42 protein-coding genes and 1 tRNA gene (2 of these 43 running past the window's edge) are annotated in these 57,671 nt (G+C 65.1%); 36 read left to right on the top strand and 7 right to left on the bottom strand.

What is annotated here, in order from left to right:
• The 4 genes from E3T41_RS03935 to leuA form a co-directional block, all read left to right on the top strand.
• Positions 1–3,545: the 3' portion of an SCO7613 C-terminal domain-containing membrane protein gene (locus E3T41_RS03935; RefSeq protein ID WP_134477426.1), read on the top strand. The gene continues 232 nt to the left of window position 1, outside the view; 3,545 of the gene's 3,777 nt are visible here — the last part of the coding sequence; its start codon lies off the left edge, out of view; the stop codon is at positions 3,543–3,545.
• Between the two features lie 164 nt (positions 3,546–3,709).
• Positions 3,710–5,059 (top strand): esterase family protein, encoded by a 1,350-nt coding sequence (locus tag E3T41_RS03940; RefSeq protein WP_134477428.1) that lies wholly within the window; start codon positions 3,710–3,712, stop codon positions 5,057–5,059.
• The gene (locus tag E3T41_RS03945) at positions 5,056–7,614 is read left to right on the top strand and encodes a DUF2156 domain-containing protein (protein WP_241991019.1); all 2,559 of its coding nucleotides are present in this window, start codon (positions 5,056–5,058) and stop codon (positions 7,612–7,614) included. The genes E3T41_RS03940 and E3T41_RS03945 overlap by 4 nt, the downstream gene beginning before the upstream one ends.
• A 178-nt stretch (positions 7,615–7,792) precedes the next feature.
• Positions 7,793–9,559 (top strand): 2-isopropylmalate synthase, encoded by a 1,767-nt coding sequence (leuA, locus tag E3T41_RS03950; protein ID WP_104132831.1) that lies wholly within the window; start codon positions 7,793–7,795, stop codon positions 9,557–9,559.
• Positions 9,560–9,665: 106 nt separating this feature from the next.
• On the opposite strand, the gene E3T41_RS03955 is transcribed toward leuA, so the two are convergent.
• Entirely contained in the window at positions 9,666–10,355 is a 690-nt protein-coding gene (locus E3T41_RS03955) for a hypothetical protein (protein ID WP_198416385.1), read from the bottom strand.
• Between the two features lie 168 nt (positions 10,356–10,523).
• Between E3T41_RS03955 and recO the strand changes: the two genes are divergently transcribed.
• From recO to pyk, 21 genes are all read left to right on the top strand, one after another.
• Complete coding sequence (gene recO, locus E3T41_RS03960; protein ID WP_092448515.1) at positions 10,524–11,261, top strand: DNA repair protein RecO; 738 nt, start codon at positions 10,524–10,526, stop codon at positions 11,259–11,261.
• The gene (locus E3T41_RS03965; protein WP_241991020.1) at positions 11,258–12,076 is read left to right on the top strand and encodes an isoprenyl transferase; all 819 of its coding nucleotides are present in this window, start codon (positions 11,258–11,260) and stop codon (positions 12,074–12,076) included. Before recO ends, E3T41_RS03965 begins: the two co-directional genes overlap by 4 nt.
• A gap of 48 nt (positions 12,077–12,124) precedes the next feature.
• Positions 12,125–12,844: a DsbA family protein gene (locus E3T41_RS03970; protein ID WP_241991021.1), complete on the top strand. Its 720-nt coding sequence runs from the start codon at positions 12,125–12,127 to the stop codon at positions 12,842–12,844.
• A 96-nt stretch (positions 12,845–12,940) separates the two neighbouring features.
• The gene (locus E3T41_RS18730) at positions 12,941–13,072 is read left to right on the top strand and encodes a hypothetical protein (protein ID WP_255411856.1); all 132 of its coding nucleotides are present in this window, start codon (positions 12,941–12,943) and stop codon (positions 13,070–13,072) included.
• Between the two features lie 136 nt (positions 13,073–13,208).
• Entirely contained in the window at positions 13,209–14,396 is a 1,188-nt protein-coding gene (gene dusB, locus E3T41_RS03975) for a tRNA dihydrouridine synthase DusB (RefSeq protein WP_092448517.1), read from the top strand.
• Positions 14,389–15,639, top strand: a complete 1,251-nt coding sequence (locus E3T41_RS03980) for a deoxyguanosinetriphosphate triphosphohydrolase (RefSeq protein ID WP_104132827.1) — start codon at positions 14,389–14,391, stop codon at positions 15,637–15,639. The genes dusB and E3T41_RS03980 overlap by 8 nt, the downstream gene beginning before the upstream one ends.
• A gap of 64 nt (positions 15,640–15,703) precedes the next feature.
• Complete coding sequence (gene rpe, locus E3T41_RS03985) at positions 15,704–16,378, top strand: ribulose-phosphate 3-epimerase (protein ID WP_134477430.1); 675 nt, start codon at positions 15,704–15,706, stop codon at positions 16,376–16,378.
• Positions 16,379–16,382: 4 nt separating this feature from the next.
• Positions 16,383–16,646, top strand: a complete 264-nt coding sequence (locus tag E3T41_RS03990) for a phosphoribosyl-ATP diphosphatase (RefSeq protein WP_092107778.1) — start codon at positions 16,383–16,385, stop codon at positions 16,644–16,646.
• A 72-nt stretch (positions 16,647–16,718) separates the two neighbouring features.
• A complete protein-coding gene (gene hisG, locus E3T41_RS03995) occupies positions 16,719–17,558 on the top strand; it encodes an ATP phosphoribosyltransferase (RefSeq protein ID WP_092448520.1) in 840 nt (279 codons plus the stop codon).
• A gap of 24 nt (positions 17,559–17,582) precedes the next feature.
• Positions 17,583–18,344 (top strand): imidazole glycerol phosphate synthase subunit HisF, encoded by a 762-nt coding sequence (hisF, locus tag E3T41_RS04000; RefSeq protein ID WP_092448521.1) that lies wholly within the window; start codon positions 17,583–17,585, stop codon positions 18,342–18,344.
• A complete protein-coding gene (gene hisI, locus E3T41_RS04005; RefSeq protein ID WP_092448522.1) occupies positions 18,344–18,721 on the top strand; it encodes a phosphoribosyl-AMP cyclohydrolase in 378 nt (125 codons plus the stop codon). Before hisF ends, hisI begins: the two co-directional genes overlap by 1 nt.
• A complete protein-coding gene (locus E3T41_RS04010) occupies positions 18,718–20,265 on the top strand; it encodes an anthranilate synthase component I (protein ID WP_092448523.1) in 1,548 nt (515 codons plus the stop codon). The genes hisI and E3T41_RS04010 overlap by 4 nt, the downstream gene beginning before the upstream one ends.
• Positions 20,265–20,939, top strand: coding sequence for a Trp biosynthesis-associated membrane protein (locus tag E3T41_RS04015; protein WP_134477432.1), 675 nt, complete (start codon positions 20,265–20,267; stop codon positions 20,937–20,939). Before E3T41_RS04010 ends, E3T41_RS04015 begins: the two co-directional genes overlap by 1 nt.
• Positions 20,940–21,013: 74 nt before the next feature.
• A complete protein-coding gene (locus tag E3T41_RS04020) occupies positions 21,014–21,244 on the top strand; it encodes a DUF6704 family protein (RefSeq protein ID WP_092448525.1) in 231 nt (76 codons plus the stop codon).
• Between the two features lie 19 nt (positions 21,245–21,263).
• Positions 21,264–22,034, top strand: a complete 771-nt coding sequence (gene trpC / locus E3T41_RS04025) for an indole-3-glycerol phosphate synthase TrpC (RefSeq protein WP_104132822.1) — start codon at positions 21,264–21,266, stop codon at positions 22,032–22,034.
• Positions 22,035–23,261, top strand: a complete 1,227-nt coding sequence (gene trpB / locus E3T41_RS04030) for a tryptophan synthase subunit beta (protein ID WP_092448527.1) — start codon at positions 22,035–22,037, stop codon at positions 23,259–23,261.
• Positions 23,258–24,091, top strand: coding sequence for a tryptophan synthase subunit alpha (trpA, locus tag E3T41_RS04035; protein WP_092448528.1), 834 nt, complete (start codon positions 23,258–23,260; stop codon positions 24,089–24,091). The genes trpB and trpA overlap by 4 nt, the downstream gene beginning before the upstream one ends.
• Before the next feature lie 94 nt (positions 24,092–24,185).
• Positions 24,186–25,175 (top strand): prolipoprotein diacylglyceryl transferase, encoded by a 990-nt coding sequence (gene lgt, locus E3T41_RS04040; RefSeq protein ID WP_134477596.1) that lies wholly within the window; start codon positions 24,186–24,188, stop codon positions 25,173–25,175.
• A gap of 165 nt (positions 25,176–25,340) precedes the next feature.
• The gene (gene gltB / locus E3T41_RS04045) at positions 25,341–29,918 is read left to right on the top strand and encodes a glutamate synthase large subunit (protein WP_134477434.1); all 4,578 of its coding nucleotides are present in this window, start codon (positions 25,341–25,343) and stop codon (positions 29,916–29,918) included.
• Positions 29,911–31,368 (top strand): glutamate synthase subunit beta, encoded by a 1,458-nt coding sequence (locus E3T41_RS04050; protein ID WP_092448530.1) that lies wholly within the window; start codon positions 29,911–29,913, stop codon positions 31,366–31,368. Before gltB ends, E3T41_RS04050 begins: the two co-directional genes overlap by 8 nt.
• A 66-nt stretch (positions 31,369–31,434) precedes the next feature.
• A complete protein-coding gene (pyk, locus tag E3T41_RS04055) occupies positions 31,435–32,880 on the top strand; it encodes a pyruvate kinase (protein ID WP_092448531.1) in 1,446 nt (481 codons plus the stop codon).
• A gap of 66 nt (positions 32,881–32,946) precedes the next feature.
• Here pyk and E3T41_RS17775 read toward each other — a convergent pair whose 3' ends face one another.
• Positions 32,947–33,117 (bottom strand): hypothetical protein, encoded by a 171-nt coding sequence (locus E3T41_RS17775; RefSeq protein ID WP_158251657.1) that lies wholly within the window; start codon positions 33,115–33,117, stop codon positions 32,947–32,949.
• Between the two features lie 51 nt (positions 33,118–33,168).
• Positions 33,169–33,254 (bottom strand) — tRNA-Leu (locus tag E3T41_RS04060).
• A gap of 37 nt (positions 33,255–33,291) precedes the next feature.
• Here E3T41_RS04060 and E3T41_RS04065 point away from each other — a divergent pair.
• Positions 33,292–33,897 (top strand): ANTAR domain-containing response regulator, encoded by a 606-nt coding sequence (locus tag E3T41_RS04065; RefSeq protein ID WP_035879545.1) that lies wholly within the window; start codon positions 33,292–33,294, stop codon positions 33,895–33,897.
• A gap of 136 nt (positions 33,898–34,033) precedes the next feature.
• The gene (locus E3T41_RS04070; protein ID WP_134477436.1) at positions 34,034–37,681 is read left to right on the top strand and encodes a bifunctional RecB family nuclease/DEAD/DEAH box helicase; all 3,648 of its coding nucleotides are present in this window, start codon (positions 34,034–34,036) and stop codon (positions 37,679–37,681) included.
• Here E3T41_RS04070 and E3T41_RS04075 read toward each other — a convergent pair.
• A complete protein-coding gene (locus E3T41_RS04075; protein WP_092448532.1) occupies positions 37,678–38,103 on the bottom strand; it encodes a hotdog fold thioesterase in 426 nt (141 codons plus the stop codon). The two genes, E3T41_RS04070 and E3T41_RS04075, sit on opposite strands and share 4 nt — an antisense overlap.
• 53 nt (positions 38,104–38,156) lie before the next feature.
• Here E3T41_RS04075 and polA point away from each other — a divergent pair, with 53 nt between their 5' ends.
• The 7 genes from polA (at position 38,157) to uvrB (ending at position 48,759) form a co-directional block, all read left to right on the top strand.
• Positions 38,157–40,829 (top strand): DNA polymerase I, encoded by a 2,673-nt coding sequence (polA, locus tag E3T41_RS04080; protein ID WP_134477438.1) that lies wholly within the window; start codon positions 38,157–38,159, stop codon positions 40,827–40,829.
• 144 nt (positions 40,830–40,973) lie between these two features.
• Entirely contained in the window at positions 40,974–42,650 is a 1,677-nt protein-coding gene (locus E3T41_RS04085; RefSeq protein ID WP_134477440.1) for a DUF885 domain-containing protein, read from the top strand.
• 206 nt (positions 42,651–42,856) lie between these two features.
• Entirely contained in the window at positions 42,857–44,311 is a 1,455-nt protein-coding gene (gene rpsA / locus E3T41_RS04090; RefSeq protein WP_092448535.1) for a 30S ribosomal protein S1, read from the top strand.
• A gap of 299 nt (positions 44,312–44,610) precedes the next feature.
• The gene (locus tag E3T41_RS04095) at positions 44,611–45,624 is read left to right on the top strand and encodes a PleD family two-component system response regulator (protein ID WP_134477442.1); all 1,014 of its coding nucleotides are present in this window, start codon (positions 44,611–44,613) and stop codon (positions 45,622–45,624) included.
• A gap of 18 nt (positions 45,625–45,642) precedes the next feature.
• Positions 45,643–46,089, top strand: a complete 447-nt coding sequence (locus tag E3T41_RS18900) for a nuclear transport factor 2 family protein (protein WP_092448537.1) — start codon at positions 45,643–45,645, stop codon at positions 46,087–46,089.
• Positions 46,001–46,666, top strand: a complete 666-nt coding sequence (gene coaE, locus E3T41_RS04105; protein ID WP_092448538.1) for a dephospho-CoA kinase — start codon at positions 46,001–46,003, stop codon at positions 46,664–46,666. Before E3T41_RS18900 ends, coaE begins: the two co-directional genes overlap by 89 nt.
• 29 nt (positions 46,667–46,695) lie before the next feature.
• On the top strand, positions 46,696–48,759 hold the full coding sequence (gene uvrB / locus E3T41_RS04110) for an excinuclease ABC subunit UvrB (RefSeq protein ID WP_092448539.1): 2,064 nt from the start codon (positions 46,696–46,698) through the stop codon (positions 48,757–48,759).
• Positions 48,760–48,881: 122 nt separating this feature from the next.
• Here the strand turns inward: uvrB and E3T41_RS04115 are convergent, their stop codons facing one another.
• From E3T41_RS04115 to E3T41_RS04125, 3 genes are all read right to left on the bottom strand, one after another.
• Complete coding sequence (locus tag E3T41_RS04115) at positions 48,882–51,650, bottom strand: FtsX-like permease family protein (protein WP_166791492.1); 2,769 nt, start codon at positions 51,648–51,650, stop codon at positions 48,882–48,884.
• Between the two features lie 71 nt (positions 51,651–51,721).
• A complete protein-coding gene (locus E3T41_RS04120) occupies positions 51,722–52,450 on the bottom strand; it encodes an ABC transporter ATP-binding protein (protein ID WP_134477448.1) in 729 nt (242 codons plus the stop codon).
• The gene (locus E3T41_RS04125) at positions 52,447–53,055 is read right to left on the bottom strand and encodes a PadR family transcriptional regulator (protein WP_092448542.1); all 609 of its coding nucleotides are present in this window, start codon (positions 53,053–53,055) and stop codon (positions 52,447–52,449) included. The genes E3T41_RS04120 and E3T41_RS04125 overlap by 4 nt, the downstream gene beginning before the upstream one ends.
• Before the next feature lie 136 nt (positions 53,056–53,191).
• Between E3T41_RS04125 and uvrA the strand changes: the two genes are divergently transcribed.
• Both uvrA and uvrC read left to right on the top strand, forming a co-directional pair.
• Positions 53,192–56,059, top strand: a complete 2,868-nt coding sequence (gene uvrA, locus E3T41_RS04130; protein ID WP_104132814.1) for an excinuclease ABC subunit UvrA — start codon at positions 53,192–53,194, stop codon at positions 56,057–56,059.
• A 14-nt stretch (positions 56,060–56,073) separates the two neighbouring features.
• Positions 56,074–57,671 carry the 5' portion of an excinuclease ABC subunit UvrC gene (gene uvrC, locus E3T41_RS04135; protein ID WP_134477450.1) on the top strand. The gene runs 307 nt beyond the window's last position, so 1,598 of the gene's 1,905 nt are visible here — the first part of the coding sequence; its start codon is at positions 56,074–56,076; the stop codon falls past the right edge of the window.

Raw genomic sequence — 57,671 nt, forward strand, 5'->3', positions numbered from 1 at the left:
CGACCAAAACCGAAGACAGCGCCGTACCGACATCGGCACCGATTCCACAACGGATGCCCGCGCAATTTGGCAAGGGCGCTGCGACCCCGAATATTTCGCGGTCGAGCGCGACGGTGCAGTCAGTGCTCGCAGTCGCGGGCGCTGGATTGTTCGCGATTTCGGCGATCGTCTTCACCTTCTTCAACCCTGACCTCAGGGATCACGCCCTGCGCAGTGTGATCGTCGGCCTGGTCACGCTCCTCTTTCTCGGAGCCAGCTGGTTGCTGGCCCGTCGCCAGCTGCAATTCTCGGCGGAGGCCGTCGGTGGCCTTGGGATGGTCTTCGTCGCCCTCGACGTCTACGCGTTCTCGGAACTGGCGCCGACCGGAGTCAGCCCGTGGGTGTTCGCCGCCACCGGAACACTGGTCAGCGGAGGCGTCATGGTCGTCATGGCGACGCTCGCGCGAATTCGGGGCTGGCTCTGGATCTCGCTCGCCGCGCTCACGCTCGTTCCGGCGATGCTGGGCTACGCGGGCGCAACCACACTGTCGGCAACCCTGGGGCACCTCGGAGTAGCTTTTGTCGCGCTGGCCTTGATCGCGACCATACCCGGGCTTGCGCGGCGGATTGATGCACGCCTGGTATCTGAGCGAGTGACACTGGCGACCATTCAGATCCTCGCGACCGGCATCGTGCTGGCCCAGATAGGCTTCATCGAATTCACCAGCACGACCCAGTACTGGTTGACGATTACCGCCGTGCTGACCGCCGTCGCGGTTCTCGCCCTGCTCACGACCCGGCAGCTCGCCAAAATCTTCTGGAGCGCCGTCACCGGTGCCGCCGCGATGGCGGCCGCGGTCAGTTTGCCCTTCGCGCTCGACCTCGGCGCGCACGGCGCGGACGAGTGGTACCAGGCCGTCGCCCCCGGAGCAGGGGCCGCCGCACTGCTCGTGCTCCAGGCGCTGGCTCCGAGAGCCCACGCCCTCGACCGTCGAGCATTCCTGGGCGGCGTGCTCGCGGTTGCGGGTGTGAGTGTCCTCGTGCCCGTTCTCTCCGCGGTGTTGATCGGGGCCGTCACGGTGCTCACGTCACTGACCGGCTCAGACGGCGGCGCGACCGGATTCATGCCCCCGCACGGCTTTCTCGCCGTTGTGCTCGGCCTGTGCGCCATGGCGGCCGGACTCGGAGCGTTCTCGATTATAAGCAGGCACCGTGATGGCGCCAGAATGGATGCTTCCCCCAAGCTGGCCGCGTGGACCGGCTCGATTGCGATCTGGCTCGCCGCCCTCGCCGGGCTGGCGTTTGCCTGTCAGCCCGTTATGCCCCTGTGGTCGCGCATCGCGATCGCCCTGGGCCTGGCCGTGGCGGCGAGCGTCGCGCTCGTCGCTGTTCCGCGCATCGGTAACGCCGCCCTGAAGATGCGGCTACCCCTCGTGCTGGGCACCCATTTCGCGGTGTTGCTGGCCACGGTCTGCTCCCTGGTCGATGACGTTGTCACGGTCTGGGCGGGCATCGCGATCGTCGCGACCCTCGCCGCCATCGCGCGAACCGTGCCGACCCGGGCACGATTTCTGCACGTCGGTGCAGGTTATGCCTACGCACTGTTCGTCTTCGGCGTGGCGCTCGACCTGCTGGGCATCGGCACGATCGCGTTGCTCTGCCTCACCACATCGCTCGGCTCGATCGGCGCCATCGCCGCGACGTTCCTCCGCCGGGTGGCGGCACCAGCGTGGTACGTGATTCTGGTCGTGACGTCGGTGCCGTTCCTGATCGGGGTTGCGCAGGTGCTTTTCGAGCGCAGCGGCTGGACAGCTTTCTCGACCGCCCTCATCTTTCTTCTGGCACTCACCCTCTTCAACACGCGGCGTGCCGGCCTGGGCCTCGTGCTCCGTGCGATCGCCGCCGGACTCCTCGTTCCGTCACTTGCTGTTGTGGTGATCTGCCTCGGCGCGCAGGTGCTGCTTGGCAGCGCGTCACCGGTGACCTTGCCGATTGTCGCCGTAATTGTCGCCGTCGTGCTTCCGAGCACCGGCCTGATCCGGTCGATGCTGGGCAAGCAGGGAATTGGTACGCGGGATGCGGCAGCTGCCCGGATCGCGATTGAAGCCTCCACACTGCTCACCGCGGCGATCGCGGTCGCTCTGGCGCTCGTGCGCGTCGCTGCCGGGCTGCCGACCACCTTCATCGTGCTGCTCGTTCTCGGGCTCGGTGCCGCGGCCACATCGTTGTGGGCACAGCGCCGCTACGGGTGGTGGGTCGCCGCTGCCTCATTCACGGGTGCGCTCTGGTGTCTGTGGGCCATCGCCGGAATCGGCGTGCTCGAACCCTACCTGCTGCCACCGAGCCTGGCCGCCGCGACTGTCGGCCTGATCCTCACGGCACGCGGTTCCCGCGCCGTGTCGCTGTACGCGGCGGGTCTGGTCGTGGCCGTCGCACCCATCCTGGTGATTGTGACAGTATCCGGCTCGGGAACGGCCGCGCTGGCGCCGTGGCGTGGTTACGGCCTGATCGCGGGGTCCTGGCTTCTGCTCGGCCTCGGCATGCTGCTCGGCCTCGGCCTCGGCATGCTGCTCGGCCGGGGCGCTTCCGCGCGCGCCGAATACCTTCGAGTCCTGCAACGGCCGACTTTGGGGGTCGCGATCGCTGCCGGGGCGGCCGGTGCCATTCAGGGGGCGAGATTCGGTCTCGGTGCCGACCCGATCCTGGCCGGTGGAGTGCCGCTCGTTCTGCTCAGCCTCGCAATCGGCCTCGCCGGTGCACTGCCTGCAGCCCTCGGCGCTCGAGCCATCCTCAGGATCGCCCCGCAGGGGTCGCGGTTATCCCGCACCCGCTGGTTGTACGCGCCCACGGCGGTCTACGTCGCAGTCGCCACCTGGCCCTCGATCGAGCGCGATTGGTTCACGATCTGGATGATGTGGTCCCTCATGCTCGCCTACCTCCTAGCCGTCGTCGTCATCGCTTGGCGGCTGCGTAACCGGCCGAGCAGCCTTCCACCCGTGTGGTTCGTCTTCGCGATCGCGTTCCTCACCGCGATCGTGGCGTGGAGTCCGCGCGAGCTGCGGGTCGAGTGGTTCTCCCTGCCGCTGGGGTTCTTCTTGATTGCGGCCGGCGCCGTAGTCCTGACTGGTGCGCGAGCGGATGCTGCCCGCCAGCAGCCAGACAGCGGCAGCAGGCAAGACGGCACGGTGACCGGCTGGCCAGCCGGCTGGTACGGCTCGTGGCCGCTGCTCGCCCCCGGCGTCGTGACCCTGCTCGTGGCATCGGTAGCGGCCACTTTCACCGACCCACAGACTTGGCGGGCGATCCTCGTGATCGTCATTGCGCTCGTCGCCATCCTGAGCGGCTCGAGTCTCAAGCTCGCAGCGCCGTTCCTGATCGGAATCGTCGTGCTTCCGCTCGAGAACGTTCTGGTCTTTCTCGTGCAGATCGGTCGGGGGATCGAGTCGATGCCGTGGTGGATCACCCTGGCCGTTGTCGGCGCCGTGCTCCTCATCATCGCCGTCACCTATGAGCGCAGGTCGGGGGAAGAGAACAGCATCACTGACCGCCTGCGCGACCTGCGCTAGGAGCCTGCTGGGGAGCGTCAGTAGAGAGACGGCGGGGAAGCATCCGCCCGCGGGCTGGGTGTGAGCCGAGCGCCAGCCGTGGTTTCGCCGAACACGGGCTGATAACTCAGCACGACCCGCGCAGGAATGTGCCGGTGGTGCCAAAGTGAGAGCGGAGGATCTGAATGAACTCGCTGCTCTCGGGCGTCAACCCGCTCGATCTGGACCTCGTCGGCCTTCCCCTCCTCACCATCCTCTACGCGGCAACCGGCCTTGCGCTGCTGCTCGTGCTGCTCGGCCCGACCGGCGTTCGCCGGGCCATCGTCACCGTCATCGGTGCCGTCGTGGGCGCGGCTGTCGGCTGGGCGCTGGCCTGGTTCATCAGCGATGTCTGGGACCCGTGGGGAGTGTCTCTTTCTACCGGAACCCGGCTGTGGACCGCCGCCCTGGGGGCCAGTCTTGCCGTGGTAGTGCTGAACCTGCGCGGCCAGGTGCGTTGGCGCCGCGTCGTAGCGGTGTGCGCTATCGGACTCTGTCTGCTCAGCGCCGCAGCGGGAATCAACGCTGACGTCGGCCAGTTTCCGACGCTGCGTGTCGCCCTCGGGCTCGCGAGCTACCCGCCGCTCGACGAGGCCCTCGCAGCTGCACAGGCCCCGGACGCACAGACCAGAGCGGCACATCCCGACTCAGCGAATGCCACCGGCCTCGCAGCCGAGGGTACCGGTGTCGTGGGCACGGTCAGCATTCCAGCCACGGAATCCGGTTTCGCCGCCCGGGACGCGCTGGTCTATCTGCCGCCAGCGGCGCAGCTCCCGTACCCACCGGCCCTGCCCGTGGTCGAGATGCTCTCCGGTCAGCCCGGAAGCCCCAGCGACGTGTTCACGGCCGGTCATCTGGCGAGCATTCTCGACACCTACTCTCGGGCGCATTCCGGTCTCGCCCCGATCCTTGTTGTTCCCGATCAACTCGGCGCGCCGGGCAACAACCCGATGTGCGTCGACTCCGCGCTCGGCAACTCGGCCAGTTACCTCACCATCGACGTTCCAGCCTGGATCAAGTCTCACCTGCACGTTGCCGCCCAGCCGGCCGGATGGACCATCGCCGGGTTTTCCCAGGGAGGCACCTGCTCCATACAACTCGGCGCGGCACACCCCCAAGTATTCAGTACGATTTTGGACATCTCGGGAGAGCTCGTTCCCAGCAACGGAAGCGAGGCGCACACCGTGCAATCCGGTTTCGGCGGCAGCGTTTCCCGCTATGCGACCGCTGCGCCGACCGCCATCCTCGCCACCCACGCGCCCTACGCCGGGTTCGGTGCGATCTTCGTGGTCGGTGACGACGATATTCGCTTTCTCCCCGGCATACGCGCGGTAGCGGATGCCGCCCAGCGCGCCGGCGTCGACACTCACCTCTTCGAGTCACCCGGTACCGCCCACGACTGGCATACCGTCGACTACGCCTGGACCACCGCGCTGCCGATCATCGCCGCGCGCACCGCACTGCTCGCGCCCGCCATGATTGCGATGACCCAGTGACCACCGGCAGTCTCAAATCCGACGCCACCACGAGCGACCCAGGCAGGCCCGGCTCGGGTTCCGCACTGCGCTCGTCGATCCGATGGGCGCGGCAGCGACCGTTCGCCGTCGGCTACGCCGCCGCACTCCTCGCGGTGGGCCTCGCGACCGGAGTGATCTCGGGACCGGCGCGCAGCATCCGCTTATTGCTCGGTACCGGCTACGAATCGGTCATCGACCACGGCCACTGGTGGTCACCGCTGACCTCGGTGTTCTTCGTCGACGACGGCGCCGAACTACTGCTCGCGCTGGCCGGAACGCTGATCGTGCTCGGCTTCGCCGAACGGCTGATGGGAACGTGCCGCACCGCGATCGCCTTTCTCGTCACCGCCATTCTCGGCGCGACGATCGGCATCGGTGCGCAATTCCTCGGCGTTGCCGGCGGGGAGATGTGGTCGCGCGGAGTCAGCGAACTCTGGGCGATGGACCCGTTCACTCCGATCTTCGGAAGCGCGCTGGCGGCCAGTTTCTTCGCCGGGCCGCTCTGGCGTCGTCGTATTCGTGTGCTCGGGGTGTCGACCGTGCTGGTGCTGGTGTTGTACTCCGGCCAACCGTCCGACCTGTACCGTCTGCTCGCCGTGCTGGTCGGGCTCGGCGTTGGCTGGTTCGGGGTTGGCTGGCGGAGTCGACCGATTCGGCCGTTGAGCGCCTGGCGGCGCAGCTCCGATCACGAATCCCGCACCCTGCTCGCGGCGATCGTGGGCATGGTCGCCGTCGGGCCGGTCATCACCATCTTCTCCGGCGCCCGGTACGGCCCGCTCGCACCGCTCGGCCTGCTGCTCACCCAAGACGTACCGACGGCTGGCGACGTCGTCGACCGCTGCCTGCTGGGCGACATCACCCGGCAGTGTGTGCAGGAGCTCAGCCTCGAACGCATCGGCGGGGCCGGCCCGGTGCTGGTGAGCCTACTTCCCCTGCTCACCCTCGTCGTTGCCGCCTTCGGGCTGGCTCGCGGCCGCCGGTTCGCCGCCTGGCTCGCCATCACCCTCAACGCCGGGCTCGCGCTGCTTGCCGCCTGGTATTACGGGCTGCTGCCGATCTCCGGGCAACCCTACGTCTGGCAGTGGCAGTCCGGTCGCTATTGGGAGGTCACCCTTATTCTCGGAGTGTCGGTGCTCGTTCCGCTCCTGGTCGCAGTGGTCATCCTGGCCAATCTGCGTCACTTTCCGGTCGCTACCCGCACCGGCCAGTGGCACCGGTTTCTGCTCGTTACCGTCGGAAGTTTCACCGGCCTCGCCGCAGCCTACGTGGGCCTGGGCTGGTTGCTCCGGACCCATTTTCGGCCCGGCGTCACATTGTTCGATTTAATAGCGGATGTCCCTGAGCGGTTCATCCCGGTCGGCTTTCTCCGGCTCGAACGGGTGTCCTTTCTGCCCAATGACGCCCTGGCCACCACGCTCTATGACAGCGTCGGTGCCGTGTTCTGGATCATCGTCTTCGTCGGCGCGATCGTGGCCCTGCGCAGCGTAGCGGTCGGTCCCAGCGTCGACGCTTCGGCACGCTTGCGCACGCTGCTCAGCACCTTCGGCGGCGGGTCGCTCGGGTTTATGGCCACCTGGAGAGGGAACTCGCTCTGGTTCAGCGCGAGCGGACGAACGGCCATCGCCTACCGCGTGGTCAATGGCATCGCCATCACAACGTCCGAACCGATCGGGCCGCGCTCGGAAGCCGCCGAAGCGGTCGCGTTTTTCGCCCGGATGTGCGACGACCACGGCTGGGTTTCGGTGTTCTACAGCCTGCACGACAGCTGGAAAAGTGTTTTCGTCGCTATGGGCTGGCCCACCATGCAGGTGGGGGAGGAGACGCTCCTGCGGCCGAGCACCTGGAGCACGACCGGAAGGAAGTGGCAGGACATTCGCTCGTCAATCAATCGCGCCGATCGAGCCGGGGTGCGAGCAGAGTGGACCACCTACCGGTCGCTGTCCCTCACCGCGGCGGCCCAAATCGCAGAAATCTCCGAGCAGTGGGTGCAGGAAAAGGAACTCCCCGAACTCGGGTTCACCCTCGGCGGGCTCGATGAACTGCACGACCCGGAGGTGCGCCTCATGCTCGCCGTCGACAGTGCGGAGCGGGTGCACGCCGTGACCAGTTGGTTGCCCACCCGCCGAGACGGCGAGATCATCGGTTGGACCCTTGATTTCATGCGGCGGCGACCGGACAGCATCAACGGAGTGATGGAATTTCTGATCGCGCAAACCGCGGAGCGCATGCAGGAGCGCCCCGAGGTCGAGTTTCTGAGCCTGTCGGTGGCGCCGCTCGCGCCGGTATCCGGCCCGCGGCAGGGCGGTATTGCCGCCGGCCTGCTCGACTATCTCGGTCGCACGCTCGAGCCGGTGTACGGGTTTCGGTCATTGCTCTTGTTCAAGAACAAGTTCCAGCCGGAGTTCGCGCCGGTCTTCATGTCGTTCCCGGATCCGGTCGCGCTGCCCGAGATCGGCCTCGCGCTCGCTCGTGCCTACCTTCCCAGCCTGTCGGTGCGGGAAGTGGTGACGTTGGCGCGGGGACTGAGCCAGTAGCATCCGCTGGCAGTGGCCCTCTGACACGACGTGGTCGAAACCAGGCCAAACGGTGCTAGCCTGAAAATGTGTTGAACGGTGCGCTCCTCCTTAGCTGCCGCGACGGGTCCTAATCTAAAGGCCTCCCTCGTCGCGGCGTTCGTCGTTGGCTGTGCGACACCCACGAGGAAACAGGATCATGAAGAACAATCAGACCGCGTCCACCCTGCCGATTCACCGCTACCGCCCGTACCACGAGCAGTTCGCCGTCGAGCTGCCCGACCGTACCTGGCCGAGTAAACGCATCACGGTTGCACCGCGTTGGTGCGCGGTCGACCTGCGGGACGGCAACCAGTCGCTCATCGACCCGATGAGCCCCGAGCGCAAGCGCATCATGTTCGACCTGCTCGTGCGCATGGGCTACAAGGAGATCGAGGTGGGCTTTCCCTCGGCGAGCCAGACCGACTTCGACTTCGTGCGCAGCCTCATCGACGAGAACGCCATCCCCGACGACGTTACGATCCAGGTTCTGACCCAGGCTCGCGAACATTTGATCAAGCGCACCTACGAGTCGATCACCGGCGCCAAACAGGCCATCGTGCACTTCTATAACTCCACCAGTATTTTGCAGCGCGAGGTGGTGTTTCGCGAGCAGAAGCAGGGCATCGTCGATCTGGCCCTGTTCGGGGCCCGCCTGTGCAAGCAGATGGAAGCGACCATTCCCGGCACGACCATCTACTACGAGTACTCGCCCGAGAGCTTCACCGGCACCGAACTCGACTTCGCCGTTGACATCTCCAACCAGGTCATCGAGATTTTGCAGCCGACCCCGGAGCGCAAAGTCATTCTCAACTTGCCGGCGACCGTCGAAATGGCCACGCCCAATGTGTACGCCGATTCCATTGAGTGGATGAGCCGTCACCTGACCCAGCGCGAGAACGTGTTGATCTCACTGCACCCACACAATGACCGCGGCACCGCGATTGCCGCCGCCGAACTGGGCTACCTGGCCGGTGCCGACCGCATCGAAGGCTGCCTGTTCGGCAACGGTGAGCGCACCGGAAACGTCGACCTCGTCGCCCTCGGCGTGAACCTGTTCACGCAGGGAATCGACCCACAGATCGACTTCAGCAACATCGACGAGATCAAGCGCACCGCGGAATACTGCAACCAGCTGCCCGTGCCCGAGCGCAACCCGTGGGCTGGCGACCTCGTCTTCACCGCGTTCAGCGGTTCGCACCAGGACGCCATCAAAAAGGGCTTCGAAGCGATGGATGCCGATGCCGCCAAACAGGGCTGCACGGTCAACGACCTGGTCTGGGCCGTTCCGTATCTGCCGATCGACCCCAAGGACCTCGGCCGCAGCTATGAGGCTGTGATTCGGGTCAACTCGCAGTCCGGCAAGGGCGGCGTCGCTTACCTGCTCAAAACCGACCACGCCCTCGACCTGCCACGCAAGCTGCAGATCGAGTTCTCTGGCGTCGTGCAGGCCAAAACGGATGCCGAGGGTGGCGAGGTCACCAGCGAGCAGATCTGGGACATCTTCAACGACGAGTACCTGCCGGCTACGGTCAAGAACCCGGAAGCCCAGTGGGGCCGGTTTGAACTGCACTCCACGCGCACCTCAAGCGACCTGTCCGGCACCGTCGACCTCGCGGTCGAACTTCGTGACGGCGACACCGTGGCGCAGGCCACCGGCCCCGGCAACGGCCCGATCAACGCGTTCCTCGGCGTCATGGCCGAGCGCGGCATCGCGATCACGCTCTACGACTACGTCGAGCACGCGCTGTCGGCCGGGGGCGACGCCCAGGCTGCCGCCTATGTCGAGCTCGACGTGAACGGCAAGCGTTACTGGGGCGTCGGCATCGACGCGGACATTTCCACCGCTTCGCTCAAGTCGGTTGTCTCCGCCGTCAACCGCGGCATTCGCGCCGAGGTCGGCGACCGGGAGCTGTCCGCCGTCTAAGCTGACAGCATCCGCTCAAACGCAACACACGAAAGCCCAGACTCTGCAGTCTGGGCTTTCGTTGCACCATCCGGGTGCGGTCGGGGGCCTGGCTGTGTGCTGGGTACTAAGCCAGGGCTGGCAGTTGCGCCGTTCGGTCTGGTGTACGGGTGCCGAGGAGGACGCGACAATCGTTGATTGCATGGTCCAGCAGGACATACAGCCGGGCGTCCGGGTCGGAAATACACGCCTCGCTGATGCCCTGCACGGCGACGCGAATGATCGTGTCGGCGGTGCGCGGCGTGAACTTGGTGTGCGACCAGGAATGCACGCTGCCAAGGAAGTCACGCGCCCACCGTTCGGCGTCTGGCGCTTTTTGCAGAGCAGTCCGAATGAGCGGGCCGACCCGCTCGGCGAACTGCGGGTCAAGAACGGATGCGTTCCGCTCGCAGGTCAGCACGCCCACGGCGAGCGCGCGCTGGCGTTCCAGGCTCGCTGTCGGAAGGGCTTCGCAGCCAGCGCGCAGGGCGACCACGATTTCGATTCGCTTGTCGATGCGCTGATCGGAACTGGTCAGGCCGATGACCGACGGAATCAGCAGGGCGAGTCGTGACCTGGCATCGTCGGAAGTGCAATCGTTGACCATCCGGGCGAGCGAGGCCAGCACCGGGTGGGTGCAGGCCGGGTGGTCGCTCCAGGACTCGCCGGCGAGGTAGGAGGCGAACTCCATGAAGCAGCCGCCACTTTTCGGAGTGCGGTGCTTGCCTCTCGACAGCACGGGCATAATGTCGGGCAGACTGCCCTGGACTGGTTTCATGAAAAACCTCCATACCACGGGGACTACGTGCTCTAAGTTTCCCCCCATCTGCCCGGAAAGACCAGAGTCTGATGCGACTCGTGACACATTTTCAGCGACCGGAGGCATCCGTTTGACAGGTACTCGAGCCGTGACCGAAGTCTGCGCGACAGAGTGGGATAATTACCTGTGCCTGTCTACCGAGATGAAGCCGTTGTGCTGCGCACCCACAAGCTGGGTGAAGCCGACCGCATCGTCACCATGCTCACTCGCGCGCACGGCAAGGTGCGCGCCGTGGCCAAGGGCGTGCGCCGCACCGGCTCCAAGTTCGGCGCCCGGCTGGAGCCGTTCATGGTCGCCGATGTGCAGCTGTACGAGGGCCGCAGCCTCGACATCATCACGCAGGCCGAGTCCCTCGGCTCCTACGGCGCCCTGATCACGGCCGACTACGGCAGCTACACCGCGGCGAGCGTCATGGTCGAAACGGCCGACAAACTCACCGAATCCGAGGGGTCGCTGCAGCAATACCTGCTGCTCGTCGGTGCGCTGCGGTCGCTGTCCCGGCAGGAGCACGGCTCCCACCTCACCCTCAACTCCTATTTATTACGTGCCGTATCGATGGCCGGCTGGGCGCCGAGCTTTCAGGACTGCGCCCGCTGCGGCGCCACGCAGTCAAGTGATGGCGGGCAACACTCGGCCATGGTCGTGCAGCTCGGTGGCATCGTCTGCGACTCTTGCGCCCCACCCGGGTCGCCGCGGCTCGACGCAGCGACGATCGGCCTACTCAGCGCCCTGCTCACCGGCGACTGGGAGCACGCCGCGGCGAGCCCAGATCGCACGCAAAACCAGGCCGCCGGAGTCGTCGCCGCCTACACCCAGTGGCACCTGGGCCGCGGGCTTCGCTCGCTGGAACACGTCGCCCGATGATGGCCGGCCTGTTCGGCCATAAACCGTTCACCCACAAGGACGCCGTCGCGTTCAAACCGCTCGACTGGACCGGCCTGTACCCGCCCGATCTGCCCCGAAAGGTCGTGCCGGAGCATGTCGCCGTAGTCATGGACGGCAACGGCCGCTGGGCCAACGGCCGGGGCCTCACCCGGATCGAAGGGCACAAGGCCGGCGAGGCAGCCCTGCTCGACGTCGTCGCCGGAGCCATCCAGATCGGCGTCAAACAGCTCAGCGTGTATGCCTTCTCTACCGAAAACTGGAAGCGTTCGCCCGATGAGGTGCGTTTTCTGATGGGCTTCAACCGGGACGTGCTGCACCGCCGCCGCGATCAGCTCAACGAGTGGGGCGTGCGGGTCAGGTGGGCCGGGCGCAAGCCGAAGCTGTGGGCATCCGTTGTTAACGAGCTGCAGTTTGCCGAGAAACTCACCGCGGGCAATGACGTACTCACCCTCACGATGTGCGTGAACTATGGCGGGCGCACCGAGATCGCGGATGCCGTGCGCGCGCTGGCCGAGGATGTCGCCGCCGGCAGGCTGAAGCCGTCGGGAATCACCGAGAAAACCATCGCCAAGCAGCTGTACGTGCCCGAGCTGCCCGACGTCGACCTGTTCGTGCGCAGCTCGGGGGAGCAGCGCACCAGCAACTTCATGCTTTGGCAGAGCGCCTATGCCGAGATGGTTTTTCTCGATACCCTGTGGCCGGACTTCACCCGAGTCGACCTGTGGCACGCGGTCGAGCTGTATGCCGCCCGCAACCGTCGTTATGGCGGAGCGGTCGACACCCCGACGGCCTGAATATTTCGGTTGGGGAATACCGGGGCCCTGTGCCCCGTTGGCCCGAGTGTGACTGATACAACTAGTACCGAAGCGTCCGCATCCGTGAGCACCGACACCATCAAGGTGGACATCTGGTCCGATGTGCAATGCCCCTGGTGCTACATCGGTAAACGTAAGTTTGAGGCCGGTGTCGCCCAGTTCGACGGGACCGTCGAGGTCGAGTATCACAGCTTTGAACTTTCACCCGATACCCCGGTCGATTACGCCGGAACGCCTGTGCAGTACCTCAGTGAGAAGAAGGGTATGCCCCTCGCCGAGGTGGAGCAGATGCTCGAGCGTGTCACCGGCATCGCCGAGAGCGTTGGCCTGCACTACGACTACGACTCCGTGCACCAGACCAACACGGTCATTTCGCACGAACTACTGCACTACGCCAAGGCGCACGGCCGTCAGCTCGAGATGAAGGAACGCCTACTCAAGGCCTACTTCATCGATGGCCGCCACGTTGGCCGGATCGAAGACCTCGCCGACCTCGCCGCCGAGATCGGACTCGACCGAGCCGACGTCGTGCGGTCACTCACCGCCCACGAGCACCTCGCCGCGGTCAAGGCCGACGTGGCACAGGCCGGCGCCTACGGCATCCAGGGCGTTCCGTTCTTCGTGATCGACGGCCGCTACGGCATTTCCGGCGCGCAGGATCCGACGGCGTTCACTCAGGCGCTCGACCAGGCCCGCGCCGACCGCTCGGCCAAGACCGGGGACGGGGTCGACGACGTCCCCGCGTAACCCGATACCCAGCGAACTCGCGTAGCCTGACGGGTAAGCAACCAGCTGTACCCGCAGACTTCACCGTTTCACCCAATTGATTCAAGGAGATAACTCATGACTGACACCATCACTACCCCGCCCGTCTTCACCGACGCTGCCGGTCGTCCCACCATCGAGCTCCTGGGTGCTGCGACCGCGACCGACGAAGCCGCTGGCTCCTGCTGCGGTGGCGGCTGCTGCAGCTGATCTGAGCCCATTTCGTCAACAGCGCAGCTGCCGTACGCCCCTTTCCGGGCGCGGCAGCTGCGTTTTTGTGTGCGCCCGGCATCCGCGATGCAGAGGATTCGGAGCACCACGCGCTTTCTGGGAGAATTGACCCACCATGACTTCACCTACTTCCGCCTACGACCAGCGGGCGCCGATCGACCAATTGGCCGTTGGTCCGCTCAGTATCGGCCCGCTCACGCTTGACGTGCCCGTGGTGCTCGCGCCGATGGCCGGCATCACCAATACCGCATATCGCCGGCTGTGCCGCGAATACGGCGCTGGACTGTTTGTGAGCGAGATGATCACTTCGCGCGCGCTCGTCGAACGCAACACCGAGACCATGCGGTTGATCACCCATCATGAGAGCGAAACCACCCGCTCCATTCAGCTCTACGGTGTTGACCCGAAAACGGTGTCCGAGGCCGTGACCATGCTCGTCGCTGAGGACCGTGCCGATCACATCGACCTCAACTTCGGCTGCCCGGTTCCCAAGGTCACCCGCAAGGGCGGGGGAGCTGCCCTGCCGTGGAAGATCGGCCTGTTCCGTCAGATCGTGGAGGCCGCAGTGACTGCGGCCGGGCCGATTCCGCTGACCGTCAAGATGCGCAAGGGCATCGACGCCGACCACCTCACCTACATTGAGGCTGGCAAGGCCGCCGCCGGAGCCGGCGTCGCCTCCATCGCCCTGCACGGCCGAACGGCCGCCGAGTTCTACTCCGGCCACGCCGACTGGTCGGCAATTGAGAAGCTCAAGAACGCCATCAGTGACGTGCCGGTGCTCGGCAACGGCGACATCTGGTCGGCCGACGACGCCCTGCGCATGGTCAGTGAAACCGGATGCGACGGCGTCGTCGTCGGGCGCGGCTGCCTCGGCCGTCCGTGGCTGTTCGGCGACCTCGCCGCTGCATTTCGCGGTCAGGAACTCAAAGCCGAACCGGGGCTCGGCCAGGTCATCAACGCCTTCCGCCGCCACGCCGAACTGCTCACCGAATACTTCGACAGCGAAGACCGGGCCTGCCGCGATATTCGCAAGCACGTCGCCTGGTACTTCAAGGGCTACCCGGTCGGCGGCGATCTGCGCGCGAGCCTGGCGATGGTGCAGTCTCTCGCGCAGCTCGACGACCTGCTCGGCACCCTCGACGCCTCGCTGCCTTACCCGGGCTCAGACGTTGAGGGCCCGCGCGGGCGCGCGGGAACACCGAAGAAACCGTCGCTGCCCGAGCACTGGCTCGAGTCTCAGGATCTTTTCGGGGCGGAGCGACTGAATTTGACCGAGGGCGAAGGGGATACCAGCGGTGGCTAACAAAACCGGATACAGCGAGACCGACGAGGCCCGCTGGTTTCCCGAAGAGCACTACTCGCGGCGCAGTGACTTTGCCCGCGACCGCGCCCGACTGCTGCACTCGAGCGCTCTGCGGCGCCTCGCGGCCAAGACGCAGGTCCTCAGTCCCACGGCGGGGCTCGACTTTGCCCGCAACCGACTGACCCACTCGCTCGAGGTCGCCCAGGTCGGGCGGGAGATCGCCTCCCGCCTCAACGTCGACCCCGACATCGTCGATACCGCCTGCCTCGCGCACGACATCGGGCATCCTCCCTTTGGACACAACGGCGAGAAGGCGCTCAGCCTGTGGTCGGAAGACATCGGCGGCTTCGAGGGGAACGCGCAGACCCTGCGATTGCTCACCCGGCTCGAGCCGAAGGTGTTTGGACCCGACGGGCGAAGCTACGGACTCAACCTGACCCGGGCGAGCCTCGACGCAAGCTGCAAGTATCCCTGGCCAGAAGGATCCTCGGTCTATGACCCGAGCGGGCGGGCCAAGTTCGGGTTCTACCAGGACGACCTGGCCGCGTTCGAGTGGCTGCGCGAGGGAGCGCCCGACCGACAACTCTGCATCGAAGCCCAGGTGATGGACCTCTCCGACGACATCGCGTACAGCGTGCACGACTTCGAAGACGCCATCGTCAACGGCTACGTCGACGTGGCAGCCCTGAGCAGCCGCGCAGATCACGACGAACTCCTCGCCACCATGTCGGAGTGGATCGGCGACCAGACCAGCGCGGAGGACTTGGCGACCGCGTTCAACCGGCTCGACTCCCTCGATGTCTGGATGGACTCCTGGACCGCCGGGCGACGCGACCAGGGCCACCTCAAGAACCTCACCAGCCAGCTCATCGGCCGGTTCAGCAGTGCTGCCGTACACGCCACCAAAGAAGCACACCCCGGTGCGAACATGCTGCGGTTCGGGGCGAATGTGATCGTGCCGCGGGAGATCCAGGCCGAAATCTCGGTGCTCAAGGGCATTGTCGCGGCCTTCGTCATGACCCGCAATACCCGCAAGCCCATCTACGTGCAGCAGCGCCAGGTGCTCACCCTGCTCGCCGAAACCCTGCACCAGTCCGGCGACGAACACCTCGACCCCGGCTTTCGCGAAGACTGGCAGGCCGCCGCCGACGATGCCGCCCGCAAGCGCGTCATCGTCGACCAGGTCGCGAGCCTCACCGACCAGTCCGCCCTGGCCTGGTACGAGCGCCTGGTGCAGGGCTAGCGCTCTGCCCGGTTTGAAGGCTCGACGCGCCGAGCGGCTCCTTCAAGCTCGATAAGCTGAAGGGATGGCTACCCGTATTAATCCGAGCATCCTCGCCGCCGATTTCGCCAACTTTGAGAGCGAGCTTTTCCGCATCCGCTCCGCCGACCTCGTGCACGTCGACATCATGGACAACCACTTCGTGCCGAACCTCACCTTCGGGCTCGGCATGGTCGAGCGGCTGCAGCAGGTGTCGCCGCTGCCGCTGGACATCCACTTGATGATCGACGACCCGGAACGGTGGGCGCCCGGCTACGCCGAGGCCGGAGCCTACGCGGTCACCTTTCACGCCGAGGCGACGACCGAGCCGGTGGCGCTGGCCCGGCGGCTGCGGCAGATCGGCGCCCGCGCCGGCATCGCGCTCAAGCCCGGTACCGACGTCACGGCGTACCTCGACCTGCTCGACGAGTTCGACCAGGTGCTCGTGATGACCGTCGAGCCCGGTTTTGGCGGCCAGAGCTTCATGGAAGAGACCATGCCGAAGCTTTCCCAGCTGCGATCACAGGTGGAGAAGACCGGACTCGACGTCTGGCTGCAGGTCGACGGCGGCATCACCGCGCAGACCATCGAGATCGCAGCCCGAGCCGGTGCCGACACCTTCGTGGCAGGGTCCAGTGTGTTCGGGGCCGAGAATCCGGCCGCTCAGATCGGCCTGCTGCGCGAACGCGCGGCGAGTCACCGTCACGGGCGGGTAACCTAGACTCGTGAAAACTTTCGATGACCTGTTCGTAGAACTCAGCGACAAGGCCCGCACCCGCCCGGAAGGCTCCGGCACCGTTCGTGAACTCGACGCCGGCGTGCACGCCATTGGCAAGAAGATCGTCGAAGAAGCGGCCGAAGTGTGGATGGCCGCCGAGTTTCAGAGCGATGATGAAACATCTGCCGAAATCTCCCAGCTGCTTTATCACCTGCAGGTCATGATGATCGCGAAGGGCCTCTCTCCGGCGGACATCTACCGACATCTGTGACCCGCGCCAGCTCATCCGCTGGTATCCGTCATAAATTTGTCTGGCACGAAAAACCGAGAGAGTACCCCCCCCATGCTGAGAATTGCCGTGCCCAACAAGGGCTCGTTGTCTGAAACCGCCGCGCAGATGCTCGCCGAGGCCGGCTACACCGGTCGTCGCGACCCGCGCGACCTCGTCACCGCCGATCCGCGCAACGGGGTGGAATTCTTCTACCTGCGTCCGCGCGACATCGCCACCTATGTCGGCTCCGGCGCCCTCGACGTCGGAATCACCGGGCGCGACCTGCTGCTGGACTCCCACTCGAAGGCGCAGGAAATCGCCAGCCTCGACTTCGGCGACTCTACCTTTCGCTTCGCCGGACCGGCCGGGCGCTTCACCGAGCTGAAGGACCTTGACGGCCTGCGCGTCGCCACGAGCTATCCCGGCCTGGTCGAACGCTTTCTCGCCACCCACTCGGTGACCGTCGACCTGGTCGAACTCGACGGGGCCGTTGAATCGGCGGTTCAGCTCGGGGTAGCGGATGCCGTCGCCGACGTTGTCTCCACCGGCACCACACTGCGCAAGGCCGGCCTCGAAATCTTCGGACCGGTCATCCTCGAATCCACCGCCGTGCTGATCAGCTCCACCAACGACAAGGCCGGAATCGCGACGCTGCTGCGCCGCCTGCAGGGCGTGCTCGTGGCCCGCCAATACGTGCTGCTCGACTATGACATTCCGGTCGCGCTGCTCGACACGGCCGCCGCGCTTGCCCCCGGAATCGAATCGCCGACCGTGTCCTCGCTGCACGACCCCGAGTGGGCCGCCGTGCGCGTTATGATCGCCCGACTGGACATGAACAACGTGATGGACGAGCTCTACGCCATCGGGGCCAGAGCCATCCTGGTCACCACCATTCACAACGCCCGCCTCTAAGCACACGAAAGAGGACAACCAGCCATGAGCCTGAGTGTGCGCGTCATTCCCTGCCTCGATGTGGCCAACGGTCGTGTCGTCAAGGGCGTTAATTTTCAGAACCTGCGCGACGCCGGCGATCCGGTCGAACTCGCCCGCCGCTACTACGAGCAGGGCGCTGACGAGCTGACCTTTCTCGACGTGACGGCGACCGTCGATAACCGTTCGACGACCTACGACGTCGTGAGCGCGACCGCCGAGCAGGTCTTCATTCCGCTCACCGTCGGCGGTGGGATCCGCAGTGTCGAAGACGTCTCCCGGCTGCAGGCGAGCGGCGCCGACAAGGTCGGATTGAACAGCGCGGCCATCGCCCGTCCGGCGCTGATCGCCGAGATCGCGGATCGCTTCGGCGCCCAGGTGATTGTCCTCAGCCTCGATGTGAAGCGATCCGCTCGCACGGAGAGCGGCTTCGTCGTCACGACCCACGGCGGTCGCACCGAAACCGACCTGGATGCTGTGGCCTGGGCCCGGCAGGCGATCGAACTCGGCGCGGGGGAACTCCTGGTCAACTCGATCGACGCCGACGGGACCAAGGCGGGCTTCGATACCGATCTCATCGCGCTCATGCGCGCCAACAGTCGGGTTCCGGTGATCGCTTCCGGCGGGGCCGGGCGAGTGGAGGACTTTCCCCCGGCGATCCGGGCCGGCGCGGATGCCGTGCTGGCGGCATCCGTTTTTCACAACGGACAATTGACCATCGATGATGTCAAGCGGGAGCTCGCCGCCGAGGGAATGCTGGTGCGCTAATGGCCGATGAACTGAACGCCAAACTCACCAATCAGCTCGACGCCGCGGTGTTCAACGACGCTGGGCTGCTGCCCGCGGTCATCCAGCAGTGGGACACCCACGAGGTGCTCATGCTCGGCTGGATGAACCGGGAAGCGCTGCGCCGCACCCTGACGGAGGGGCGCGTCACGTTCTGGTCGCGCAGCCGCCAGGAATTCTGGCGCAAGGGCGACACCTCCGGCCACGCCCAGTACGTGCACTCCGCTGCCTTCGACTGCGACAACGACACCCTGCTGGTGCAGGTCGACCAGGTCGGAGCCGCCTGCCACACCGGCAGCCACACCTGCTTCGACGGGCGCGACCTCGGCGTGACCACCATGGAAAGGCCCACGGAATGACCGGTAACCCTGCAGGATCCCGCACCGCCGGCTCGACCACCCGCATCCAGTTCGATGCCCTGATCGGCGAGCACCGGGTCATTCCGGTTATCCGTGAACTCTTCGCCGACGGCGAGACCCCGGTGGGCATCTACCGCAAGCTCGCCAACGGTCTGCCCGGCAGCTTTCTGCTCGAGTCCGCCGAGCAGGGCGGCATCTGGTCGCGATTCTCCTTCGTCGGTGTTTCTTCCTTTGGAGTGCTCACCCAACAGGGCGACGAAACCCGCTGGATCGACTACGGGCTCTCCGCCGAGCGTGCGCTCGGGTCTGCGGCCTCCCTCGGCCCACTCGCGGCGCTGGCGTACCTGTTCGACCGGTGGCAGACGCCGCGGCTGCCCGAACATCCGCCGCTGACCGGCGGGCTGGTCGGTTTCATCGGCTGGGAAGCGATTCGCCAGATCGAACGCCTGCCGCACCAGCCGCCGGCCGACTATGACGTTCCGGGCCAGTCCTTCAGCTTTGTCGCCGACTTGGTCGTGCTCGACCACAAATACGGCACCGTGCAGCTGATCGCCAACGTGCTGAACGATGGTACCGACACGCCCGACGAGCTCTGGGCTGCCGCGAGCGAGCGCCTCGATTCGCTGCAGGGCCGACTCGCCGCGCCCAGCGAAGCGTGGCTGGCCGAGGTCGACCTGCAAGTACCGAGCTCGCCGCGCAATCGCACCACCCGCGACGACTTTCTCACCGCCGTCAACATCGGCAAGCAGCACATCGTCGACGGCGATGTGTTTCAGGTGGTCATCTCGCAGCGCTTCGACCAGGTCTGCACCGCGCACCCCATCGACGTCTACCGGGTGTTGCGCAGCCTAAACCCCAGCCCGTACATGTACCTGCTCAGCCTCGAAACGCACGAAGGCGACCCATACTGGATCGTCGGATCGTCGCCGGAAGCTCTGGTCAAGGTGCAAGACCAACGCGTCTTCACCCACCCGATCGCCGGTTCCAAACCGCGGGGAACGACACCGGATGCCGACGCCGACTTCGCGATCGAGCTCGCCGAAGATCCCAAGGAACGGGCCGAACACCTCATGCTCGTCGACCTCGCCCGCAACGACCTGCTCAAGGTGTGCACGGCCGGCTCGGTCGAGGTGACCGAGTTCATGCGTATCGAACGATTCAGCCACATCATGCACCTCGTCTCCTCGGTCGAGGGCAACCTGGTTCCCGGCAAGACCGCGATCGACGTCTTCCGCGCCACCTTCCCGGCCGGCACGCTCTCTGGCGCGCCGAAACCGCGGGCGCTCGAGATCATCGACGCCCTCGAACCGGCCCAGCGCGGCGTGTACGGGGGAGTGGTCGGCTACTTCGGTTTCGCCGGCGACGCCGACCTCGCCATTGCCATCCGCACCGCCACGATCAAGGACGGTATCGCGCGAGTGCAGGCCGGCGGCGGCGTCGTGACTGATTCCGACCCCGCGTCCGAGTACCAGGAGTCGCAGAACAAGGCGGCAGCCCCGCTGCGAGCCGTCGCCGTCGCCAACGCCATGCGGAGGGTGCACTAATGGCAGAACGGATGTCAGCGCGTCGCCTGAAACTCGTTTTCATCCTCTCCGTTTTGGCGGCGAGTTCGCTCGCTATGCTGGCCTGGACCCAGGTCTGGGTGCAGGCCGAAGTCGGACTCCCCGATGCCGGCACCCAGGTCTTGGAGATCGACGGAGCCATTGCCGCGCCGGCGTTGACCGCCCTCGCGCTCTCCGGCTTCGCCCTCGCCGCGGCGCTCACCATCGCCGGGCGGCTGATTCGCATCGTGCTCGGTGCCCTCGAGGTGCTCCTCGGCTTTTCGGTGTTCCTCGCCGCGTTCCTGGCCGTGCGAGACCCCGCCGATGCCAGCGCCGCAGCGGTGACCGCCGCCACGGGAATAGCCGGTCACGAGTCGATTCAGTTGAGCGTGCTCGGCACGGTCATCACACCCTGGCCGTTCGTGGCGATGGGTGCTGCGATCGTCATGGTGGGTGTTGGTGTGGCCATTATCGTCACGAGCGGTCGGTGGCCGGGTCCGACCCGTAAGTATCAGGCCGTTCGGTTTGAACAAGTGGCTTCGCCCCACGGTGCACAACCACTGGCAACCCCGACTGAGCCCGCAGCGAGCGACTCCGCAGCGAGCGACTCCGCAGCGAGCGACTCCGTCGGCGACTGGGACGACCTCAGCCGCGGCGATGACCCGACCGTACGCTGAAGCGCGCGCATGCGCTCCGCTAGACTTAACGTGCTTGTCAACGTACACAGCAGAATGTATTTACGAGGAGAACCATGAGCATCGATACGTCAGATCCCGGACACGGCCACTCCCCGGCGGCCTGGACCGCTGTCATCATCATGCTGGTGGCATTCACCATCGGCACGACCGCATTCTTCTTCGAGCTGCCCTGGCTGGTCTGGGCCTCCTTCGGCCTGCTGCTCGCCGGTCTCGTTGTTGGCTACGTGATGAGCAAGGTTGGCTATGGCGTAAACACCATGACCGCCACGCCGCACGGTCACTGACCCGCTGCGCGGCCACCTGGTGCTCCAAGAACTTCTCGCCGGCGCGGTTTCCGACGCCGAAGAACGCCTACTCACCCGCCCGTTCGCGAGCGTGGAAGCCGCTGCGCGCGTCCGCCCGCCTGCACTCGATGCCCTGCACGCCCTTGCTCCCACCGAACGGGTCAAGATTCTCGCCGAGATCAAACGAGCGAGCCCGAGCCGCGGCTCCCTCGCTGCCATCACCGACCCGGCAGCGCTGGCTGTCTCCTATGAGTCCGGCGGGGCAAGCGCCATCAGCGTGCTCACCGAGGGACGACGCTTTCACGGCTCGCTGACCGACCTCGAGCAGGTGCGCGCTGCGGTAAGCATTCCGATTCTGCGCAAGGACTTCATTGGAACGCCGTACCAGGTGTTCGAGGCCCGCGCGGCCGGAGCCGATCTGGTGCTGCTCATCGTCGCCGCTCTCGACCAGTCCACCCTGCTGTCTCTGCACGACCTCATCCGTGAGCTAGGCATGACGGCCTTGGTTGAAACGCACAGCGGGGATGAGGTCAGTCGCGCCCTCGACATCGGCGCCAGCCTGGTCGGGGTGAACGCGCGCGACCTGTCAACCTTTGAACTTGACCAGAACCTGTTCGGCGCCCTCGCCGACAAAATCCCCTCCGGCGTTATTCGCGTCGCCGAGTCCGCCGTCAAGACAGCAGCCGATGTTGCGCACTACCGCGCAGCCGGAGCCGATGTTGTCCTGGTCGGCGAAGCGCTTGTTACGAGTGATCCCATCCGAACCCTCTCTGAGTTTTTGGCGGTATAAATGTCTTTACGAGAAGAATCCTTACGTGCAGAATCCGGCCCATATTTCGGGGAATTCGGCGGCAGGTTCGTGCCCGAGTCCCTCGTTTCAGCGCTTGATGAACTCACCGCAGAATACGAACTCGCCAAGAAGGATCCAGCCTTCGCCGCGGCGCTGATGGACCTGCACATCAATTACACCGGTCGTCCGTCGATCATTACTGAGGTGCCGCGCTTCGCCGAGCACGCCGGTGGTGCCCGCATTATTCTCAAGCGCGAAGATCTCAACCACACCGGTTCGCACAAGATCAACAACGCTCTCGGCCAGGCTCTACTCACCAAGCGCATCGGTAAAACCCGAGTCATCGCCGAAACCGGAGCTGGCCAGCACGGAGTTGCCACCGCCACTGTCGCCGCCCTGTTCGGGCTCGAATGCGTCGTCTATATGGGCGAGGTCGACACCGAGCGGCAAGCGCTGAACGTGGCCCGCATGCGCCTGCTGGGTGCCGAGGTCGTTCCGGTCAAGACCGGCTCCCGCACCCTGAAGGACGCGATCAACGACGCCATGCGCGACTGGGTCACCAACGTCGAGACGACCAATTATATTTTCGGAACCGTGGCCGGGCCGCATCCGTTCCCCGCCATGGTCCGCGACTTTCAAAAGATCATCGGCGAGGAGGCTCGCCAACAGGTTCTCGACCTGACCGGCAGCCTGCCGGATGCCGTCACGGCGTGTGTCGGCGGCGGCTCAAACGCCATGGGCATCTTCCACGCTTTTCTGGACGATGCCGATGTCGCGTTGTACGGCTACGAAGCGGCCGGAGACGGCGTCGATACGCCGCGCCACGCAGCGACCATTACCAAGGGACGCCCCGGTGTGCTGCACGGCGCCCGCAGTATGCTGCTGCAGGACGAAGACGGCCAGACCGTTGAATCGCACTCGATCTCAGCGGGCCTTGACTATCCCGGCGTCGGCCCGGAGCACGCCTGGCTCTCCAGCATCGGCCGGGCCACGTACCTGCCGATCACCGACGACGACGCGATGAGCGCCCTGCGGCTGCTCAGCCGTACGGAAGGAATCATCCCGGCGATCGAGTCCTCGCACGCCCTGGCCGGCACGCTCGAGCTCGGCCGGAAGCTCGGCCCGGACGCGACCATTCTGATCAACCTCAGCGGGCGCGGCGACAAAGACATGGAAACAGCCGGCCGGTACTTCGACCTGCTCGACGAAGGCGCGGAACAATCATGACGGTCACAGCACCCAACGACACCGTGAGCACGGTCGAACAGACCATCGCACGGCGACGCACCGAGGGCGGCGGCGCTCTCATCGGCTACCTACCGGTCGGTTTCCCGACCCTGACTGAGAGCATTGACGCCGCCGTGGCGCTCGTCGCCAACGGCGTCGACATCATTGAACTCGGTCTGCCCTATTCCGACCCCGTCATGGACGGCCCGGTCATTCAGGCTGCCACGCAGCAGGCCCTGGCGAACGGCTTCAAGCTGCGCCACGGATTCGAAGCCGTCAAGGCGATCACCGCACAGGTCGACGCCCCCATTCTCGTGATGACCTACTGGAACCCGGTGGTGCAGTACGGCGTCGAGCGTTTCGCCGACGACCTGCGTGCCGCGGGTGGTGCCGGCCTGATCACCCCCGACCTTATTCCCGACGAGGCCGCAGACTGGATGACCGCGAGCGTACGCACCGGACTGGACCGGGTCTTCCTCGCCGCGCCGTCCTCCTCGGACGCCCGATTGGTGCAGGCGATTGAAGCGAGCCGCGGCTTTGTTTACACCGTTTCGACGATGGGCACGACCGGCGCCCGCGCCGGGGTCGATTCTGCTGCTCGTATCCTGGTGGAACGCCTCCGCTCTGTCGGCTGCACGAGCGCCTGTGTCGGGCTGGGCATCTCGACTCCCGAGCAGGTACGGGAAATTCTCGGCTATGCCGACGGCGCCATCGTTGGGTCTGCCCTCGTGAAGGCGCTCACCGAAGGGGGAGTCACCGCCGTAGCGCGGCTGGCCCTCGAACTCGCCGCCGGCGCGAGCGATATTCGCCCGGCCTCCGCGCCCCGGTAATCGCAGGCGCGCTCTACACTAAATTGTTCGAGGCGATCGATTATTTTCGCCCCAAGTGACGCGAGTCACGATGAAAGGTAGTACCTAGGTGTTGTTGAGTCTCCTGAGCACGAGTATTCCGAGCCCCGAGTGGCAGTTCTTCGACCTCGGCCCGTTCCGCATCCACGCCTATGCGCTGTGTATTCTCGCCGGCATCGTCCTCGCCACCATCATCACCTCGCGCCGCCTGACCAGGCGCGGTGCCGAGCCGGGCGTTGTACTCGACATCATCCTCTGGGCCGTTCCCCTCGGCATTGTCGGAGCCCGCATTTATCATGTTCTGACGCACCCGGGAGACTACTTCTTTGATGGAGCGGACCTGCTCCGCACCCTCTACATTTGGGAAGGCGGAAACGCCATCTTCGGGTCGCTGATCGGCGGCGCCGTCGGCGCTTATATCGGCTGCCGGATGGCCGGCATCCGTTTCTGGAGCTTCGCGGATGCTGTTGCTCCCGCTTTGTTGGTCGCCCAGGCCACCGGTCGGCTCGGCAACTGGTTCAACCACGAGCTGTTCGGGCTGCCGACGACCCTGCCGTGGGGGCTGGAAATCGAGTCCGGCAATGCCGCCTTCCCGGTCGGACTGCCGGCCGACACACTGTTCCACCCGACTTTTCTCTACGAAATCATCTGGAATCTGATCGGCGTCGCCGTCATTCTCTACCTCGAGCGTAAATTCCGTCTGCGTTTCGGTCAGACGCTCGGCGTATATCTCATCTGGTATGGACTGGGTCGCAGCTTTTTTGAGTCGATTCGCATTGACCCGAGCGAGATCTACTTCGGAATCCGCACCAACGTCTGGGCCGCTCTGGCCGCCGTCGTGCTCGGCTTGGTGATCATCCTCGTGCAACGTCACCGTCACCCCGGACTAGAGCTCAGCGCCTATGTTCCTGGTCGGGAATGGAATGGCCCGGACGCTGGGGTAGAATTAGATGACAGCGATTCGGATGATCTTGATCAAAGCTCCGCGGATCAGAGCGATGATGCCGATGAACACACCGAATCACCCGAGGCCGCAGCCACAAGCACGAGCGCGTCGCGTCTGTAGACTCACGTCGGTTGAATCCCAACCGACGCACTCGTAGCGCTGCCCGGTCAGGGCAAACTCGAACAGGGCCGAACCCGATCAGGGTTCCCGCTACAACTCCCTGCACACATTTCCTTCGGGCCAGCGTCGTCCCTTACTGCTAGTCATTTCGTGAGGACGGTCTCAATGCCGCAGAAACCTCTCTATTCCCGCTTCAGCAGCATGCCCGAAGCGGCCGGTTTGTACGACCCCGCCGCCGAACGCGATGCGTGCGGCCTTGCCATGGTGGCGACCCTGCGGGGCACCGCCGGGCACGACATTATCACCCAGGCCCTCGACGCGCTGCGCAATCTTGAACACCGCGGTGCGGTCGGTTCCGACGCTGGAACCGGTGACGGTGCCGGCATTATCACCCAGATACCGGACGCCTTCCTGCGCGCCGTGACGGATTTCGCGCTTCCCCCCGTTGGCCAGTACGCCGTCGGTAACGTCTTTCTGCCGACCGACCCGACCGCGCGCACGGCAATCAAGCGGGCCATCAGCCTGATCGCCGACGAGGAAAGCCTCACCATCCTCGGCTGGCGGGAGGTTCCGGTGCATCCGGAAGACCTCGGCAGCCAGGCGCGTGCGAACATGCCGGCTATCCAACAGCTGTTCGTGCAGAGCACCCGAACGACCGAGTCCGGCGACCTGCTCGGCGACATCGCGCTCGACCGACAGACCTTTCGGCTGCGGAAGCGCGCCGAGCGTGAGCTCGAGATCTATTTCGTCTCGCTGTCCTGCCGCACCCTGGTCTACAAGGGCATGGTCACCACCTTGCAGCTCGAACCGTTCTACCCCGACCTGTCGGACAAACGATTCGTATCGACGCTCGCCCTGGTGCACTCGCGTTACTCCACCAACACTTTCCCGTCCTGGCCGCTCGCCCAGCCGTTCCGCATGATCGCCCACAACGGCGAGATCAACACGGTGCAGGGAAACCGCAACTGGATGCGCGCCCGCCAGTCCCAGCTTGAGTCCGAGCTGCTCGGTGACCTCGCACCCCTGCTGCCGATCGTCACGCCCGGCGCGAGCGACTCGGCCTCCTTCGATGAGGTCGTCGAACTGCTCAGCCTGTCTGGTCGGTCCCTGCCGCACGCCATTATGATGATGGTGCCCGAGGCCTGGGAGAACCAGACCGACCTCGACGATGAACGTCGTGACTTCTACGAATACCACTCCATGCTCATGGAACCGTGGGACGGACCAGCTGCGATCGTATTCACCGACGGCTCTCTCGTCGGCGCCACCCTCGACCGCAACGGCCTGCGTCCCGGTCGCTACCTCATCACCGATGACGGCCTCGTCGTGCTCGCGAGTGAGATCGGCGTGCTCGGAATCGACCCGGCGCGGGTGGTGCGTAAGGGCCGCCTGCGCCCCGGCCAGATGTTCCTGGTCGATACCGTCGCCGGCCGCATCATCGACGACCGGGAGATCAAGGCCGAACTGTCGGCCAGTGAACCCTGGGGCGACTGGCTGCAGAAGGGGCGTATTAACCTCAAGGACCTGCCGGAGCGGGAGCACATCGTGCACCCGCCGGCATCCGTTGTACGTCGTCAGCGCACCTTCGGCTACACCGAAGAAGAGGTGCGCATTCTGCTCACCCCGATGGCACGCACCGGAGCCGAACCACTCGGTGCCATGGGCAGCGACACCCCCATCGCGGTTCTGAGCGACCGCCCGCGCCTCATGTTCGACTACTTCACCCAGCAGTTCGCGCAGGTCACCAACCCGCCACTCGACTCGATTCGCGAAGAAGTCGTCACGAGCCTCAAGCTCGGCCTCGGCCCTGAGCGCAACCTGCTCACGGCCGGTCCGGAGCATGCCCGTCAGGTCATTCTCGATTTTCCAGTCATCGACAACGACGAACTGGCCAAGATCCAGCACATCGACCCCGCCGTCGGCAGCCGGACCACCACGACCATTCGCGGCCTGTACCGCTTCGAAGAGGGCTCAGACGCCCTGGCTAAGCGCCTCGCCGCGATCTGCGTCGAGGTCGACGAGGCGATCGAAGCCGGCGCGCTGTTCATCGTGTTGAGTGACCGCGACTCCAACCAGGACCTCGCCCCGATCCCGTCGCTGCTCATGATCGCCGCCGTGCACCACCACCTGATCCGCACCGAAAACCGCATGAAGGTCGGCATCGTGGTCGAGGCCGGCGACGTGCGCGAGGTGCATCACGTGGCCCTGCTCATGGGTTACGGCGCCTCAGCCGTCAATCCGTACCTCGCCATGGAAACTTGCGAAGACCTCGTGCGCAGCGGCATCATCACCAACGTCACGCCCGAAAAGGCCGTGCGCAACGTGATCAAGGCTCTCGGCAAGGGCGTGCTCAAAATCATGTCCAAGATGGGCATCTCCACCGTGTCGTCCTACGCTGGCGCGCAGACCTTCGAGGCCGTCGGCCTCGCTCAGTCCTTCGTCGACCAGTACTTCACCGGCACTACGAGCAAGCTCGGCGGCGTCGGCATCGACGTGATCGGTGTCGAAAACCTGGCCAGGCACGCATCCGCTTACCCAATGGATGCCGCGGTGACCGCCCACGAGCGCCTCGCGACCGGCGGGGAATACCAGTGGCGCCGGGACGGTGCCCCGCACCTGTTCAACCCGGAGACCATCTTCCGGCTGCAGCACGCCACCCGCACCAAGCGCTATGACATCTTCCGCGAGTACACGAAGATGGTCGACGACCAGGCTGAATCGCTCATGACGCTGCGCGGTATGTTCACCCTCAGCGCCGGCCAGCGCACGCCCGTGCCGCTCGACGAGGTCGAATCGGTGTCGCAGATCGTGAAGCGGTTCTCTACCGGAGCGATGAGCTATGGTTCGATCTCGCAGGAAGCGCACGAAACCCTCGCCATCGCGATGAACCGCCTCGGCGGCAAGTCGAACACCGGCGAGGGCGGCGAAGACCTGGACCGTCTGCTCGACCCGACTCGGCGCAGCGCGGTGAAGCAGGTCGCCTCGGGGCGGTTTGGCGTGACCAGCATGTACCTGACCCACGCCGACGATATCCAGATCAAGCTCGCGCAGGGCGCCAAGCCCGGTGAGGGCGGGCAGCTGCCGCCCACCAAGGTGTACCCGTGGATCGCCCGTACCCGGAACGCCACGGCCGGCGTCGGCCTCATCTCGCCGCCGCCGCACCATGACATCTACTCCATCGAAGACCTCAAGCAGCTCATCTTCGACCTGAAGCGGGCCAACCCGAAGGCGCGCATCCACACCAAACTGGTCAGCCAGTCCGGTATCGGCGCCGTCGCGGCGGGGGTTGCCAAGGCGCTCTCCGACGTGATTTTGATCAGCGGGCACGACGGCGGAACGGGCGCGAGCCCGGTCAACTCGCTCAAGCACGCCGGCACGCCCTGGGAACTCGGCCTCGCCGAGACGCAGCAGACGCTCATGCTCAACGGCATGCGCGACCGCGTTGTGGTGCAGGTCGACGGCCAGCTGAAAACCGGACGCGACGTTTTGATCGGTGCCTTGCTCGGCGCCGAAGAATTCGGTTTCGCCTCAGCCCCGCTCGTGGTCGCCGGCTGCATCATGATGCGCGTCTGCCACCTTGACACCTGCCCGGTCGGTGTCGCTACCCAGAACCCGGACCTACGCAAGCGTTTCAATGGTCAGGCCGACCACGTCGTGAACTTCTTCGAGTTCATCGCCCAGGAAGTACGCGAGTACCTCGCCGAACTCGGATTCCGCAGCCTTGACGAGGCCATCGGACACAGTGAAGTCCTGAACGTGAACCGTGCGCTCACCCATTGGAAGGCACAGGGGCTGGACCTCTCGCCCATTCTGAGCGGACCGGATTTCTCCGAGAGCGAACCGCGCAAGTGGGCCAGGGCCCAGGAGCACGAACTCGAGAAGCACTTCGACAATGAGCTGATTCGCCGAAGCCGGAGCGTGCTCGAACACGGCGGCACGGTGCAGATCAATCTGCCGATTCGCAATACCGAACGCGCCGTTGGCACCATGCTCGGCCACGAGGTCACCCTGCGGCACGGCGAAAATGGCCTGCCCGCTGGGTCGATCGAGGTCAGGCTGACCGGTTCCGCCGGACAGTCCTTCGGGGCGTTCCTGCCGAGCGGGATCACTCTGCGGCTCGAGGGCGAATCCAACGACTACGTCGGCAAGGGCCTGTCGGGCGGGCAGATCATTGTGCGCCCCGACCGAACCAGCCAGTTTCCTGCCGAGGACAACGTCATCGCCGGCAACGTCATCGGTTACGGAGCCACGCAGGGCAGCATGTTCATTCGCGGCATCGTCGGCGAACGGTTCCTGGTGCGAAACTCCGGTGCCGTCGCCGTCGTCGAGGGCGTGGGGGACCACGCGCTCGAGTACATGACCGGCGGAGTCGCCCTCATCCTCGGCGAGACCGGGCGCAACCTCGGTGCCGGCATGAGTGGTGGCACGGCCTACGTCTACGGACTCACCGCCGAACGGGTCAACCGCGACGCGCTCACCTCGGGGGAGCTGAGGCTGCTTGCCCTCGACAGCGTCGACCGTGAAATCGTGCGCGACCTGCTCGAACAACACCGGGACCAGACTGACTCGGCACTTGCCAAGCGGATGCTGGAAAACCTGCAAGAAACCATGAACGCTTTTGTCAAGGTGCTGCCACGCGACTACGCGGCCGTGCTGGAGACCAGGCAGACGGCCGTCGACGAGGGACTCGATCCCGACGGTCTCGTTGTTTGGAATCGAATTCTGGAGGTAACCAATGGCTGATCCGAAGGGATTTCTAAAGGACACGGAACGTGAGCTTCCCGCTCGACGGCCTGTGGCCATCCGCTTGATGGACTGGAAAGAGGTCTACGAGCAGGGTGACGCGGCCGTACTCAAACGGCAGGCCGGCCGCTGCATGGACTGCGGCGTACCGTTCTGTCACCAGGGCTGCCCGCTCGGTAACCTCATTCCCGAGTGGAACGACCTGGTCTGGCGCGACGAGGGCCGAGCGGCCATCGAACGCCTGCACTCGACCAACAACTTTCCCGAGTTCACCGGACGGCTCTGCCCGGCGCCTTGTGAATCGTCGTGCGTGCTCGGCATCAATCAGCCTGCCGTCACCATCAAGCAGGTTGAGGTGTCGATTATTGACCAGGCCTTCGCCAAGGGCTGGGTCCAGCCGCAACCGCCCGGACGCCTGACCGGCAAGACTGTCGCCGTCGTGGGCTCCGGCCCCGCCGGCCTGGCCGCAGCCCAGCAGCTGACCCGCGCCGGCCACACGGTCGCCGTGTTCGAACGCGACGACCGTATCGGCGGGCTGCTGCGCTATGGCATTCCCGACTTCAAGATGGAGAAGAAACACCTCGAACTGCGCCTCGCGCAGATGACGGCGGAGGGAACCCGGTTCCGCGCCAACGTCAACATCGGTGTGGACATCACCTGGGACGACCTGCGCGCCCGGTATGATGCCGTCGTGGTCGCGACCGGAGCCATGGTTCCCCGGGACTTGCCGATTCCCGGGCGCGACCTGCCCGGTGTGCACTTCGCCATGGAATACCTCGTGCAGCAGAACAAGTTAGGTGCCGGCGGAAGCCTCCAAGCGCAGATCACGGCTGAGGGCAAGCACGTCGTGGTGCTCGGTGGTGGTGACACCGGAGCTGACTGCATCGGCACAGCGCACCGCCAGCTGGCAGCATCCGTCACCAACCTGGCGATCGGCAAGCAGCCGGGCACGACTCGCCCGGACAGCCAGCCGTGGCCGATGTCGCCGACCCTGTTCGAGGTGTCGAGCGCACACGAAGAGGGCGGCACCCGCCAATACCTCGCGTCGACGGTCGAATTTCTGGCCAACGACTTCGGTGAGGTGCGTGCCATTCGCATTGCCGAAACCGAATACCTCGACGGACGTCGCGTTCCTAAGGTCGGCACGGAGAAGGAAATTCCTGCTGACCTCGTGCTGCTCGCGATGGGGTTCACCGGGCCGGAATCGAACGAACTCAGCCACCAGCTGAAGCTTCCCTTCGACAACCGCGGCAACGTGGAACGCGACGGCAACTATCAGACCAGCCACGAGGGTGTCTTCGTCGCCGGGGACGCCGGTCGCGGCCAGTCCCTGATCGTCTGGGCCATCGCCGAAGGACGAGCCGCAGCGGCCGCGGTTGACCAGTTCCTGGAAGGCAAGACGCAATTGCCCTCCCCCGTGAAGCCGACCGACCGGTCCTTCGCTCTCTAACCCTGAGTTTTCCCTCACTACGCTGTAATTGCGCCCTCCGGGCGCGGAAATTGGAGATTCACCAGTATGAGACGCGCAAAAATCGTTGCCACCCTCGGGCCGGCAGCGTCCAGCTACGAGCAGATCAGGGCGCTCATTGACGCGGGCGTTGACGTCTGTCGCATGAACCTGAGCCACGGCAACTATCAGGTACACGAAAGCGTGTACGCCAACGTGCGCAAGGCCGCGAACGATTCTGGCCGCGCCGTCGCCGTCATGGTCGACCTGCAGGGCCCGAAGATTCGTCTCGGCAAGTTCGAGGGCGGCCCGTACGACCTCGCCGTCGGCGATATCTTCAAGATCACCACCGAAGATGTGCTCGGTACCAAGGAACTGTCCGGCACGACCTTCAAGGGTCTGCCGCACGATGTGCACCCGGGCGACTTTTTGCTCATCGACGACGGCAAGGTCAAGGTGCAGGTCGTTGAAACGGATGGCGTCGTCGTCACCACCAAGGTCATCGTCGCCGGTCCCGTCTCCAACAACAAGGGCATCAACCTGCCCGGCGTGGCCGTCAACGTGCCCGCCCTGTCAGAGAAGGACGAAGCGGACCTGCGCTGGGGCCTCCGCCTCGGCACCGACCTCATCGCGCTCTCCTTCGTGCGCAGCGCCGAGGACATAACCCGGGTGCACGAGATCATGGCCGAAGAAGGTCGTCGCGTTCCGGTGATCGCCAAGATCGAAAAGCCGCAGGCCGTCGACAACCTCGAAGAGATCGTCGACGCCTTCGACGCCATCATGGTCGCCCGTGGCGACCTCGGAGTGGAGCTCCCGCTCGAAGCCGTGCCGATCGTGCAGAAGCAGGCTGTTGAGATCGCCCGCCGCATGGCCAAGCCGGTCATCGTCGCCACGCAGATGCTCGAATCAATGATTCTGAGCCCCGTGCCCACCCGCGCCGAAACCAGCGACGTCGCCAACGCCGTCCTCGACGGTGCGGATGCCGTCATGCTCAGCGGTGAGACCAGCGTCGGAGAGTACCCCGTCGTCACGGTGCAGACCATGGCTCGCATTGTGGAATCCACCGAGATTCACGGCCTGGAGCGCATCGGCAAGCTCACCAATCGTCCGCGCACCCAGGGTGGCGCCATCACGCTGGCCGCCATCGAGGTCGCCGAATTCGTTGAAGCCAAATTCCTGTGCATTTTCACCGAGTCCGGAGACTCAGCGCGACGTATGTCGCGTCTGCGGTCCAAGATTCCGATGCTGGCGTTCACGCCGGAGCCGGGCATCCGTCGTCGTCTGGCCCTCACCTGGGGCATCCAGACTTACCTCGTGGAGCCGGTGACCCACACCGACGCCATGTTCGGTCAGGTCGATGACATTCTCATCGGTCAGGGCCTCGCTGAAATCGGTGACAAGGTCGTCGTCATCTCCGGTTCCCCTCCCGGAATTGTCGGCTCGACGAACGACATTCGCGTGCACCGCGTGGGCGACGCCCACAACGAGGTCGCACCGGCGTACGTCAAGAAGTAAGCCTTCAAGCGAAAAGCCCCGCCCGATCATCTCGGCGGGGCTTTTTTGCGTGTGGTTGCGTGTGGTTTAGAGAACGGGCGGCTTCTGCGCCCGCGCGTCGAGCCATTCCTGGTGCTGCCGCAGCCCCGAGCGGATGGCGTTTCGAATCACGAAATAGGCCGCCCAAAACCCCAGTGCGATCAGCGCCGGATAGATCAGTAAAGACAGGTAGCCCCAATACGCCATGTTATTCATCATCGGTCCAGCCTGACAGGTGCGGGCGTGTCAACACAAACTTGCCGTGATTTCTGGTACCGGTGGTGGGACTCGAACCCACACGTCCTTGCGAACAAAGCATTTTGAGTGCTCCGCGTCTGCCATTCCGCCACACCGGCTTACAACTACTCGTTCAGAATACCGTAGGCTTTCCTCGTGACCGACCAAGACAGCACCCCCACCCCTCCGCGCCGCGTTGTCGTCGCTGAGGATGAATCCCTCATTCGCCTCGACATCGTCGAGATTCTGCGCGACAACGGCTTTGAAGTCGTCGGCGAAGCCGGTGACGGAGAAACTGCGGTCGCCTTGGCGCGGGAGCTCCGCCCCGACCTGGTCATCATGGACGTCAAGATGCCCCAGCTCGACGGCATCAGCGCGGCTGAACGCCTCTCCAAGGAGCACATCGCTCCGGTGGTTCTGCTGACCGCATTCAGCCAGAAGGAACTGGTGGAGCGCGCCACGGAAGCCGGCGCCCTCGCTTACGTCGTCAAGCCGTTCACCCCCAACGACCTGCTGCCGGCCATCGAGATCGCCCTCTCGCGCTACAGCCAGATCATCACCCTTGAGGCCGAGGTCGCCGACCTGGTCGAACGGTTCGAGACCCGTAAGCTCGTCGACCGGGCCAAGGGCCTGCTGAACGAGAAGATGGGCTTGACCGAGCCGGAGGCCTTCCGCTGGATTCAGAAAGCCTCGATGGACCGTCGTCTCACCATGCACGACGTGTCGCAGGCGATCATCGAGCAGCTCAGCGCCAAGAAGTAGCGGCACTCATCAGATAGAACGGCCCGGCAGATTCTGCCGGGCCGTTGTGCGTTGTGGCCGGGGCGGGTGGCCGGCTGGCGGTTCGGACTGTATGTCGGTGGTGTCCGATACGCTCGAAAAAAGCAAGGGTGGGCGCATGTTTTTACTGGACGGCAGCGTGGTGACGAGTGCAAGTGACCTGAGTGTTGCATCCGTTTGCGAATTTGCCTTCCTGCGCCGCATCGACGCGCGGCTCGGCCGCATCGACGTCGTGCCCGACCCGGTCGACGCCATGCTCGAACGCACGTCCCGGCTCGGTGACGAGCACGAACAACGGGTACTTGAGCGGTACCGGCTCGGCCAATCTGTGGTCGAAATTGCCCGTCCAGAGCGGATGGACCGCCGCGCCCTCGGGACAGCCGCCGACGACACGCGGCTCGCTTTCAGCACTGGCGCTGAAGTCGTCTTTCAGGCCACGTTCTTTGACCCCGACTTCGGCTCGCCCACCGCAGATATCGCCTTCCTCGGGTTCGCCGACTTCATCGTGCGCCAGAGCGACGGTTGCTGGCTGCTGCAGGACACCAAACTCGCCCGGCATGCCCGGGTTACAGCGCTGCTGCAGCTCGCCGCCTACGCCGAGCAACTGGAGCGCTTCGGAGTTGCCACGGCTCGTCGGGTCGAACTGCTGCTCGGCGACGGTTCCGTGAGCGTGCACCGGCTCGCCGACATTCGGCCGGTCTATCGCAAACGGCGGCAGCGCCTGGTGCAGATCATTGCCGAGCGTCTCGCCGACACCGTCGCCGTCGCCTGGGGAGACCCGCGGTACACCGTCTGCGGGCGTTGTGCCAGCTGTGAGACCGAGGTGCAGGAGCAGCGCGATCCGCTGCTGGTTGCCGGGCTGCGGCTTTCGCAGCGTGCCCGGCTGGCGGCCGGCGGCATCCGCACCATTGACGACCTCGCGGCATCGACCGGCAGTACCGACGGAATGGCCGAGTCGACGCTCACCGCCCTGCGCACGCAGGCGCGGCTGCAGCTGCAGGCGGTGGCGGGCACTGCCCCGCCGGTTGACCTGTACAACGCGGGTGCACTGATGGTGCTGCCCGAACCGAATCCCGGCGACATCTTCTTCGACTTCGAGGGTGACCCGCTCTACTCTGAGGGAGACGCGTCTGAGGGAGCCGCGTCTGAGGGAGACGTGACGGAGGGAGCCGTGACGGAAGGCAGCGCGACCGCGGGCACCAGCACGCAGTGGGGCCTCGACTACCTGTTCGGACTGGTCGACACCGATGAAACCTTTCATGCCTTCTGGGCACACAGCTGGGCCGAGGAGCGCGTGGCGCTCACCGACTTTCTGGCTTACCTCGCCGATCGCCGAGCGCGGTTTCCGGGCATGCACGTCTACCACTACGCCGCGTACGAGCGCACTCACCTACTCAGCCTGGCCGCTCGGCACGGCGTCGGCGAAGACCAGATCGACCAGCTGTTGCGTGAGAACGTGCTGGTCGACCTGTACCCGCTGGTTCGCAAGACGATGCGCGTGGGGTCGCGTTCCTACTCGATCAAGAAGCTCGAACCCCTCTACATGGGGGCCGAGTTGCGCGGTGGCGAGGTCACCAATGCGTCCGATTCCATAACCGAATACGCCGCAGCCCGCGACCTGCACGAGCACGGAGATCGGGCCGAAGCGCAGCGCATGCTCGACTCCATCGCCGACTACAACCGCTACGACTGCGTGTCAACGCTGCGCCTGCGCGACTGGCTGCGCGCGCTGGCACGCGGGGCCGGCATCCGCACTGCTGGCACGCCACTCGAAGCGGATGCCGACACGGTAGAGCCGTCGCCGGTGCGGGACGCCCTGCTCGCCCTCGCGGCCCCGATCAGCCACACCCCGCGCAGCGTAGACCAGACCGCGGCCGCCTTTGCCGCCGCAGCGATCGACTACCACCGGCGCGAGCAGAAGAGTTTCTGGTGGGGGCACTATTTTCGGCTCGAGTACCCGATCGACGAATGGCAGGACACCCGCGATGTGCTCGTCGTCGAACACGTTGCCGTGGAACGCGACTGGTTTCGTGAGGGCCAGCAGCGCGTCGACCGCCGCCACCTCTGGCTGCGTGGGCGGCTCGCTCCGGGCAGCAGCATCAAGCCCGGCGACCAGGCCGGGCCCTATGTGCTCTACGACTACCCGGGGCCGTTCCCCAACCCGGATACCTCCGACGGCGCGCGCACCCACCGCGTTGTGAAAGTGCTCGAAGTCAGCGACGACGGTGGCATCCTGGTCGAAGAGACGCTCCTCAAAGACGTTGCTCGATACGATCACCGGCCGAGCGCCCTCGCTCCGGCTGCCCCGCCGCGGCCGATGCAGCAGAAGCCCGCCATCGATGAATGGGCCGCTGCCATCGTCGACGCCCAGCCGCGCTGGCCGAGCGACCCGATGGTCGACATTCTGCGCCGCACTCCGCCGCGTACCCGCACGGGGCAGCTGACGGCCGTCGCGGCCGCTGGCACCACGATCGACGCCGTCATTGCGACGCTGCTCGACCTCGACCACTCCTACCTCGCGATCCAAGGGCCGCCCGGGACCGGCAAAACCTATCTCGGTGCCCACGTCATGACCGCGCTCGTGCAGCAGCACGGTTGGAAGATCGGTGTCGTCGCGCAATCCCATGCGGTCGTCGAGAATCTTCTTTGCGCTGTCGTTTCGGCGGAGCTCGATCCGGACCTCGTTGGCAAGGTGGCGAAGACCGGGGCCGACCCGGCCGATGCCGCCTTCACTGTACTGCCGAAGGATGGCCAGCTGCTCTTCGCGCTCGACCATGCCGCGACCGGATTCGTGATCGGCGGCACCGCCTGGGACTTCAGCAATCCCGCGCGCGTTCCGCGCCATAGTCTGGACCTGCTCGTCGTCGACGAAGCCGGGCAGTTCTCACTCGCTTCGACGATCGCGTCGAGCGTGGGCGCCCAGAATCTGCTGCTGCTGGGCGACCCGCAGCAACTACCGCAGGTCAGTCAGGGCACCCATCCCGAGCCAATCGACCAGTCCGCGCTCGGCTGGGTCGCCACCGGCCACGACGTGCTGCCCGCCGACCGGGGCTATTTTCTCGCCGAAAGTCGCCGCATGCATCCGGCGGTGACCGCTCCCGTTTCCCGGCTGTCCTATGGCGGCCTGTTGCGCGCCAACCCGGTCACCTCGACCCGGTCGCTCGCCGGCATTGCGCCCGGTGTGCACGCGGTGCCCGTCGTGCACACCGGCAACGCCATCTGCTCACCCGAAGAAGCTCATGTCGTGGTAGACCTCGTGCAGACCACGCTCGGCCGGCTGTGGACCGACCCGAGTGCCGACCGGCTGAATGACTCGCTGACCGAAGCCGACGTGATCGTCGTCACGCCGTACAACGCCCAGCTCACCCTGGTGCGGCAGTCCCTCGACGCTGCAGGTTACCCGGGCGTGCGGGTTGGCACCGTCGACAAATTCCAGGGCCGGGAGGCCGCCGTCGCGATCGTTACGCTTGCGGCCAGTTCGGCCGAGGATGTGCCGCGCGGCCTGTCGTTCCTGATCATGAAGAACCGACTGAACGTCGCCATCTCACGCGCGAAATGGGCCGCGTACCTGGTCTATTCGCCGGCGTTGACCGAGTATCTGCCGGTGACACCGGCCGGTGTCACCGAACTCAGCGCGTTCATCAGCCTGGTGGAGCCTGACCCTGCAGAGAAGTCAGACCCTGCAGAGAAGTCAGACCGCGCAGAGAAGTCAGACCGCGCAGAGAAGTCAGACCCCGCAGAGAAGCCCGGCTACGCAGCCAACTAGGCGTGCGGCGGCAGGTCCTTGATGATATTAGTGATGCGAATCGTCGAGCAGCGTCGACCGGCGTCATCGGTGACCACGATCTCGTGCGTGGTGAGCGTACGGCCGAGGTGAATCGGCGTGCAGACCCCGGTCACGTAGCCCGACGTCGCCGAACGGTTGTGCGAGGCGTTGATCTCAATGCCTACGGCGAGCTTGCCCGGTCCGGCGTGCAGATTTGCGGCCATTGAGCCGAGGGACTCGCCGAGCACGACGTAGGCGCCGCCGTGCATGAGCATGGCCGGTTGCGTGTTGCCAGCCACGGGCATCCGTGCCACTGCCCGGTCAATCGTGAACTCGGTGAACTCCAGCCCCATCTTGTCGGCGAGGTCTCCGCCACCGCGCTGCTGAACCCAGGCGAGTGCATCGTCAGTCGTATTGAACATGATCACCTTTGGTCGGGGGAACCCACGCGGGAAGACACTTGTAGGCTGGGGGAGTGTTGGACTCCGAAAAGCCTACCCTGATGATCATCGATGGCCATTCCCTGGCATTCCGGGCGTTCTTCGCCCTGCCAGTGGACAGCTTCCAGACCCACGCCGGGCAGCATACGAACGCCATCCACGGCTTTCTGTCGATGCTGCTCAGCCTGCTGCGCAATGAGAAGCCGACCCACCTCGCGGTCGCCTTCGATATCTCCCGTGCTTCCTTTCGCACCCGGGAATACCCCGAATACAAGGGCACCCGCAATGCGACGCCGCCGGAATTCCTCGGCCAGATTCCGTTGCTGCAGGAAGCCCTCGCCGCGATGAACATCACCACCATCACCAAGGAAGACTTCGAGGCCGACGATATCCTCGCGACCCTTTCGGTCGAAGGCAGCGCAGCCGGCTACAACGTGCTCGTCGTTTCCGGCGACCGCGATGCCATCCAGCTGGTCAACGAGACCGTCACCCTGCTCTACCCGGCCAGCCAGGGCGTGTCGGCCCTCACCCGCTACGACCCGGCTCGGGTGCGCGAACGCTACGGCATCGAACCGGAGCAGTACCCCGACGTGGCCGCGCTCGTCGGCGAAACCAGCGACAACCTGATCGGCATCAGCAAGGTCGGCGAAAAGACCGCCGTGAAGTGGCTCGGTCTGTACGGCAGCCTCGATGGCATCCTGGAACACGCCGACGAGATCAAGGGGGTCGTTGGCAACAACCTGCGCGAGCAGAAGGAGAACGCGATTCGCAACCGCCGACTCAACCGCCTGGTCACCAACCTGGAGCTGCCGATGGCCGTCGCCGCGCTCGAACGCGGCGCCATGGACACCGACGCGGTGCGGGACATCTTTACCCGCCTCGAATTCAAAACCCTGCTCGACCGGGTGCTCAAGCTGGCCGGCGAGGACCCGGCGGTTGAAGCATCCGTTACCGTCATTGTGGAGGTCCCCGCCGTGCAGGCGCCCGTCGCGCAGGATCTGCTCGACGAAGAGCTGCAATCCTGGCTTGACCGGGCCACCGTGACTCACCCGGCGGGCCTTGGCCTCACGGTGGAGGTGCAAAACGGCAAGGCAATCGGTTTCGGGCTGGCCAGCCCGACCGAAACCATCAACCTGCCCTGGCAGCCCGGCCGTAAGGACTACGCCCCGCTCGAAGCGTGGCTCGCGAGCGCAGCTCCGAAGATCATGAACGACGCCAAACATCAAGTGAAAGCGCTGCGTCGCAGCGGGCTGCCCTTCGCCGGCCTCGCCTTCGACACCCTGGTCGGCGCCTGGCTCTTCCGCCCCGGCGGCCCCGACAAAACCCTGGCAGACCTCGTGTCGCGCTACCTCGACGAGACCATGCCCATCGCCGACCCCAACCAGCTCGTTCCCGACGAGACCCAGCAGGCCGGCGCTCCCGCCCAGGCCTGGTACACCCTGCGCCTGTTTGCCGCCGTGGAGAAAGTCCTCGACCCCGGCTCGCTCAAATTGCTGCTCGAGATCGAACTGCCGACCCTGCTGGCCCTGGCCGACATGGAACTGGCCGGCGTCAGCGTCTCGCACGAGCAGCTCGCCGAACTGTCCGCCGAGCTCGGTGCGAGTACGGCCAGCCTCGCCGCCGCCGCCTACGCGGAGATCGGCCGTGAGGTGAACCTCGGTTCACCCAAGCAACTGCAGGACGTGCTGTTCACCCAGCTCGAGATGCCCAAGACCCGCGCCAACAAGACCGGTTTTTCAACGGATGCCGGCGCTCTCGCTGACCTGCAGGCCAGCAACCCGCATCCGTTCCTCGACCTGCTGCTCAAACACCGCGACGCCACCAAGCTGCGCCAGATCGTGGAAACCCTCGACAAGGCCATCGACACGACCGGCCGCATCCACACCACCTACGTGCAGATCGGCACCACCACCGGCCGCATCTCCTCGAACGACCCGAACCTGCAGAACATCCCGGTGCGCACCGAGGAAGGCCGGCGCATCCGCGTGGCCTTCCAGGCCGGCGCCGACAGCGAGAGCCTGCTCACCGCCGACTACTCCCAGATCGAAATGCGCATCATGGCGCACCTCTCCGAAGACGCCGGCCTGATCGAAGCGTTCAACGCCGGCGAAGACCTGCACCGGTTCGTCGGTTCCCGCATTTTCGGTGTCGATCCCGCCGACGTCTCCGGCGAAATGCGCAGCAAAGTCAAGGCCATGAGCTACGGGCTCGCCTACGGCCTCAGCGCGTTCGGACTGTCCAAGCAGCTTCGCATCGACACCAAAGAGGCCAAGCAGCTCATGACCGACTATTTCGAGCGGTTCGGTTCGGTGCGCGACTACCTGCGCAACGTCGTCGAGCAGGCCAAGGTCGACGGTTACACCGAGACCATCTTCGGGCGGCGGCGGCCGTTCCCCGACCTGGCCAGCCCGAAACGGGTACTGCGCGACAACGCCGAACGAGCGGCACTGAACGCACCGATCCAGGGCTCGGCGGCCGACATTATGAAGATCGCCATGAATGGTATCGCCGCCGATCTGATGGATGCCTCGATGGAGTCCCGCATGTTGCTGCAGGTGCACGACGAATTGATTTTCGATGTTGCCCCGGGGGAGTGGGACGCCCTTCGCCAGGTCGTCACCCACAACATGGAGTCCGCTGCCGACCTGCTCGTTCCGCTGACCGTGCAGGTCGGTCGCGGCGCCAACTGGGACGCCGCCGCTCACTAGTCCAACTGAGCGCGGTTGAAGGGCTGAGGGGGCCCACGGCGTCCTTCCCCGCCCGGTTTCCGAGCGACTCACTCTGTCGCGTTGACCGGCCAATTTCCCCAATTGGGGGGTTCGCAACGAACCGCCGTGTTCTAGGCTCAATGCATGACAAACGACATCCAGCGCACTCCCACGGCCATCGACCAGATCGCCGAAGAGTGGGTGGACACCCTCGTCGACCTCGACCCCACCGTGGGTACCTACATCGGCCGTACAGAGGGAGACGGTCGCTACGGCGACTACTCCCCGGTCGGTCATGAACGGTTCCTCGACGCGGCGAAGACGACGATCGCGCAGTTGGATGCCGCCCGACCGGTGGACAGCGTCGACGAAGTCACGCAGACCGACCTGCGCAGCGAACTGTCGCTCACCGTTGAAAGCTCCGACGCGCAGCTGCAGCTCCGCGACCTCAACGTCATCGCCTCGCCCGCGCAGGAGATCCGCGAAATCTTCGACCTCATGCCCACGAAAACCGTCGAGGACTGGGCCAACATCTCCAGCCGTCTCGGCAACCTGCCGGCAGCCATCGACGGCTACATCGAGACCCTGCGCCGCGGCATCGAACGCGGTGTGACACCGGCGCGCCGCCAGGTGCGGGAGGTATTCGCCCAGGCCCAGCGCCACGCTTCCAACGACGGGTTCTTCGCCGAATTCACCGCGAATGCCTCGCTCGACACCGGAACCCTACCCGCCTCCCTGGCCAAGGATCTCGGCCTCGGTGCCCGCCAATCGGCGACCGCGTACGACAAGCTCGCCACCTTCTTCCGCGACGAGCTCGAGGGTAAGGCCACCGAAAACGACGCGATCGGCCGTGACCTGTACGCCCTCGCCTCCCGCCGCTTTCTCGGCGCCACCATCGATCTGGATGAGACCTACGAGTGGGGCATCGAAGAACTCGCCCGCATGGTTGAAGAGCAAGAGAAGGTCGCCGACCAGATCAAGCCCGGTGCCAGCGTGCTCGAAGCCATCGCCTACCTCGACACCGACCCGAGCCGCAAACTGCACGGCACCCAGGCGCTGCAGGAGTGGATGCAGAAAACCAGTGACAAAGCCGTCGCCGACCTGGCTGAGACCCAGTTCGACATTCCCGACGAGATCAAAACCATCGAGTGCATGATCGCCCCCACCCAGGAGGGCGGCATTTACTACACCGGCCCGACCGACGACTTCTCCCGGCCCGGCCGCATGTGGTGGTCCGTTCCGGTCGGCGTCACCGAATTCGACACCTGGCGTGAACTGACGACCGTGTACCACGAGGGCGTGCCCGGCCATCACCTGCAGATCGGGCAGGCCGTTTATAACCGAGCCAAGCTCAACACCTGGCGCCGCCAGCTGGCCGGCACCTCGGGCCACGCCGAGGGCTGGGCCCTCTACGCCGAACGCCTGATGGAACAACTCGGCTACCTCGACGACCCGGCCGACCGTCTCGGCATGCTCGACGGGCAGCGGATGCGCGCAGCTCGCGTGGTGCTCGATATCGGGGTGCACCTGGGCAAACAACTGCCCGACGGCTCCGGCCCCTGGACCGCCGACTACGCCTTCGAATTTCTCGGCCAGAACGTCAACATGAACGAGAGCTTCGTCAAATTCGAGGTCAACCGCTACTTGGGCTGGCCGGGCCAGGCCCCCTCCTACAAGGTCGGCCAGCGCATCTGGGAGCAGCTGCGCGACGCTGCACAGCAGCGCCAGGGCGCCGCCTTCTCGATCAAGGAGTTTCACCGCGCCGCCCTCGACCTCGGCGGCGTCGGGCTGGACACGCTGCGTTCTACGCTGCTGAAGTAGGGCATCCGCTTGTGTCGGCGACCGGCGGGCTGGTCGAGTTGCCCGCGGGGGAGTCGGGTAGCTAGTATGGAGTGTCACATTTGTGACGCCTATCCGCTGCCATGCGCGGAGCGTTCCACGGTCTTTCTGTACCGCGGAGCATCCAAAAACACCTGAATTATTTTTCGCGTCTGGCCCGACTATGTCCATCCTGGAGCAACTACTACATGACAATCGCAACGACCGAACGGGCACCCAAGCAGGTCGCCATCAACGACATTGGATCTGCTGAAGACTTTCTTGCCGCGGTCGAAAAGACTCTGAAATTCTTCAACGACGGAGACCTCATCGAGGGCACCGTAGTGAAGATCGACCGCGACGAGGTTCTCCTCGACGTTGGGTACAAGACTGAGGGTGTCATCCCCTCTCGCGAACTTTCCATCAAGCACGACGTTGACCCCTCTGAGGTTGTCAAGGTCGGCGACCTGGTCGAGGCCCTCGTTCTTCAGAAAGAAGACAAAGAAGGCCGCCTCATCCTCTCCAAGAAGCGCGCTCAGTACGAGCGTGCATGGGGCGACGTTGAGAAGATCAAGGAGTCCGACGGTGTTGTCACCGGTTCGGTCATCGAGGTCGTCAAGGGTGGACTCATCGTCGACATCGGCCTGCGCGGCTTCCTGCCGGCATCGCTCATCGAACTTCGTCGCGTTCGCGACCTGACCCCGTACCTGGGCCAGGAAATCGAAGCGAAGATCCTTGAACTCGACAAGAACCGCAACAACGTTGTGCTGTCGCGTCGCGCCCTGCTCGAGCAGACGCAGAGCGAAAGCCGCACCACGTTCCTCAACAACCTCCAGAAGGGACAGGTCCGCAAGGGCGTCGTCTCCTCGATCGTCAACTTCGGCGCGTTCGTCGACCTCGGCGGCGTCGATGGTCTGGTTCACGTTTCCGAGCTCAGCTGGAAGCACATTGAGCACGCCAGCGAGGTCGTTGAAGTTGGCCAGGAAGTCACCGTCGAGATCCTCGAAGTTGACCTCGAGCGCGAGCGCGTCTCGCTGTCGCTCAAGGCTACGCAGGAAGACCCGTGGCAGGTCTTCGCCCGCACCCACGCCATCGGCCAGGTTGCACCGGGTAAGGTCACCAAGCTCGTTCCGTTCGGCGCGTTCGTTCGCGTCGCAGAAGGCATCGAGGGCCTCGTGCACATCAGCGAGCTCTCCGGCAAGCACGTCGAGCTCGCCGAGCAGGTTGTCTCGGTCGGCGACGAGGTCTTCGTCAAGGTCATCGACATTGACCTCGAGCGTCGCCGCATCTCGTTGAGCCTCAAGCAGGCCAACGATGGCGTCGACCCCGACGGCACCGAGTTCGACCCGGCGCTCTACGGAATGCTCACCGAGTACGACGACAAGGGCCAGTACAAGTACCCCGAGGGCTTCGACTCCGAGACCAACGAGTGGCGCGAAGGCTTTGACGAGCAGCGCGAAAAGTGGGAGCAGGACTACGCTGCAGCCCAGGCTCGCTGGGAAGCCCACAAGAAGCAGGTTTCGACCGCGAACGACGAGATCGCTGCCCCCAGCGACGTCGCACCGGCCGGCTCTGCCTTCTCGAGCGAGTCGGCTGGCGCCGGCACGCTCGCCGACGACGAAGCACTCGCGGCTCTCCGCGAGAAGCTCTCCGGCGGCAACTAGCACCACAGCTTAACCACAGCGCTGTTTCACAGCTACGCAGTGTGACTGCGCACGTCGGGCCGCATCTTTCGGGATGCGGCCCGACGTGTTTAACCGGGGCGACGAAAGCGGATGCCGACGGACCGCGCGCACAGAGGTATCCGCCGTCACTACGCAGCCGTCATTAGATACGTCGTGGTTCGTGGTATACCTAGTAGTGAGGAAATTTCCTCTATTTGGTTGCGTCCCGGTATTCACAAAATTGCCGAGCGGATGCGGCTATCCCCCATGTGCAATCGGCTTCTGGGTGGAATGGCACAGTGCGCAACGGTTTCACAGCCCCATCGGAGAGTTTCATGCATAGTTTTCGTCCCGTTACTGACACCGACAACCGGGTCGAGAACAATTCTGAATGGCGGAGCTCGACTGACGACGCGGGCACACCGTTCGACGGAGCTGTGTCACCGTCAGGCAACGGCGTGCCGCGCCGTGCTGGCCGAACGACCACCGACGGCGATCCGCTTGCCGATACGGCGTTAGCGCCCAACCCCAGCGCCGTGGTCAGAGCATCTTCCGGCTCCGGACCGCAGCAATCTTTGATACCCGGGGACGAGAACGATACTGCACTCGGGGAAGGCTCCCTGCCCGAAGTGATCGCCACGGCTGACCACGACTCCATATTCTTTTTCCCGGGCCTCCGCGACGGCGTTACCGAAGTGGCTGAGTCAGGGGCAACGTCCACTGCTCTGGTGGTCGAGGACGACCACAAGTCGGCGAAGCTCGTCCGTCTTTTCCTCGAAGCCGAAGGTTTCGCGGTGGTTGTAGCATCCACCGGCGAGGAGGCGCTCGTTCTCGCCCGCAAAATTCCGCTCAGCCTCATCACCCTCGACGTGAAATTGCCGGGCATAGACGGGTGGAATTTTTTGCTGCAGCTGCATGATTCGCCAAAATTTGCATCAATTCCGGTCGTGGTCATCGCCGGCGATGCGGACATGAGTGTGGCGCTGAGTCGTGGCGCAGCGGCCGTGCTGGAAAAACCGCTCCAGCGAGCGGAACTGCAGAATTCTCTTGCCCTGCTGGGGTTGCGCCTCAATCGTTCCTATCCCCGCCGCATTCTTGTCGTTGACGAAGACCGGGAAACCATCGAGCAGGCGACTTCGGATGTGGAGGAACCCACCTACTGCGTCAAATCTGCTGAGACCGGCGATGCGGCGATCACCAACGAGGAAGAAGACACCATCGACAGCGATCCAGGACAACCCGTCGTCGCCATGAACAAACCAGACCTCAACCGTGAGGCGTTACTCGCTGAGATCAAGCGCGCCCTCGAATAAGCGGATACGGTGACGCGCATGGGGGAGGAATTAACATGCGAAGTGATTGGGGGATTCCTGGAGGCCTGCAATGACTACGACCTCGACGCCATCATGGGCTATTTCGCAAACGACTGCGTCGTCTCCATGCCGCGGGGAACTCCGCCCCGTGGCGACCAGTACGTGGGCAAGGACGAGGTTCGGGCCAGCCTGGCAAAACGATTCGAGGGAATCCCGAACGTGCACTACGGGAGCGACCAACGCTGGGTCTGCGGTGATGATTTCGGGTATCCGAGTGGACCCAGACCGAAACTTCGACGCGGGCCCCGCGAGGAGTCGGCGCATTCGCTTGGCGCTTGCGCGCGGTGCAAGCCGAGCCAACAGATAGTCTGGCGGGATGTATGTGATTGGGCTGACCGGCGGTATCGCCTCGGGCAAGAGCACAGTGGCGAAACGGTTGGCGGAGCTCGGAGCTGTGGGCATTGACGCCGACCAGTTGGCCCGCGAGGTCGTCGCACCCGGCACTGTCGGCCTCGCCGCGATCCAAGCGGAGTTCGGCGATAGTGTGGTGCTGCCGGATGGCAGTCTCAATCGGCCGGCGCTCGGTGCCATCATCTTCGCTGATCCGGAGCGACGCGAACGATTGAATGCGATCACCCACCCGGCGGTGCGCCAGCTCACCCGCGACCGGATTGCAGCCGCGGACGCCGCCGATCCGCATGCCATCGTGGTTTATGACGTTCCGCTTTTGGCTGAGGCTGTCGCCGGCGGCCTAGTGACCTTCGATCTCGTCGTGGTCGTGCACGCCGATGCCGCAACCCGAATTCGGCGCATGATCGACCTCCGCGGGTTGACCGAGGCGGAAGCTACTCAGCGGATTGGAGCCCAGGCCACTGACGAGGAGCGCCTCGCCATCGCTGACGTTGTGATCAACAACACCGGGTCCATCGCCGCGACACTAGCGCCGGTCGACGCGCTCTGGGAGCGGGTTCTCGCGGCTGAAGCCGGCAAGATCGCTGTGACCGACGGCATCCGCTTGCCGTCTTCTGCTGCGCAAGACTGACTGTCAGACCGCCTTTGTAGAATGAAGGTATGGAACCAACGCGCTCTGTGAACCCGTTTGAAGTGGTCAGTGAGTACACGCCGAGTGGCGATCAGCCGTCCGCGATCGCCGACCTGACGGCCCGCATCAACGCTGGCGAAACAGACATCGTACTGCTCGGTGCCACGGGAACCGGCAAGTCGGCGACGACCGCCTGGCTGATCGAGCAGGTGCAACGTCCGACGCTCGTTCTGGCCCACAATAAGACGCTGGCCGCCCAGCTGGTGAACGAATTCCGCGACCTCATGCCCAACAATGCGGTCGAATACTTCGTCTCCTACTACGACTACTACCAGCCGGAAGCCTACGTACCCCAGACCGACACCTTCATCGAGAAGGACTCCTCAATCAACGAAGAGGTCGAACGGCTGCGGCACTCCACCACGAACTCGCTGCTGAGCCGCCGCGACGTCATCGTGGTGTCGACGGTGTCGTGCATCTACGGTCTGGGCACGCCGGAAGGCTACATGCAGGCCATGATCGCCCTGCAGGTGGGGCAGAAGGTCAGTCGCGACTGGTTGGTGCGCAAATTCGTCGCCATGCAGTACAAGCGCAACGATGTCGACTTCTCTCGCGGCAACTTTCGGGTTCGCGGCGACACCATCGAGATCATCCCCATGTACGAAGAGCTTGCGATTCGCATCGAGATGTTCGGCGACGAGATCGAGGCGCTGCACAGCCTGCATCCGCTCACCGGTGACATCGTCAAGACACTCGACGCGGTCTCGGTCTTTCCCGGCTCGCACTATGTCGCGAGCGACGACGTCATGCGCCGGGCGATCGGCACCATTGAAATCGAACTGGCCGACCGCCTCGAGGTGCTCGAGCGCGAGGGCAAACTGCTCGAAGCCCAGCGGCTGCGCATGCGCACGACCTTCGATCTCGAGATGATGGAGCAGATCGGCTTCTGCTCGGGTATTGAGAACTACTCCCGGCACATCGACGCCCGCGAACCGGGGGAGGCCCCGCACTGCCTGCTCGACTATTTTCCCGATGATTTTCTCATGGTCATCGACGAGTCGCACGTGACCGTGCCGCAGATCGGCGCCATGTATGAGGGCGATTCCTCGCGCAAGCGCACCCTCGTCGACCACGGCTTTCGGCTGCCGAGCGCGCTCGACAACCGACCGCTCAAGTTCAACGAGTTCAAGAACCGAGTCGGCCAGACCGTGTATCTGTCGGCCACGCCGGGTAAATACGAGATGGGCATAGCGGATGGCATCGTCGAGCAGATCATCCGCCCGACCGGTCTGATCGACCCGCAAATCATCGTCAAGCCGAGCAAGGGCCAGATCGACGACCTGCTCGAAGAGATCAAGAAGCGTTCTGAACGCAACGAACGCGTGCTGGTCACGACGCTCACCAAGAAGATGGCCGAGAACCTCACCGACTTTCTCACCGAGGCGGGGGTACGGGTGCGCTACCTGCACTCGGACGTCGACACCCTGCGCCGGGTTGAGCTGCTCACCGAACTGCGCGCCGGAATCTACGACGTACTCGTCGGCATCAACCTGCTGCGTGAGGGCCTCGACCTGCCCGAGGTATCCCTTGTCGCCATCCTCGACGCCGACAAGGAGGGCTTCCTGCGCTCGGCCACGTCGCTCATCCAGACCATCGGGCGCGCCGCCCGCAACGTGTCCGGCGAGGTACACATGTACGCCGACCGGCTCACCGCCTCGATGGAGAAAGCGATCGACGAGACCGACCGCCGCCGCGAGAAGCAGGTCGCCTACAACACGCTGCACGGCATCGATCCGACCCCGCTGCGCAAACGCATCGGCGACATCACCGAGGCCCTGGCCCGCGAAGAGGCCGACACCGCCGAACTTCTGGCCGGTCGCGATGCCCGCCGTAAGTCGTCGACGCCCAACCGCCGGGTCGGCCTGGCAGCGAACGGTGCCAACGACCTCGAGTCGATCATCGCCGACCTCAATTCGCAGATGCTCGAGGCTGCTGGCGAGCTGAAGTTCGAGCTCGCCGCCCGCCTGCGCGATGAGCTCTCCGAGCTCAAGCGCGAGTTGCGCCAGATGGAGAAGGCCGGCCACCTGCAGTAGCCGTGCCCGGGCCGTCATGGGTCCCGTTGCGGATCGCGGCACGTGTTTGAGAAGCCGGCACTAGTTCAAACACGTGCCAACTTCCCAAACGAGTGCCGCCAGAGCGGATGCCCCCGTCCGACTCAGTCGAACGCGGCCCGATTGCTGAACCGGGTGCGGTTGCCGCCGGCCGTGAGGGCACCGCCGACCGCAACGAGCGCCGGCAGCGCCACCACGATGAGGGCCAGCTGGAGCCATGGCGGCGTGAACGGCAGCAGAGACTGCCCAGCGGTATCGCGGGTCAGCGATAGGGCGAGCGAGGGTACGAGTCCGAGCAGTACCCCGATGACGCTGCCGAGGCCGACGATCACCACCGCCTGCCAGAACCCGAACGCCCGGCGCACCCGTGGAGACGCCCCGAGCGAGGTGAGCACCGCGTTGTCCCGGTGCCCGTCAGCGCGGGCGAGCCCGATGGTGATCGACGCCGTGACCAATGCGATGATCGCGGTGAGGGCGAGCAGCGCCCAGGTCCACGATGCGCCGAAGGCCTGTGGCCCTGGCTCGACCTGCACGAACAGACCTGGTTCGACGGCGGTGACGGCCCCCTGCACCTGGTCTTGCTGCGCCTGAGTCGGAGCTGCATTGAGGCTGCTGACGACCATGGTTGGTCGATGGTCCAGCTCCAGGGAATCGGCCGTCTCCGTGAGCATGAAGATCGCATAGGGCAGCGGATGCTCCGGCGACTGTACGCTCCCGGCCAGCGCCACGCTGCGGGCCGGTGCCACGGTCGCGTCGAGGGTGGCCATCCAGTCGAGGTGGATCGTGTCATCGACCACGTACTGCTGGTAGGTGCTCACCGCACCGCCGGCGGTGAGCGTGGCCCGGGACTGGTCTGACACCGGCACGCCGAGAATGGCAGCGAAATCTGCTATGTCGCCCACCCAGATGTGTTCGCTGATGCTCGACATCATCGGATCGAGGTAGTACGGCGTCGGGCAGCGAATGTCGGTGCGATCTTCCTGATGACCGACCTCCGACCGAGTCGCGTCGCTCGGGCACACCGTGCCCGGATCGAGGCGCGGGTACGCGAAAACGGGGGCTGTGCTGCCGGTTGCGGTCTCGCCGTCGGCCGGGGTCTTGACCCATGAGGGCGGGTTCGCGACGCTGCTGAGCAGGCGCGCCCGGGAGTCGGGGAAGGCCCCGTCCAAGGCGTTACGAACCTCTGGTCCGCTCTCCAGCAGCATCGTCCCGTACGGCGGTTCGTCGACGTAGGCGTTCAGGCTTACCCAGGCCGTGTCCTCGGGAACGGAATAGTAGTAGTCCTTGCTCGAGTTCACCTGGAAGGTCGAGATGAGGCTCATCGCGAAGGCGGCGACGAAAACGCAGCTCATGATGGCAGCGAGGGCCGGCACGCTGCGCCCGGGATTCCGAGCCACGTCCCGGGTCGCCAGTCTGGCTCCGGGGCCGAACCGTGAGGCGAGCCCGGCGGCCCAGCGCAGAATCAGCGGAGCGAGAAACACCGCTCCGAGCTGCATGATCACCGGTCCGGCGATGATGAGGCCGATTCCGAAATTGGCCAGCCACGCCTGATAGACGGGGAAGTACGCGGCGAGCTCGACCAGTCCGCCGCTCACAGCGACGATCGCACCGAGGGCCAGCAGGATGATCCCGGCCGCTGGGCGTCGCGGCGTCGGACGCGGCGGACGTAGGGCACCGCGGAGCGCTCCCAGAACGTCGATCCGCCCGGCTGCCCGGGCCGGCACCGCGGCAGCGCACCAGCCGGCGAGAACGGCGAAGGCCGCGATGATCAGCAGCGACAGCAGATCCAGGTGAAACCCCGGATACCGCGCCGCGCTGCCGTTCGCCGAAATCTGCATGAAGATCCACGCTCCGGCCAGGCCGAGCACCGTTCCTACGGCCGCCCCGAGGGCGCCGAGGATGACGCCGCCGAAGGACATAACGCGAAACAGCATCCGTTTGTCGCCGCCGACGCTGGCCAGGGTTGCCAGGGTGCGCTGCTGGGTTCGGGCGCCGACGGTGAACGCGGCGCCGGCGAGCAGGGCCACCTCGAACAGGGCGAAGCCGCCGAGCAGAATGAGGAATGAATCAAAAAAGCTCAAGGAGACGGTGCCGTCCAGGGGATAGCTGCCCACCGGCGGCGGGTCGAGCAACACGGTGCGCGAGAGCACGGTCGCCCCGCGCGGGTTGAGGTCGCCGATCTGGCTCCAAGTCAGCGGGGTGTCGGGCAGATACCACTCGGTCAGCAGGTCGGAATCATCGGGCAGGACCCCGTCGAAGGCGCCGGGGAGACCGTAGAACGAGGTCGCCGCGTCGTCGAGCCAGGCGCTTCGGATCGTGCCGACGATGGTGAACTCGCCGGGCTCGGGGGCGGTGATCACGGCCGTCGACCCGACAGTTGCCCCCAAGCGGTCGAGCGTGGCGGCGGTTACCATGATCTCGCCGTCGTTCGCGGGTGCGGAACCGCTTGTGACATCCCATTTTCCGGCGAAGGACGCATCCCACGGCTGTCCCTGCACCGCCGTGAAGGAGCCGAGTCCGTCCTTCGTTTCGGCGACGACGTTGGCCTGCCGGATGGACAACAAACGGGTTCCGGCTGGGAACAGCGAGGCGGCGGTGACGGGCTCCGGCTCGATTGACTGCGCGGCTTCGCCATTGAATGCCTCGTCGCTCGGCCCCCAATGGCGGTCGTTGAGCGGGTCCTGGGTGAACTTCGGGTCGGGCGACGCGACGATCATCACCCGCGCCTCTGTCGAGCCGAGTTCGAGCACGACCCGTTCGGCGGGAGAGGCAGTGTTGCTCGCGTCCACCGTGGTGATTCCTACCAGTCCGAGCACGGGAATCGCCACGAGCAGCGCGATCAGCGCGCTGCGACCGCGGGATTGCAGGGCCATTCGCCGGGCGATCCGAAACGCGATTCGGGTACTACCCGAGCGCTTCCCGCCAAGCGAACTCGGCTCAACGCTCATGCCGGCAGCCCGCTCAGCAGGCTCGACACAGCGGATGCCCACGACTCGTCCACAATCCGCCCGTCGCGCAGAAAGACGATCCGGTCGGCCCAGGCCGCGTGGCGGGCATCATGGGTGACCAGAATGCCGCCGGCACCGGCATCGACTCGCGAGCGGAGCATCCGCAACACAAGCTCGCCGGTCGTGCTATCGAGGGCGCCGGTGGGTTCATCGGCGAGAATCAACGACCGGCCGCCGACGACGGCGCGGGCGATCGCCACCCGCTGCTGCTGGCCGCCCGACAAATCAGAGGGGAAATGCTGGGCCCGGTCACCGAGCTCGACGATATTGAGCGCATCGAGGGCTGGACGGTGCGCTTTCTTTGACGTCCACCCGTCGAGTTCGAGTGGCAGGCTCACGTTTTCGAGCGCGGTCAGCGAGGGAATCAAGTTGAAATCCTGAAACACGAATCCGAGGCTGCGCCGGCGCAGGGTCGCGAGTTCGCGGGCCGAGAGCTGGCTCAGCCAGTGCCCTTCGACGACGACCTCCCCGGCCGTCGGTGGGGTGAGTCCGCCGGCCACCGTTAGAAGGGTCGATTTTCCCGAACCGGATGCCCCCATCACGGCCACGAGTTCGCCGCGGCGCACCGACAGGTCGACTCCCGCAAGCGCGGTGATCGCGGTCTCGCCGCGGCCGTACTGCATCGAGATTCCGTCGAGCTGCAAGAGAATGTCGGAGCCGGTCATGCGTTGGCCGCCGCAGTCTTGGCCGGGCGACCGCGCTTGGGCACCTCGGTGTTGAGCGGCAGCGGAGCGGCCAGGCCGGCCGCGCGGGCTCTGGCCAGCCGGTGCTCCGAGTGGTCGAGCCAGCGCGCTTCCGCCTCGGCGGCGAAGATGAGCGAGTCGATCACGAGCAGCCAGGCCAGCTGCTCGGATGATTCCGGGTCGGCGGTCGCGTTCTTGGTGCGGGTCAGTTCCTGCAGGGTGCGCATGGTGGCGGTGCGCTGGACCTGAATCACCTGGGCGATGTCGACGCCGGGCAGCGTTACGGCGATCGCGAGCTTGATGGCGAGCTCGTCACGGGTGGCCATTGTGCGCACCACGGGGGAGCCGAGCCAGTCGGCGACCTCCGCCCGTCCGGCATCCGTTATCTCGACGTAATTCTGACCGTCGGCGTCGATATCGGCCTTCTGCACCAGACCGTCGCGCTCCAGCCGGTCGAGGGTGTTGTAGATCTGGCCGACGTTGAGCGGCCAGGTCGACCCGGTGCGCCGGTCGAATTCGGCCCGCAACTGGTAGCCGTAGCACGGCCCCTGGTTCAGGATGGCGAGCAGACTCTGGCGAACAGACATACGACCTCCGGCAATTCAAACGGCTATTAGTCACCGAGTATATACATACTCTGAAACAATATTGGGATGTGCCGGTGTTCGCTCTCGGCGATGCTTGCTGTCAGGCACTGTCAGCGGCGTTGCATAGACTCAATGAGTGTCGATTACCAAGGTAGAAACAGGTCCCAAACTCAGTGTGCGCGGAGCCCGCGTACACAACCTTCACAACGTAGATCTGGAGATTCCGCGCGATGCGCTCGTGGTCTTCACCGGTCTCTCCGGTTCGGGAAAGTCGTCGCTCGCCTTCGACACCATCTTCGCCGAGGGCCAGCGCCGCTACGTGGAGTCACTCTCGGCCTACGCTCGGCAGTTTCTCGGGCAGGTTGACCGCCCCGACGTGGACTTCATCGAGGGTTTGAGCCCCGCGGTCTCGATCGACCAGAAGTCCACCAACCGCAACCCGCGGTCCACGGTCGGCACGATCACCGAGATCTACGACTACATGCGCCTGCTCTGGGCCCGTATCGGCGTGCCGCACTGCGCGATCTGTGGCGAGATTATCCAGTCGCAGACCGTGCAGCAGATCGCCGACCAGCTCATGGAACTGAAGGCGGGTATCCGCTACCAGGTGGTCAGCCCGGTCATTTCGCAGAAGAAGGGCGAGTTTGTCGACCTCTTCCAAGAGCTCGCCGGTGGCGGTTACTCCCGCGCGATCGTCGACGGCACCCAGATTCAGCTGAGCGAACCGCCCACGCTCAAGAAGCAGCAGAAGCACGACATTTCCGTTGTTGTCGACCGTCTGGTCGCCGGCCCCGAACTGCTCAGTCGCCTCACCGACTCGCTCGAAACGGCGCTCAAGCTAACCGATGGCCTCGTGCAGATCAACTTTCTCGACGAGGAAGGCGACAAGGCCTGGCAAAACTACTCCGAGAAGCTCTCCTGCCCGAACAACCACCCGGTGCAGCTGACCGAAATCGAACCGCGCACGTTCTCGTTCAACGCCCCGTTCGGCGCCTGTCCGGAGTGCTCCGGCCTCGGCACCCGCATGTCCGTCGACGAAGACCTGCTGCTCGGCGACCCGGACCTGAGTATCGCCGAGGGTGTTGTACTGCCCTGGACCACCCAGGGCAAGGGCCTGTTCCAGTACTACGAGAAGCTCCTCGACGGTCTCGCCCGCGACCTCGACTTCTCGCTCGACACCCCCTGGGGTGACCTGACCAGCGAGGTGCAGAACGCCGTCATGCGCGGCGATAACTTCGAGGTGCGGGTCAAATGGAAGAACCGCTACGGGCGTGAAATGAGCTACACCTCCGGCTTCGAGGGTGTCGTGCCCTACATCGAACGCCAGTACCTGCAGGCCGAGAGCGACACCCAGCGGCAGCGCTGGTCGGAATACCTGCGCGAGGTCGACTGCCACGTCTGCAAGGGCACGAGGCTCAAGCCTGAGGTGCTCGCCGTGCTCGTGCACGACGCGAGCATTGCGGATGTCTGCGCGCTCAGTTTGAGCGACGCCCGCGAGTTCATGGACCAGCTCACGCTCACCGACCGCGAGGCCGCCATCGCCGCCCAGGTTCTGCGCGAGATTCGCGCGCGCCTCGATTTTCTCATTCGGGTCGGGCTCAACTACCTCAACTTGGCGCGGGCCGCGGCGACCCTGTCCGGCGGTGAGGCACAACGCATCCGCTTGGCCACTCAAATTGGTTCCGGGCTCACCGGGGTGCTCTACGTGCTCGACGAACCCAGCATCGGCCTGCACCAGCGCGACAACCGTCGCCTGATCGAGACGCTGGTCACCCTGCGCGACCTCGGCAACACGCTCATCGTGGTCGAACATGACGAAGACACCATCAAAACCGCTGACTGGATCGTCGACATCGGCCCCGGCGCCGGGGTCAACGGCGGACACGTCGTGCACTCCGGCTCCTACGAGGGGCTGCTCGCCAACACGAAGTCGCTCACCGGCGACTACCTGGCCGGGCGCAAGTCCATCGCCACCCCGACGACCCGCCGCCCGATCGACCCGGAGCGACTCATCGGCGTCACCGGTGCCGAGGCCAACAACCTGCAAAAGGTCTCGGTGACGTTCCCGCTCGGCACCTTCACCGCCGTAACCGGGGTCAGCGGATCTGGCAAGTCATCGCTGGTCAACGACATCCTTTACCGTGTGCTCGCCAATCGGCTGAACGGCGCCCGCAAGCTGCCCGGCAAGCACACCAGGGTCACCGGTCTCGAGCAGCTCGACAAGGTCATCCACGTTGACCAGGCACCCATCGGCCGAACCCCGCGCTCCAACCCGGCCACCTACACCGGCGTGTTCGATAAGATCCGCACCCTGTTCTCCGAGACCATCGAATCGAAGACCCGCGGATACCTGCCCGGTCGCTTCAGCTTCAACGTCAAGGGCGGCCGCTGTGAAGCCTGCTCGGGTGACGGCACCATCAAGATCGAGATGAACTTTCTGCCCGACGTGTACGTGGCCTGCGAGGTGTGCGGGGGAGACCGGTACAACCGCGACACCCTCACCGTGCACTACAAGGGCAAGAACATCGCCGAGGTGCTCGACATGCCGATCAGCGAGGCGGCCGATTTCTTCGAGCCGATCTCGTCGATCCACCGTTTTCTCAAAACGCTGGTCGAGGTCGGACTGGGCTATGTGCGCCTCGGCCAGAGCGCCACGACCCTCTCCGGCGGCGAGGCCCAGCGGGTGAAACTCGCCACCGAGCTGCAGCGCCGGTCCAACGGTCGCAGTGTATACGTGCTCGACGAGCCGACCACGGGCCTGCACTTCGAAGACGTGCGCAAACTGCTGCTCGTGCTCAACAGCCTTGTCGACAAGGGCAACACCGTCATCGTGATCGAGCACAACCTCGACGTCATCAAGTCCGCCGACTGGGTGATCGACCTCGGCCCAGAGGGTGGTTCCGGCGGTGGCAAGGTACTCGCGACCGGCACCCCTGAGCACCTCGCCACGGTCAAGAAGAGCTTCACCGGTTCCTTCCTGAAGGAGGTCCTGGCTGCCGGCTAGGCGGCCGCGAGGCCATGTCTGATGCCCTGAGCTATCGCCCGAAAACGGGCGAGATTCCCACGACCCCCGGGGTCTACCGGTTTCGCGATGCGACCGGGCGCATCCTCTATGTCGGCAAGGCCAAGAACCTGCGGGCCCGGCTGAGCAACTACTTCGCGCCGCTGTACAGCCTGCACGAACGTACCCGCCGCATGGTCACCACCGCGACCGGGGTCGAGTGGACGGTCGTCGGCACCGAGGTTGAAGCCCTGCAGCTTGAATGGATGTGGATCAACGAGTTCGATCCGCCGTTCAACGTGCAGTTCAAGGACGACAAGTCCTACCCCTACCTCGCCGTCACCCTGGGCGATGAGGCGCCGCGCGCGCTCGTCACCCGCACCGAGAATATCAAGGGCGCCCGCTACTTCGGGCCGTACCCCAAGGTGTGGGCCGTGCACGAAACCATCGAGCTCATGCTCAAGGCCTTCCCCATCCGCACCTGCAACAACGCCAACTACAAACGGGCCATGCAGAGCGGCAAGCCGTGTTTCGCCGGCCAGATCGGGCGCTGCTTCGGCCCCTGCTCCGGCCTGGTCTCGATGGAGGATCACCGCAAGATCGTCAATGAGTTCGTTAGCTTCATGAGGAGTCACGACAAGAAACTCATCAACGAGCTCACCCAGGAGATGAAAGACGCAGCAGCGGCGCAGCAGTACGAAATCGCCGGCAAACGGCGCGACCAGGTGCGGGCGCTCAACGCCGTACTCGAGAAGAGCGCCGTCGTGCTGCGGGACAACGTCGACATCGACCTGTTCGCCATCGAGCAGGACGAGCTGGCCGCCGCCGTGCAGCTGTTCATCGTGCGGGGCGGTCGCATCCGCGGTGTGCGCGGTTGGATGGTCGACAAGGAGCTCGACGTGACCAGGAGCGAGCTCATCGACTCCATGATGCAGACGGCCTACAACAACGAGTCGAAGCCGCCGCGCGAAATCGTACTGCCCGAACTGCCCGACGACGCGGAAGCCCTCGAGACCTGGCTGGCCGATCTGGCCGGGCGCAAGGTACGGCTGGTGGCTGCGCAGCGCGGCGAGAAGGCCGCCCTCCTCGTCACGGCCACCAACAACGCCAAACAGGCCCTCATGCTCTACAAAACCCGGCGTAGCTCCGATTTCGTCGCACGGTCGAAGGCGCTCGAAGACATTCAGGAAGCCCTGGAGATGCCGGCCGCGCCCCTGCGGATGGAATGCTACGACGTGTCCCACCTCAGCGGCACCAACATCGTCGCATCGATGGTTGTCTTCGAAGACGGGTTACCCCGCAAAGACGAATACCGCCGCTTCAACATTCCAGTGTCCACCGACGACACCGACTCGATTTACCAGATTCTCACGCGCCGGCTGGCCTACCTGAAACCCGAATCCGGGGCAGCGGATGCCGCAGATCCCGCTCTGATCGCAGTCGCCGGTCAGAGCGACATCGCCCAGGTCGAGCAGAAGCGAGCCAAATTCAAGTACCGGCCCAACCTGCTCATCGTCGACGGCGGCCAGCCGCAGGTCGCCGCAGCCAAACGGGCACTCGCTGAATCGGGCGTGACCGGAATTCAACTGTGTGGCATCGCCAAGCGGCTCGAAGA

It is taken from the genome of Cryobacterium sp. Hh38 (assembly GCF_004403235.1).
GTDB classification, from domain to species: Bacteria; Actinomycetota; Actinomycetes; order Actinomycetales; family Microbacteriaceae; genus Cryobacterium; species Cryobacterium levicorallinum.

Bases quoted from the DNA above. Each gene is read 5' to 3' on its own strand.
- E3T41_RS04070 (WP_134477436.1), top strand. From the start codon at position 34,034: ATGTTTTTACTGGACGGCAGCGTGGTGACGAGTGCAAGTGACCTGAGT.
- E3T41_RS03965 (WP_241991020.1), top strand. From the start codon at position 11,258: ATGATGGCCGGCCTGTTCGGCCATAAACCGTTCACCCACAAGGACGCC.
- hisG (WP_092448520.1), top strand. From the start codon at position 16,719: ATGCTGAGAATTGCCGTGCCCAACAAGGGCTCGTTGTCTGAAACCGCC.
- E3T41_RS03955 (WP_198416385.1), bottom strand. From the start codon at position 10,355: ATGAAACCAGTCCAGGGCAGTCTGCCCGACATTATGCCCGTGCTGTCG.
- hisF (WP_092448521.1), top strand. From the start codon at position 17,583: ATGAGCCTGAGTGTGCGCGTCATTCCCTGCCTCGATGTGGCCAACGGT.
- trpB (WP_092448527.1), top strand. From the start codon at position 22,035: ATGTCTTTACGAGAAGAATCCTTACGTGCAGAATCCGGCCCATATTTC.
- dusB (WP_092448517.1), top strand. From the start codon at position 13,209: ATGACTTCACCTACTTCCGCCTACGACCAGCGGGCGCCGATCGACCAA.
- E3T41_RS04010 (WP_092448523.1), top strand. From the start codon at position 18,718: ATGACCGGTAACCCTGCAGGATCCCGCACCGCCGGCTCGACCACCCGC.
- E3T41_RS04015 (WP_134477432.1), top strand. From the start codon at position 20,265: ATGGCAGAACGGATGTCAGCGCGTCGCCTGAAACTCGTTTTCATCCTC.
- E3T41_RS04075 (WP_092448532.1), bottom strand. From the start codon at position 38,103: ATGTTCAATACGACTGACGATGCACTCGCCTGGGTTCAGCAGCGCGGT.
- E3T41_RS04115 (WP_166791492.1), bottom strand. From the start codon at position 51,650: ATGGCCCTGCAATCCCGCGGTCGCAGCGCGCTGATCGCGCTGCTCGTG.
- E3T41_RS04085 (WP_134477440.1), top strand. From the start codon at position 40,974: ATGACAAACGACATCCAGCGCACTCCCACGGCCATCGACCAGATCGCC.
- E3T41_RS04050 (WP_092448530.1), top strand. From the start codon at position 29,911: ATGGCTGATCCGAAGGGATTTCTAAAGGACACGGAACGTGAGCTTCCC.
- pyk (WP_092448531.1), top strand. From the start codon at position 31,435: ATGAGACGCGCAAAAATCGTTGCCACCCTCGGGCCGGCAGCGTCCAGC.
- E3T41_RS03940 (WP_134477428.1), top strand. From the start codon at position 3,710: ATGAACTCGCTGCTCTCGGGCGTCAACCCGCTCGATCTGGACCTCGTC.
- hisI (WP_092448522.1), top strand. From the start codon at position 18,344: ATGGCCGATGAACTGAACGCCAAACTCACCAATCAGCTCGACGCCGCG.
- E3T41_RS17775 (WP_158251657.1), bottom strand. From the start codon at position 33,117: ATGATGAATAACATGGCGTATTGGGGCTACCTGTCTTTACTGATCTAT.
- uvrB (WP_092448539.1), top strand. From the start codon at position 46,696: ATGGAACCAACGCGCTCTGTGAACCCGTTTGAAGTGGTCAGTGAGTAC.
- gltB (WP_134477434.1), top strand. From the start codon at position 25,341: ATGCCGCAGAAACCTCTCTATTCCCGCTTCAGCAGCATGCCCGAAGCG.
- E3T41_RS04120 (WP_134477448.1), bottom strand. From the start codon at position 52,450: ATGACCGGCTCCGACATTCTCTTGCAGCTCGACGGAATCTCGATGCAG.
- E3T41_RS18730 (WP_255411856.1), top strand. From the start codon at position 12,941: ATGACTGACACCATCACTACCCCGCCCGTCTTCACCGACGCTGCCGGT.
- trpA (WP_092448528.1), top strand. From the start codon at position 23,258: ATGACGGTCACAGCACCCAACGACACCGTGAGCACGGTCGAACAGACC.
- E3T41_RS04020 (WP_092448525.1), top strand. From the start codon at position 21,014: ATGAGCATCGATACGTCAGATCCCGGACACGGCCACTCCCCGGCGGCC.
- coaE (WP_092448538.1), top strand. From the start codon at position 46,001: ATGTATGTGATTGGGCTGACCGGCGGTATCGCCTCGGGCAAGAGCACA.
- E3T41_RS18900 (WP_092448537.1), top strand. From the start codon at position 45,643: ATGGGGGAGGAATTAACATGCGAAGTGATTGGGGGATTCCTGGAGGCC.
- rpsA (WP_092448535.1), top strand. From the start codon at position 42,857: ATGACAATCGCAACGACCGAACGGGCACCCAAGCAGGTCGCCATCAAC.
- E3T41_RS04125 (WP_092448542.1), bottom strand. From the start codon at position 53,055: ATGTCTGTTCGCCAGAGTCTGCTCGCCATCCTGAACCAGGGGCCGTGC.
- leuA (WP_104132831.1), top strand. From the start codon at position 7,793: ATGAAGAACAATCAGACCGCGTCCACCCTGCCGATTCACCGCTACCGC.
- rpe (WP_134477430.1), top strand. From the start codon at position 15,704: ATGGCTACCCGTATTAATCCGAGCATCCTCGCCGCCGATTTCGCCAAC.